This is a genomic window from Microcoleus sp. CAWBG27 (assembly GCF_020883145.1).
In the GTDB taxonomy this organism is placed as follows: Bacteria; Cyanobacteriota; Cyanobacteriia; order Cyanobacteriales; family Microcoleaceae; genus Microcoleus.
Genome location: NZ_JAHREU010000009.1, coordinates 19,065 through 76,735 on the forward strand (window position 1 = coordinate 19,065; position 57,671 = coordinate 76,735).

The window sequence follows — 57,671 nt, forward strand, 5'->3', positions numbered from 1 at the left end:
AGTGAGGACTTTAGTCCTCTGATTTAGAAAGGACTAAAGTCCTCACTACGAACCTATTACCGTTCGTAGTGAGGACTTTAGTCCTCTGATTTAGAAAGGACTAAAGTCCTCACTACGAACCTATTACAACAACCCTTACCAGCAAACGGTTAACGCACGGGCGGCATAGTTTGAGATTAATCTGGGAACTTTCCTGATTGAAAACCGTCTATTGCCCGATGATTTTAGCTTCGGGATCGTGTAAATAAATAAAAAGATTATTCACAAAAGCTCTGAAAATGTGTTTACAGTTATCCTGATTATTTTCATAGGTTTAGCTCCGTCGCTGGTGTCTTTGTGGGTGATGCGCTCTGCCGAAAGGCAAGCCAGCGAGAGAATTGCAGCGGCCAGGCGGGCGGTAGCAAATAGACCCCTACGAAGTGAACTAGCAATGGGCGATCGCACTTACGTAGAAGGCCTCGGTTACCCGATCGGCGATATCACTTGCGAGTATAACGCTCGCTCTAATTACATTCGCTGTGCAGTGAATCCTTCTGGGCCCTGTCAAGATTGTCGGTACTATCAAGCCAGAACTCTTGACGTTCGCGCTGAAAAGATATAGGTTGTATTGGGGTTGGTGTATGCGAATATTTGCTGAGGTAGTAATCCATCAGTTAATATGTACTTACGTGGAAGGGTTGTTGTTGAAGCTTTTTTGGGACTAGCCGCGCCCAAACTAAGTAATTAAAACCTAATCGAGCAGTATTGCTGGGTTAAATTGGCCCTAACTAGCGGATGGCGATCGGTGTTTTTCTAGTTGATGACTTGCGCTCAGAAACCAGATTTAGATTGTAAATCTTGGTTGGGTTGCAAAAAATCTAGCTAGGAATAAAGAGGGTTTCTACTCTCTTGGGCGTAACTGGGGGAGAGCCAAGAAAATCGCAAATAGCTGACCAGCAAATCTGTAAATCGATTTCTCCAAAACATCGTCAGTAACTCAGCGCTGAAGCGACTGAGCTTGTAAGAGCGATCGAACAAGCTGTGCTGACCAGCCTAAGACCCCAGCGGTCTACGTTATTTGAGTCACGACACCCTGTGGATGCGACGCTAGTCCCCTGCTCTGTCATCTGCAATTAAACAGTCTTAAAGTCACTGAGGCAGTGTTGCAGGTCAAAAAAGCTCTTATAACATTGGCGAAGCGAACATTACCCCGCAAGGGAGGCTCCTTACAGAGCGAACATTATGCGTACAGGGTTGTGAGATTTGAGGCGGTAATTGTCCTGCCGAAAGTGCATTACAAAAGTACACCAAGTCAAGCAACTCCAAGGCGGTAATGAATGCAGAAAGATTCAAGTCGGTTGAAACCGCCCGTGTCGTTTCGCTCCCAGGTCTAAAGACTCTGAGTTTCCCACTTACCGAGTGTTTTTTATGAAAAATTCAGCACTAACAATTGTCTCGAGCATTTACCTTAAACAGAAATCCGCTCGAAGACTCTAAGTTGAACTTTTGAGAAGTTGCTTGTGGGCAACAAGATTCTATTTTTGGCGATCGCAGATGAACGCAGTCTCAAACCTGGATTGTTGTAACTAACTAGACTGCAAGTCATAAATTTTTAATCCGCCTCGTCGATACAGGGTATGCCGATTTCAATTAAATTACACCGCCCAAAAACAATGCAGACAAGCCCCCGACTCAAGTCGCGAGCAGCCCAAAATTTTAGACTTTAGACTAAAGTTCTAGCTCCCAGATTCATCTTTAGAGTCAATCTAAAATCTAAAATCGTTCGACGGAGTGAAGTCGAAGTCTAAAATCTCAAATTGACTGACACGAATTTTTTATGAGGCTGCATAGAAATCCGAAATCCGAAATCCGATCCCCCCTAACCCCCCTTAATAAGGGGGGGACAAGAGTCATTTCAAAGTCCCCCGACTATCGGGGGGATGCGAGGGGGATCGGAATATATGCAACTTCACATTAAATTGGCATGACACGAATTGGTTTAAGGGTTATATAAGCTGTCAGGGCTCGCATCCCAACAACATACCTCATCTTTCTGATAACCGTTATAGATTGTCAGGAACTCAGGGAGTCAACGCCACTGAGCTTGTAAGAAATTACAAGCTATTCTGACCAGCCTAAGTCTTAACTGACTACGTTATTTGAGTCACGACACCCTGGAATGCGAAGCTAGTCCCTTGCTCTGTCATCTGCAATTAAACAGTTTTAAAGTCACTGAAACAGTGTTGCAGGTCTAAAAAGCTCTTATAACCTTGGGCGTTGCCTAACATTACCCGAAAGGGATTCGGAGACAACCATATCTCCACAGAGGGGCAACCATACCCCTCTACCCCGCAAGGGGGATTCAAGGCGATTGAAATCGCTCTTGGAGTTTTCCTCTCAGGTCTAAAGACTCGCTCGTTTCCCACTTACCGAGTGTTTTTATGAGGGTTTAAACTGTCCAGTCTCAGCCCTCGCGCAGGCGATACAGCACTTTTGCTGGTCAAAAAGTAGAAAAAACAGGTTTCGCTCCTGGGCGGTGTCTCCGTACAGGTAATGACGGGTTCCGAAGTGTAGTCGATCGACCTTAAATCGGCTGTATTTCCCATGCTATCCAATAGCAAGATAGCAAAAATTTTGCTGGTGAAAATCCGGCTGTTGCTATTTCTAAGGCAATCCGTTTCAGTTAAAAAAGCTGGGTGCATCTGGTTTTTGAAGCCTGAAGAAGCATGACCGCATATAAGTTATTAGTTATATAGCGGTTCTCACAAAGATGAGGTACGTTGTTGGGCTTGGGCCCTCTTGGTTTAAGTGGTTATATAAGCTGTCAGTTATACCTCATCTTTTTGAGAAAGGCTATAATTCCATATTGATTGCGGTCATGCTTTGCCCCTACGGATATATTTGCCTTGTGCCAGATGCACCCAAAAAGCTCCGGCTAACCCCTCAAAAAAGGAGGGAAAGAAATTCTCTTTCGTCCCCCAACTATCATGGATACGAGGGCGATATCCGGGTAAGAAACAGCGATAGCCGAACAGTTTTGATTTCTAACAGTCAAACAACAGAGCGTCTAAATCTCAATTAAACCTTTGTTACAAGGTGATAATTATCACCTTTTAATGGGTATATTATACACAATCAACGAGGTAATCATATCATGAAAAGCATCGGCAACAAACCAATTTTTCTGAGCCAACAAAAAGCAGGTGATACGACCAGCATTGTTGGCAAAAATTCCCGAACAACAGCAACTCATACTCAGGAACAACCCATAAAAAAAATCAACGCAGACTGGTCTTTCCTGTCTCCAAAAATTGGTGGTGGCGCGGAAATTGAACACCTAGAGAGAGAATTTTTGCGATCGACCGAGTCGGTAGGCCCCGGGAATGTAAAAAATATACTGTTCATCGATGCCAGAGTAGAGAATAGTGACAGCTTGGCAAGAGGAGCAACAGCGGATACAGAGGTATTTTTACTGGACTCGATGCGGGATGGAGTCGATCGAATTACTAGAATTCTTGCTAATTACAGCGATTTAGACAGCCTTCAAATAGTTGCTCACGGCCAAGAAGCCAGAGTACAACTGGGGTCAGTAGAACTGTGCAGCGACAACTTAGAAATCTACAGCCATTTGTTGCAGCAGTGGGGAAACTCCCTCAGCGAGAGAGGAAATATCTTGTTATTGGCTTGCCGGGGAGCCGCCGGGGAAAGCGGCCGGGCCTTCGTGCGCCGGCTCAGTGAAATTACGGGTAGAGAGATTGCAGCTTCCACAGGCTTGGTAGGGAGTGCGGCACTCGGTGGCAATTGGGAATTAGAATTTGCCACAGGAGAAATAGGCGCGAAAATTGCCGTTGAGCAAGAGGTGCTGGAGGCATACAGCGGAGTCCTCGGTACCTTAGTCAACGAAACATTTAGGAACGCCACAGTCAGGGGGCCTTGGCTCTACCGAGGACAAGACGGCAGGGTATTCGACCCCAGCTCAGTCTTTGAAGCCAACAGGCAAAGGATTCCCGGTATCACCGGAGGAAGTTCATCTGGGATACTTCCCGGTTTGGGTGGCGATGTACCAGGCTCTGGGGCTTTGCAATTGACGACCAACGGTGTGGGACTGCCAGCCTTTGTTCTCTACGACAACCCCATACCCTCCACAGAGGGTCTGAAAATTACCTTCGATTTCTTTGCTTACAACGGCACTACTCTCCAAGGCCCAAACGGTTTTATCAGCCCGCAGCCAGGGGACGGCATTAGCTTCTTCCTGATTGACGGGTCAGCTAGCCCTACAGCAGCAGGAGGCTTTGGTGGTTCTCTGGGGTATGCCAACAACACCAATGGCAGCCAACCCGGATTGGTGGGAGGTTATTTGGGCATTGGACTCGATGAGTTTGGGAATTTTTCTAATGATACGGAAGGACGTGTTGGTGGAGCAGTAAATGGTACCATTCCTGGTTCAACTCTCGAAGGCTACAGACCTGATTCCATCACTCTCAGGGGTCGTCAAGCAGATAGTTATCGATTTTTAACAAACGCGATCTCTCCCATAGGTATCGACAACATCCCCAAAAGTATTGACTTTTTAGATGCTGGCGGTACTTATGACTTCAACAATAGTGTCACTACCACTCGAGATGCAGCCAAAAGAAGGATTCAAATTACCCTAGCCCCCTCAAATTCAGCAACTCCCAACAGGCTCACTATTGCCCTAGACCTGAATGGCGACGACTTGTTCACCGGCGCGAATGAAACTCTGATTGACATCCCAAATCTAGCAACTGCAAACGGAGCGATACCGCCTAATTTCAAATTTGGTTTTGCCAGTTCGACGGGAGTTGCAAGCAACTTCCACGAAATTCGCAACCTCGCAATCGAGACTGTCAATCCTACTCCCACCATCTCTGCTGATGTGGCCACCATCAAAAGTGGCCCGCAGTTCATCAAACCAGGTGCTGGCAGTATTACCTACACCATCACTACTACTAACAAGGGGACATCGCCGGCTGAACAAGTTTTGGTTCAAGACGAATTGCCTCCGGAACTCGTTCCTGTCGGCGGAGCCAATCCCATTCGCCAGATCAGTGGGGGCGGCCTTTACTCAAGCACGACGCGGAACGTCACCTGGCCGAGAATTCCCGTTCTCGGTGTCAATCAAAGCGTCACCTACACCTTGTCAGTTGCTTTACCCCCAAGTCTAAATCCTGGCAGCAGCTTAACCAACACCGCATTCAGCAGTGCCAGCACTTTCGACCCCGATCTCAGCAACAACGACGGTTCAACGTTCATAGGCCAACAACAGACTACTATCTCCCCTACTGTTGCCGATCTCGTTACTACCAAAAGCGGCCCCGTCACTTCTGTGGCCGGGTCAACGATTACCTATGTCCTGACCACAGCCAACCTGGGGCCAGACCCCGCTCTCAACGCGATCGTCACTGACAGCATTGTTCCCGGTTTGACTGGAGTCTCGGCATCGGACGGCGGCACTTACGATCCGGCTACAGGGATTGTCACCTTCCCGGTGCTGCCATCCCTAGCCATCAGTACAACAGTTAACCGCACTATCAGTTTTGTCGCCCCACCGACCCGTACTTCAATCAGCAACACGGCTCGCAGCAGCTCGGACACACCCGACCCCTTTCCCCGCACCAACGACGGCAGTACCACCAATAAAGACGGCACTCCCACGAATTCCACTGTTGTCACGACTATTACGCCGATCGCTGATGTGGTAACAATTAAGAGCGGGCCGACGGGTGCGCTGCCTGGAACCCCTGTCAGCTACAGAATTACGACAGTCAATAACGGGCCGAGCCAAGCAGAAGCCGTCACGATCGCTGACAGCATCATTCCGGGCTTGACGGGAGTCACGGCATCGGACGGTGGCACCTATAACGCAGTTACGGGGATTGTCAGCTTCCCTGCTGTTGCGATCGCCAGTGGCGTTACAGTCAACCGGACGATCGGCTTTGTGCCCCCAGTCGCCCTCCCCTCAATCAAAAACACGGCAACAAGCTCCTCGGCGACTCCCGACCCCACCCCTGGCAACAACAACGGCACAAACCCTGAGTCCAGTGTCAGCACTACGCTCGGAGCTATTGCCGATGTTGTTACCACCAAAAGTGGGCCCACCGCTACTACGGCCGGTCGCACAATCAGCTACACGATCGCCACAGCCAACATCGGCCCGAGTCAGGCAGAAGGCGTCACGATTACTGACAGCATCGTTCCCGGCTTGACGGGAGTCACGGCATCGGACGGCGGTACGTACAACCCAGTTACCGGGATTGTTACATTCCCTGGGATTGCACTCGCCAGTGGCGCATCAGTCAATCGGACGATCGGCTTTGTCGCCCCAGGTACCCTGACCTCAATCAGAAATACGGCTCGGAGCTCCTCGACGACTCCCGACCCGATCGGCACCAACAACGACGGCAGTACCACCAATCAAGACGGCACTCCCACCAACTCATCTGTTTCTACCAGCATCACGCCCAGCGCTGATGTGGTAACAACCAAAAGCGGATCGACGCTCGCCATTCCCGGTGCCACAGTCAGCTACACGATCGCCACAGCCAACAACGGCCCGAGTCCGGCAGAAGGCGTCACGATTACTGACAGCATCATTCCCGGCTTGACGGGAGTCACGGTATCCGACGGCGGCACCTACAACGCGGCTACAGGGATTGTCAGTTTCCCCGGTATTTCGATCGCCAGCGGCGTATCAGTCACTCGGACGATCGGCTTTATCGCCCCAACTACCCTGACTAGCGTCAGAAACACGGCTCGGAGCACCTCGACGACTCCCGACCCAGCCCCTGGCAACAACGACGGCACAAGTCCTAATGCCACTGTCAGCACTTCGATCGGTGCTGTGGCCGATGTGGTAACTAGGAAAAGTGGGCCCGCGAGCGCCAATCCTGGAACCACAGTCAGCTACACAATTAGCACGGCAAACAACGGCCCGAGCACAGCAGAAGGCGTCACGATTACTGACAGCATCATTCCCGGCTTGACGGGAGTCACGGCATCCGACGGCGGCACCTACAACGCAGCTACGGGGGTTGTCAGCTTTCCTGCGATTGCGATCGCCAATGGCATTACAGTCAATCGGACGATCGGCTTTATCGCCCCAACAACCCTGACTAGCGTCAAAAACACCGCAAAAAGCACCTCGACGACTCTTGACCCCACCCCGGGCAACAACGACGGTTCCGATCCTACTGCCACTGTCAGCACTACCCTCGGTGCTGTGGCCGATGTGGTAACTAGCAAAAGCGGGCAGACGATCGCCACTGCTGGTACCACAGTCACCTACACCATTAGCACAGCCAACAAGGGCCCGAGTCCCGCAGAAGGCGTCACGATTACTGACAGCATCATTCCCGGCTTGACAGGAGTCACGGCATCCGACGGCGGGATTTACAACCCAACCACAGGGATTGTTACCTTTCCTGCTATTGCGATCGCCAATAACCTTACAGTCACTCGGACGATCGGCTTTGTCGCCCCAGCTACCCTGACTAGCGTCAAAAACACGGCTCGGAGCAGTTCAGTCACTTCTGACCCCACCCCGGGAAACAACGACGGTTCCGATCCTAATGCCACGGTGACCACCAGTGTCAGCACGACGCCGCGCCGCAACATCCCCCCTACAGCAGAAAACGATAACGTCACTCTGGGGCGAAACAGCGCTGTCAGGCTCGCGAACTTGGGAGGAACAGACACAGACGGCACTGTGGTTTCCTTCACGATCGACACTTTGCCTCCAACAAATGAAGGCGTACTGTTCTTAGGCGACCCGGCCAACGGCGGAGTAGCGGTTACAGCCGGTCAAGTCCTGACGCCGGCTCAAATCAGCCAGTTGTTCTTCCGATCCACCGGCACTTTTACAGGGGCAAACTTTACCTACAGCAGCACGGACGATCGAGGAGATCGGAGTCTCGCAGCTACCGTTGCCCTAATTCCGCTGCAGGTCAAGGAACCGCCGGTACCAGTCAATACCAACTCTCCTGTAGCGCCGAACGCCACCATCAACCTCACGGGGCTGATAGCAAACGACCCGGATAGCCCGATCGCTTCTTACAAGATCGACACTCTGCCCCCCGCAGACCAAGGCGTCCTATTTTTGGGCGATCCGGCTAACGGCGGAGTGGCAATTACACCAGGTCAAGTCCTCACCCCAACGCAAATCAACCAACTATTCTTCCGGGCCACAGGCGCGTTCAGAGGGGCCAGCTTTACCTACAGCGCGACAGACACCACCGGGTTGCCCAGTCCGGCCCCCGCTACTGCATCCCTGTTCCCGCCTCCGGTTAACCTACCCCCGGTTGCTAACAACGCCAGCGTCAGCTTGTTACCCGGTAGCGCTATCAACATCCCCGGACTCGGAGGATCGGACGACGGCACTGTGGTTTCTTTCAAAATTGAGACTCTGCCGCCAGCTAATGAAGGCGTGCTGTTCTTGGGCGATCCGGCCAACGGGGGAGTACGAGTTACAGCCGGTCAAGTCCTGACACCAGCTCAAATTACTCAGTTGTTCTTCCAGGCGGGCACCGATTTTAAAGGGGCAAACTTCACCTACAGTGCCACCGACAACCTCGGCGCTACCAGCCCGGCCGTTGCTACTGTCTCCGCACTGCCGATCGTACTTAACCAACCGCCGGTACCATTTAATGCCAATACCTCGGCGGCCCCCAGCAGCACGATTACCGTGCCCGGACTAGCAGGCCGAGACCCCGATCCAAGCGATACGATCGCCTCCTTCGACATCAAAACCCTGCCACCAATAGCTCAAGGCCGTCTGTTCTTAGGCGATCCAGCCAGCGGCGGAGTTCCAATTACGATCGGTCAGATCCTGACGCCTGCTTCGATTAACCAATTGTTCTTCCAGGCATCGGGCAACTTCACGGGTACCACCTTTACCTACGGCGTCACAGACAGCCGCAGCCTAGGCAGTCCTACTGCGGCAACTATCTCAATTTTGGCCGCACCTGTCCCGCCCACGCCGACGCCGACGCCCACACCCATACCGCCAACACCCACGCCAATTCGGCAACCGACGCCCACACCTACCCCGATACAGGCACCCACGCCCACACCGGTACCCACCCCCACACCAGAAATCCCGCAGCCACCGACACCGACACCCACACCAACACCCCCGCCTATCGGGCGGGTACCCGAACCTGATACGGGCTGCGATTGCACCCCCTTACCCCTGCTGCCTCCGATTACATTTATCCAACCGCAGGCAGGGCAAATACTCAACTTCGACTCTAACGCCGTAGAACTCACCGACATCCAAAACACGATCCTCGGCACTCCCGGAGACGACTATTTAGGCGGGAACGACACTAACGAACTGTTTCTTGCCGAAGCTGGAAACGACATAGTTTTAGGTGAAGACGGCGCTGATATTGTCTTCGGAGACCAAGGGGCAGACTTCATCGCTGCCGATAAGGGCAACGACATCGTTTACGCGGGCAAAGAAAATGATGTGGTGTTTGGAGGGAAACAAAACGATCGCATTTTTGGCGATCGCGGTGCGGACTTATTGTCGGGCGATCGCGGTGACGATACGATCGTCGGCGACAACGGCAACAACATCGACTTGACTGGTAACGAGGCCGATCTGATTTTCGGTGGCGAAGGAAGGGACGCAATTGCTGGCAATCAAGGCAACGACATCATTTTCGCCGGCAAAGGCCCAGACATCGCCTACGGGGGCAAAGAGGACGACGCGATCTTCGGCGATAAGGGCCGTGACACCCTCTACGGCGACAGCGGTAACGATTCCCTGTTCGGTGGCGTCCTCAACTCCCTAGATAGCGATCCAGACGGGCAAGATTTGCTGTTTGGAGGCAATGGCAATGACGTACTGTTCGGCCAAGAAGGCGACGATACTTTGCTAGGTGGCAACGGCCGGGATTTGGCCTATGGAGGCAAAGGGGGCGATCGCATTTTTGGCGAAGCTGCTTCCGACACTCTCTACGGCAATCAAGGTTCTGATACCATCGTCGGCGACTACGGTACTGCTGTTGGCAGCACAATTGCTACTGATGAAGGCGACTTAATTTTCGGCAACGATAGCGGCGACATCATCGGCGGCGGCAGCGGTAACGACAGCATTTTTGGCGGAAAAGGCAATGATTTAGTTTACGGCGGCAAAGACAATGACCTGATTTGGGGCGAACTCGGTTCCGACACCCTTGTCGGGGACGAGGGAGACGATTCGCTTTACGGCGGCTTGCAAAACGAATTAGTCAGCGACGCCAACGGCCGCGATTTGCTGTTTGGGGGCAACGGTAACGACTATCTCAACGGCGGTGAGAGTTCCGACTCTCTCGGCGGCGGAGAGGGTAACGATACTGTTCGCGGCGGCAAGGATGACGATTTGATCCACGGAGATGCCGGCGATGACTTGATGTACGGCGATGGCGGCAGCGATATTATGTGCGGCGAAGATGGCAACGATACCATGTATGGCGATCGCGACGATAACCAAGATGTCTCCGTGGGTGCTAACGGCCAGCAAGAGTGCATGGACGGTGGCAACGGCGACGACTTGTTATATGGCAATGAAGGCCAAGATACCCTCAACGGATCTGACGGTAGCGACACTCTCTACGGAGGAACAGATAACGACATTCTCAACGGCGGTGCAGGAGATGACTGGCTGTTTGGCGGTGCGGGCGAGGATACTTTAATTGGAGGTATTGGGAGCGATCGTTTTGTGTTAAATGACAACAGCGGTATCGATACTGTCCTTAATTTTGAAGTAGGAATCGATAAGTTTGCTTTAGGTGGGGGCTTGAGTTTTGCTCAGTTGCAAATTAACTCGACTGCGAACGGCACAGTCCTGCAAATAGCCTCTACTGGGCAGGTTGTAGCTAATATTTTCGGAGCCAGTAATGCTATTACTGCTCTGGATTTTGTGACTTTTTCCCAGTAAACAGCACCGTGCATTTAATGCGCCAAATTTGACCTAACATTGAGAAACCCGGTTGGCGAATAAACTGGGTTTCTCAATATTTAATATTAAATTCGGCTGGATCGGAATGATTGAACCGCAGAGGGCGCAGAGGACACAGAGAGAGAGAGAATAGAGAGATGAATTATTCGGATGAAGAGCGGATTTTAGATAATTTGAGATTTAAGATTTTACAATCGCGATCGAATTTAATTTCACATCGATTACCAAGGACTACCAATCATTGTAAAAGCAGACCAAAAATAGGGATGAGTGAGATTTTGTGCAGTCAAGCTATCTTCCCGTAATGGGTTCCCGGCGGGTAGGGAATCGCCATTACCTGCCATCTCTCCGATGGCTTGCTGGCTATTTTGCCCTCCCCGTTTGGCTGCAACAAAAGGGCCCCGCAAAACTCCATTTTCGATCCGAACTTGACCTTGGATCATAGCTATTTGCGCTGCTCTGAGAGCTTCAGCTTTGATCGGAGCTGTTTTTAATTGATGGTAAAACTCGCTCATCAATGCTAGCGTACCTTCATCAGAAACATACCACAAACTCGCTAAAGCCGACTTAACTCCTGCTTGAAATGCCAAGCCAGCAAAACCCATTTCCGTTTTTTCGTCTCCGAGTGCTGTGCGGCAAGCTGATAGTACCAACAACTCCACAGGTGGATTGTTCCACCCCAAATTTCTGAGTTGATCTAATTGCAGTTTTCCATCCCACAGTTGAATAAAAGAGTTGCTCGCTGCTCCCGGTTTAAACTCGCCGTGAGTTGCTAAATGAATTATTTGATAGGGATTTCTACTGCGTTGGGATTTCAGGTTATTCAGGGTAAATTGTTCGTTCAAGAAAGATTTTCCCTGCCACAAATCTACAATAGTAGATAGTTCTGTTGGCACTGCTGGTAGGGGATCTAACCGATCGAATTGAGCTGCTCCCATTGCTAAAACAGAGGCATTTTGTAGCGATACATAGCGGGTATCGGTAAGGGAAATAGCGGGGATTAGACTGAGAGAATATTTTTCCACCAGGAATTGTTTGCCGTCATAAAGAGCAGCTAAGGGGAGACTCCGCAAACCCGTATCCATTGAAAATAACAGCGTATTGATATTTTGTTCCTGCAAGTCTGTTTCTAAAGGTGCAATCAGCAAACTGTAAAGTTTTTGAGCGGATGCTTTGTAGCTGGTGGTGTTCAGATTCCGAGGATTCAAGATTTCTGCGCGGAATTCCGTTGCTAGTTTGATGATGCTCTCGCGATTGGCTTCCGATACGGTTTTTCTAATCGCCGAACCTTCGGGAGAGAACAGTAATAATTCTACTCGATCGCTAAATAAGTTAATATAAATAATTGCCGATCTCTTGCCTGTTTGTGAAGCTACTTTGAGCAAAGTTTCGCGAATATTTTCAGCACCGATATTGGGATTGGTAAAGCCATTTCCAAAATAGTTAGCATATTTCTCGGCTCGGTTTCTATCTAAAGATAGCATGGAATTGATGTTAGCAATTGCCTGCAAATTTGCCGGAGGATTCGCTACACCACTGGGAATATTCGGGACGCCGGGGGGTAGATTCTGCCCGAGGCGGCCCCGTATTTGAGTTATATTGGGCGCAGCGGGCATCGGGGGATTCCCGGGAAGACTGCGAGCATCAATTACCTGAATGTTGGGAGCCAGTGTTGGAGATTTGTTAGAATAAATCTGTTGGTTGATAATAGAATTTTGTTGGTTACTGGTAAGAATGGAAGTGCGATCGATATTCCCATTTGTCGGCAAGTTATTAATAATCGGAGGCGCAGACAACAGCTCCATATTATTCATCATCGGCACGGGAAAACCTCTAGGAATAAGCTGTTGGTTGATAGGAAAATTTGGCTGGATATTGGGTGCCAGAGCATTTTGCAGATTGTTACCCTGTTGCAAAAATTGAGTGGCTAAATTGGAAGGAGCCTGAATATTCTTAGGAAGAAAATTTAAATTATCCGTATTAGGTTGTGGAGACATCACAACATTAGTATCATTAGGAGTGACATTGAGATTTGCCGTATTAAGCTGTGGAGGCATATCGTCCTTACTATCATTAGCAGGCGGATTGCGATTGTTGGTATTAGTAGGTTGTGGAGCGCTCGCGGCATTATTAGTATTAGCAGGCGGATTGCGATTGTTGGTATTAGTAGGTTGTGGAGATGTTTGAGCCGTCCCGCTGTTATTTTGTCTTAAATTATTAGGAGGGAGAGTTTGCGAGGCAGATCTGGTTAATTGAACGCTACCGTCACTATTAACAGCAACATCTGAAGCATTATTAACTTTTTCACCATTACCTGTCAGTAATTCGGGAAGAGTTGCAGATGAGTTTTCGCTGGATGTATTGGGATTTTCCCCTTGAGAATTCAATGCTTTGCTGCTGACTTCTATACTGAGCAAATATCCTGGTTGGCTGATGCGGACAACACTTTGGCCCGTCACTGAAAGGATGTTAATTGTACCTCCAAGTGCTGTAAATAGACCTGTATTTGTAACCGTGCCACCGAGTAAAGTTATATTTTCTCCTGGTTTTACCGCCAAGTTCCCACGATTCACAATGCTGGCAGGTGTCACATCCGAAAATACAAAACTGCTGGGATTTCCTGTTAAATTGAGATAGTTGTTAGAACCGATCGCGTTCAAAAAATTATTGCCAAAACCGATGCTATTAGCAGTTGTCGCAGTAAAAGATGCGGGTACATTTAACTGAGAGTTACTGCCAAAAATAATACCCGCTGGATTGATTAAAAATAAATTGGAATTGCCACCGCTAACTTGGATCGAGCCATTAATTATAGACGCCTCACCGCCAACAACTCGCCCTAAAATATTTTGGATGTTAGGATTTGAAATAAAATTCGCTGTTTGATTTTGGTTCAAGCCAAACCGTTGGAAACTCTGAAAAAGATTCACCCCATCTCCCGATAGTTTACCACCGCTAATATCGAGTCGATTTCCTTGAGGGACGATGGTAGTACCGGTGCCGTCATTCGCCGGGATAACCGATTGCCCGAAAGCAGCCGTTTCCCCGAGGAATAAGCAAAATGATAAAATTAAAAACAGATTTTTCGCTTGATTTTTTGTTTGATTTTTGGCGATTTGGTACAGTAAAATCATTATCCAGAACCTTCCACTACTAAACAAACATTTCCGGGCATCCAGTCGCTAACTAATTTAGAGATTGTCTCGGCTAGATCGAAGTCTTGTTGTGTCAGCCCCTCTGCATCGTGAGTTGTGAGACTTATCGTGACGCGGTTGTAAGCAATAGCAATATCGGGATGGTGGCCGGCTTTTTCTGAGGGGGAAATCAGACAATTTACAAAGCTGACAGCTTCGACAAAATTTTTAAATTTGTGCGTATATTTAATAGTTTTACCTTCTCTAGTCCAATTAGGCAAATTTTGCAAGCGCTGAGAAATTTCCTTTTCGTTTAAGGGTTTGAGTTTGCTCTTTTCAGAATTTTGTGCTACGAATTTAGAGGATATTGAGCGATAAGCGGGTGCAACCTGTTCGGCTGTTGGCGGGATTCCATCAGACGAAGCAAGAAAGACTAAGGAAGAAAGACTAAGGAAGAGGAAAGAAGAAATTAGGAAGTTTCGCAATGATTTTGTAATTGATGTCAGTGATTGAAGCAAGAAGCAAGGAAGAGGGAATCAGGAAGTTCGGCAACGGATTTTGTAATTGATGTCAGTGATTGAAGGAAGAGGGAACAGGGAACGGGGAAAAAGTAGGCTGCGTCGCTACAAGAATTCTGGCTATTTACAATTATGGCATAGCGACTCACCTTATCGCGATCCTCTCCCAGAAATCGCGATCGCAACTAATGACTGCTGGCTAATGACTAACAGACATATTCAATAACTCTCAATATCTTTCCCCGCTTGGTTTCTGGCGATCGAACCCTTAAAGCACCGATCGCCAGAAACCAACCTTTCAATACTACAAACCGTTTTTCAAGTAACCGGACACAATTAATTGCACACTCAAAGGTCGGAAATTACTAATTTACAAGCTTGGCGAGCGATCGTAATGTAATTAATATTGTCCTTAACAAATAAAGGTACGTAGTTGGGCTTTAGCCTCCTTTATCTATACGTCTAAAGGAGGCTAAAGCTCAACTACGTACCTATTTCTATCTCTCAACAATAAAACTACCATGCTTCGATCGGGGGATGTGAGGGGATCTCTTGGAATTTATTATTCAAAGCAGGGCTATTTCATTCTCAGGACTATTGCGATTTTGTAGGGGTAGTGCCAAGAGTGCCTACCCCCTCTACTCGGAGAGGGCGGGCACTCTTGGCACCGCCCCTACAAGAGAATGAAATAGCCCTGTTATTCAAAGCGTATTGCAAAAAAATATTAGTGCGGAAGGCAAGTCCGCATCCACCTGACGACTAAACTCCTCATTACAAACCCAACTGGTGTTTCTTTAAAAAATCTATTCCTAAAAAAATAGCTGCGATACTTCCAGCTACACAAATTTCTCGGTTAGTTATTTTCAACAAAACTTCTGAAATGGGTACTAAAACTACTTCAATATCTTCTGTAATATCCAATTCGATTTGGCTGGCAAGCTTGACATTTTTACCAAAATATAGGTAAATAGAATTAGTGTCTTTTACGGGATTGTCGTATAAAACTGCTAGTTCCAAAATTTGTTCAGCAACATATCCGGTTTCTTCAGCCAGTTCTCGGGCGGCAGCAGCTTTGCCACTTTCTTCGGCAGGATTAAAACTCCCAGCCGGGAGTTCAAGTAAAATTTCGCCGACGCCATGCCTGTATTGACGCACAAATACAAGTTCTTGCTGTTCTGTCACCGCAAATATGAGGGCGATATTGGGTCGGACATTAATAAAAAAGTCGTCGATAATTTGTCCGCTTGGCAATTCTATTTCATCTTGCCTGACTTGACACCACTTGTGGTTGAATACCAAGCGCGATCGCAGTAATTTCCATTTAGTTAAATTTTTCATATTATTGAATTCTTCATAAAACGCGGACGACTAATCCTTCTTCGGCTGCTGATGGCGTACCTTACCCTACTTGAAGGGTCAGGAAAAGAAGGATGAATGCGTATCTGCTGGCATCCGGCATCAGGCAGAAAGTGTTAATATCAAATCCGTTAACATCGTCCTGTATTTATCTCTCTCTTCCCTTTCTCTGTGTTCTCTGCGTTCTCTGCGGTTAAATCATTCCGATCCAACCGGAAACGATATAACTTCCAATTTTCCAATTACCCATTAATGCTAAACTTTCAGCGTCAAGCCACCCTTGCCGTTAGCGGTACGGCCGATCGCACTTATCCCGTAGATAATCGCCCGCAACACCTCTACCAAAAAAAATTATCCTCGAAGCTAGTTAAAATCTCAACTTTTACGAGAAAGAATTGCTTGAAAGCGTGCACGCCCGGGAGAAATTAAAATCCGACGATTCATTACTCCAATCCTCTGACTTAATGGTAGAGGTAGCTCTTAAACTGTCAACTGTCAACTGTCAACTGTCAACTGTTGAAACAGCCATGCAATACAAAAAATTACCGCCTAAATTTTGGACAGACTTACATAAACTTACTGCTAATTGTTTGGTATCCTCATTTTTAGGCTCTGTGTCGATCGCCCTGAGTATAGCAGCAGCCACCACGGTTGCGACAGTGCAAATCGCACAGCAACCAGCCAATGCTTCTACAGTCACCAGTTGGCGGTTCGATCCAGCCACAAATCAGCTAGAAATTACTCTCCCAGAGGGCAGAAATCCTACCTATTCCCTACTCAACCCGTCTCAAATTGCTGTGGATTTGCCCAATACTCCGATCGCCGTTGATGCAACTCAGCTATACCCGCAAGGCAATGTACGTTCCGTGGCGGTAATTCAACTACCATCAGGAAGCATGAGAATTTTGGTAAATTTGTCTCCCGGAGTGGCTTTCAACGGCGAACAAATTAAATTTCAAAGAGTCGGGGTAGAAAATCGCTGGGTGTTGCGTCCCTCGATCGAGCCTGCTTCCTACCAGGCAACTCTCGACACGCAAACACCGACTGCAATCCCAGTACCACCTAATCCGCAGTCAGCCGATTCTAACTCAACTCCTGCCAAAGCGTCTGTCCAACCTGCCTCGGCTGAGGCTATAACTTACGAGCAAAACTCTTCGGGGCTGTCAACTCCAAACGACCAAATCCGACCGATAAATGTGCCTTTAGTCAGGGTTCCGGTTAACAGACGCCAGGGGGTAAGTTCTGCCCCTGTACGCCGTCCTGCTGCCCCCCAGGATCGGATTATCGATTTTGGTGAACCGCTTCGCTAATACTCGCTTGGAGTCGATCGCACCTATACTTCGATAATCCGATCGTCAGAGTTAGAAATTTTGACCTTCACTGGGTGGAGCGATCGAACCCGGTTGGTTGAGGAACAGGTTTTTAGCGCCGTCGTTTTGGTAAATACAGTTAATTTCAGGTTGACCTTCCAGGGGGCCGGTGAACCCAAAGGTGTTCATGCGATTTTTACACTCGCGCACTTGCTCTTGGTTGATCAGTTTTCTTTGTTCGAGAATTGCCCAGTTATTGGTTCGCAGGACGCATCCGGGACGCATACTCGGCTGGGATATGTAGACGTTGAAGGGGTTGAGGGTGACGAAGAGGCGCATATCTGTCACCATCGCGCTGGCTCCAAACTGCACGCAAAGTTCGGGGTTCGGGGCGCTGCGATCGATAAATTCCCGGGATGCTACGTTTTGTGGGCTAATTGTAGCCGTGGAACTGAAGGCAATGCCGATCCCAATTCCCAGAATAAAAACCGCTGTTAAAATCCCTAGGGTGGCGGAATTGAGGAAAGAGGGTTTACCAGACTGAGGTTGTCGTCGCGACGATCCGCCAAATGGCCCGGAGTCTTCGTCTCCCCGGAATGGGTCGCCGAATCTGTCTCTGTCGTTGTAGGAGTTAGGTTTGCGTTTCATATAACGTTGAGTCCGTTCTGGGGATTTAACAGCTAGTAGTTTTTTATTTTTAACCGATCTTGCCTCTATATATTATGACCCCAGACAGGTGGCGGTTGCGGGCTGAAGATACTTCCTCTGGGTTTGGTATCGTTGACAGCTCGCGATCGGCTAGGCGGCTGCCTTGTCTGAATTTGGAGATTTTAACAATTCGCCGGGAACTCCCCCACATCGCGTAATGACTGTCCGTTCGCTCATTTTCTCTAGTGCTTTATGAATTAATCTGACGCTAAATAACACCATATGTAGTGTCATTTGTGTGAAATTTATCCACAGTAGCTTTCTCAAAATTTATGCACATATTTGAAGTTATGTCAATATTTTTTTTGTGCCTGTAATGCCTATTCGTTCGTAGATAAATCCAGACACTCGATCAAAATGAGCGAACACAGAGTAATCAAGGAACAGCGAAGCGATGCACGGTAATGTAGCAGGTGGGGGATGAGAGGCTCTTGGATGCAGCGAAGCAGAATCCACAAACAATCACGGCGTACTGTCAAAAGCACATTTACCACTTTCTTGGATTTATGTTAAATTAGAAATATGAAAAAAGCGGCCAAAGTACGAATTTATCCAGACAACACACAAAAGGAAGCGCTAGCAAAGGCTTTCGGCTGTGCCCGTTGGTTCTGGAATAATTCGCTGGCCCAAACCAATCGACTCTACAAAGAAACTGGGAAAGGATTATCTCGGCAAGGGATGAATGACCGTTTACCAGAATTGAAAAAAGAATTTGAATGGTTGAAGGAACCTTACAGTCAAGTGCTGCAATCGGTGTCACTCAATCTTTCACGGGCTTTTATCAATTTCTTTGAAGGTCGGGCCGCTTTCCCAAACTTCAAATCGAAGCACGGGAAACAGTCGATCCAATATCCTCAACATACCGAAATACTGGATGCTGGCTTAAAACTACCTAAAATCGGGGTGGTGGCCGCTAAAATCCACCGCACTTTTGAGGGTGAGTTAAAGACTGTTACTATCTCTCAAACATCATCAGGTAAGTATTTTGCTTCCTTGTTATTTGATGATGGTAAACCCGAAGCTGAATCTTCAAGTGAGGGCAAAGCGGTAGGGATTGATTTAGGATTGACTCACTTTGCCATCACCTCCGACGGCTCCAAGTTTGACAACCCACGGAGCTTAAAGGCGCGCTCGAAAAACTTGAAGCGCAAGCAACAAAAGCTATCACGTAAAGTCAAAGGCTCAAATACTCGACTGAAGGCGAAACGCATTGTGGCGAGAGTCCACGAGCGGATTGCTAATACCCGAAAAGACTTCCTGCATAAGCTCTCCCGTAAACTGGTGAACAAAAACCAAGTCATCGTGACGGAAAACTTAGCGGTGAAAAACATGGTGAAAAATCACAACCTAGCTAAAGCAATCAGTGATGCTAGTTGGGCAGAATTCACCAGAATGTTGAAATATAAAGCAGGGTTTGATGGAAAGGTCTATATTGAAGTAGACCGTTTTTTCCCATCTTCTAAGACCTGCTGGGTCTGTCTCAATCGAGTTGGTAGCTTGCCTTTAGATGTTCGCTCATGGCAGTGTCAAAGCTGCGGAACAAAGCATGACCGAGATGTGAATGCGGCGATCAATATCCGAAATGAAGGACTCCGCATTTTAGCGTTGGGAACCAGCGCTACTGCCAGTGGAGGGAAGGTAAGTCCCAAGGGTGGAAGGCGTAAGTCATCCGTCTCTAAGGTTCTCCCCGTCGAAGCTGGAAGCCCTACCCTCAACGACCCCAGAGCGCAGCTCGAAGGAAGTAGGGTGGGGTAGTTCACCATCCTACAAGTAAGGAGGTATAGATTAGTGTCTGTCGAAATTATTCAAAAGCCTTCTACAGTCCGCAAGCTTGCGCCGCGCTACCGCGTGCTGCTGCACAATGACGATTTCAATCCAATGGAATACGTGGTGCAGACTTTGATGGCGACTGTACCCAGTCTGACTCAGCCACAGGCTGTGAATGTGATGATGGAAGCCCACACCAACGGGCTGGGACTGGTGATTGTTTGCGCTCTCGAACACGCTGAGTTTTATGCTGAAACGCTCAACAATCACGGATTGAGCAGCAGCATCGAACCTGATGATTAGAAAACTAGAGGCACCTGAAAGTCTTGACCCACCGAGTTTTTAACTCATCTTGAATAGCCTCGTACCAAAAAGCCAAGGGACTAACCTTGGCTTTTTGGCATATTTAATGCGGTCGATCGCGAGACTGGAAGAGTAAAGGTTGGGAGCAACCGGGCCGGAAATTATTCGGACGGTGGTTCAAAGCTAGGTGGCCTCGATCCCCAATTTCAGATCTCCCATCTCAAATCTCGATCGTCGGAAATTAATTAGGAAATTAATAACGTCCGCCGCCGCCGCCGCCACCGCCGCGACCAAATTTGCCTGGGCCGCCGCCGCCCCGGTTGCCGCCGCCCCGGCCGCCTTCATCTTCACGGGGCTTAGCTTTGTTAACTTTGAGATCGCGACCCATCCACTCTGCTCCGTCGAGAGCAGCAATCGCTGCATCTTCTTCGGCATCTGTTGACATTTCTACAAAACCAAAGCCGCGCGGGCGACTGGTTTCTCTGTCGGTAGGTAGATGTACTCGCTTAACGGTTCCGTATTCGGCGAAGACGGTGGTGATGTCTTCTTGGGTAACTTGGTAGGATAAGTTACCGACGTATATCGACATGAGGAATAACTCCAAAAATTAGACAGTGCAAAGATTTCAGTTTCGGAGAGTCCCCTGCCGATACAGAAGGGCAAGTTTTTAAACAATTCTGTAGCAATGAACAAAGCCTGCAACCGAATCTGATACACTTGGGATTTTAGCACAGAATGCCGTCTTTTGAGTAGCTTTCGGCACTTAATTAAGTCGTTTTAACACTCCTCGACTATCAGGTACGAGGATTCTTGGGCCCAATCGTGCCTCTACCAACAATGTCAGTTTTGGTCTTACAGTTTCATGTAAGCGTCCAACTACACCTTTTACAGCAAGCACTCTTACGGACTACTCCCCAAGCGTAAATTCGCGTGTGTCCCACGCTAGTTGATTTTTATTTGCTCTTACCGTGTGGATTTGGTTTTTACCATTGACGGTTAAAGATTTTGAGATCCCGGAGTAGGACGTTCAACCTGTTTCCTCACGTTCTCACGGTCAGCAACCTGCGAATACTATAGCAGAAAGCCGTCGAGCGAAGGACGGGGTTTTAAACCCAAATTTCTGATAATTCCATGTCAAACTTTTATGGTATTCAGAAACCGGATTTTGAGCTGTGATGTTTTGCCAAACTCGAACCCGAGAAAGTTGTGGGACTGGCCGGCTACCGCAGGAAAGATACGTCTAGATTCCCAAAATTGGTACTCAAAGCGAGATTCAGGTTTTCCAAGGCTTTGACTAACCACACCACGCCTTCTCGGGTAGAAAATTCGTAGTGACCGAACAAAATTGCCAACCGCTTTTCTAGATAGGGCTTGACTTTGCCACAAATTAGCACGATTTTCAGCAGCAAACCTGTGGTTTGGGTGGGCCCGAGGTTTGAGATCAGGTCGATGAAGACAAAGTGGTTGGGCCGCGCAGGACTCTCTACTACTAAAAAGTTCAATAACTGGCTGCAAGTTCTGATCGTTAAAAATTCGTTGAACTTCTGAGCATCGTTGTGGGGAAAGGTATTTTGTAGTTGCTTATACAGTTTTTCGTTAAATTGACGTTTGCCGTAGCCATCGTCGGTGACGGAAGAAATTAGGTATTCGTATAAGTCGTCTTTAAAGGATTTGTAGGACACAGTTGTGCTGGTGTTCGCCATGAAGCGGCCGGCTAGCTGTCGGTAGGTATCGGCTCCTTCTACTTTTCCGACAAATTGCTTGAGGGCAAAGAACAGCTCTGGGTCGCTCAACAGCGTCGGGTTTTTTATAGTCTGTATACTTCTGCCGAAGGAGATTGAGGTATGCCGGCGGGCGGCTTGAGCTTTTCTCACTTGGTGAGCCACGTATTGTGAGAGGTCGATTTCAAATTGCTGCTGCTTTTGAGCTTGGATTTTTTGAATAATTTTTTGCTGTTCGTAGGTGCTGTCGTCGCTGAGGAGGCAGTGTTTGTAGAGGTAAGGGTATCGGGGAATTAAGGTTCCGAGGGCTAGGGTGGCGGGAGTTTTGCCGTTGCTGTCTTCATTGCTGTGGGTGATGACTTGGGCTAAGCGTTTGAGTGTGAGGTATTGTTCGCTTTCGGTAAATTGATTGACTAATTGGGGGATGGAGTGAGTAGGGCGCGATCGACTATATCGAGATAATATTTTGGGGGCTTCTTCAAACAGAGCGATCAATTCCGGGATAGCTGCTTGCTTGCCGGGGTATGTTTGCCAGCGGTTGATCAGGATGTGGCAGCAACGGTTGAGGATGTATTTGAATTCTTGTTCGGCGTAGGGTGAGGCTGCTATTTTTTCGAGTGCTTCAGCGATGGCGCGATCGCGATATCCGTTACCGTAGATAAACAAAGTGCGAAAACGGTCGATTAGTTCGATCGGCTGCTCTACTTTTACCAACTCCAGCCAGTGGTTGTAAAGTAGCTGTTCTTCTTCCTGGCTCTGTCTGTTATAGTCGTTCACTGTGGATTAACCCTCCAAGTATTGGGCAGGAGCTTTAAGCGCCATTGGCAGATATGAATTGGCAGATGAAGCACCTAAATTGAGTCAACCGAGCTTCTGGCCTCCCGAGACTTGCGGGTAGAAGCGGTCAGTAGATGAAGCCGATCGATCTTTTTTACTTAGTTAAACTATTTGTCAACACCAGCATGACATGAATTGTTTGCAATTAGCAAGGCCTAAAATCACCACAAACTTTGTAAATTATTGGTAAAGATTGTGGGTGTGTTCTAGATAATTTATGATGGGCAGAGGATTTATTCTTACCCGAAAGAATTGGTTGAAATCCGGAAACCCGGGAGAAATTAAAATCATACGATTCATTACTCCAATCCTCGGACTTTTAAGTAGAGGTCGCTCTCCCATGGTCAACTGTCAACTGTCAACTGTCAACTGTTGAAGAGTGTCAAGGTCAATCCTAGTCGGCAGCCCCCTGTTATACCATTTGCGATTGGCGATTGGCGATTTGCGATGGGAATGACTGAGGACTCCCAGAGTTTAGATTGCGGGCCAAGCAGTTGCATTCTTTTTTGAACTGGTGTCAGTTAAATGTGAGGTGGGGCGAGGTAGGATTAGCTGTGAAAATAATGATTTGAAATGTGAGTGCTGGTAATATGGTCTGTCGCGTAAGTATCGCCCAACTTGCTGAAATTTTAACTGTACCTTTGCCTGCTGTGTCTGAGGACGTTCTGACAGTTGTAGGGACAGGTATTGCTACAGATACGCGCACCATTGAGGGGGGCGAGGTATTTTTGGCGCTGCGGGGAGAAAATTTTGACGGGCATCAGTTTGTTACAAAAGCCCGAGATTTGGGAGCGATTGCTGCGGTAGTCGATCGCACTTACCAAGCAGAAGTTCCCAATTTTCCGCTGTTGCGCGTTGACGATACTTTAAAAGCTTACCAGGCGATCGCCCGTTGGTGGCGCGATCGATTCAGTATACCGATAATTGGTGTTACTGGTTCAGTAGGTAAAACTACTGCCAAAGAATTAATTGCAGCGGTTTTGTCAACGCAGGGAAATGTTCTTAAAACTCAATATAACTACAACAATGAAATAGGAGTCCCGAAAACTCTGTTAGAGCTTTCGCCGACCCACAATTATGCTGTAATTGAAATGGGAATGCGCGGGCTAGGAGAAATTGCGCTGCTGTCGCAAATTGCGCGTCCGAATATTGCGGTAATTACTAATGTAGGAACGGCGCATATCGGGCGCTTGGGTTCGGAAGATGCGATCGCCCAAGCTAAGTGCGAACTGTTAGCGGAAATGCCTGCTGAAAGTATTGCTATTCTCAATCACGATTCTGACAGATTAATGGCAACTGCGGCGCAAGTTTGGCAGGGAAAAACTTTAAGTTACGGATTAGAAGGCGGCGATTTGTGCGGGGAATTGCTGAATAATGATGCAATGCTTGTAGAAGGTGTGGAATTGCCACTGCCCTTGGCTGGAAGGCACAATGCTGTAAATTATTTGGCGGCTTTGGCGGTAGCAAAAGTTTTACGGATTAAGTGGGAAGTTTTACAGCAAGGTTTGTCCGTGCAGTTACCGGATGGACGGGCGCGCCGCTACGATTTGCCGCAGGATGTTGTGATTCTGGATGAGACTTACAATGCTGGCTTGGAGTCGATGCTGGCGGCGCTGAGATTGTTAGCGGATACTCCGGGAAAGCGCCGGATTGCGGTGTTGGGCACGATGAAGGAATTGGGCGAAAGGGCGATCGAATTTCACCGACAAGTGGGAAAGGCGGCGCGGGATTTAAACCTCGATGCTTTGTTTGTGTTTGCGGATTTTGAGGAAGCGGCGGCGATGGCGGCGGGTGCGGCGGGCGTGCCTTTTGTGGAGATAGGAGACATTACGGCGCCCGATGGGCGAGAAGTTTTAGCAAAGCGGTTGTTGGGATTTGTCGAAAAGGGCGATCGTATTTTATTTAAGGCTTCTCATTCCGTGGAATTAAATCGAGTTGTCCAGAAGTTCCGCGCCGATTTTGCAAGTCAATAACTAGCAATTTGGTTCGTAGTGAGGACTTCAGTCCGCATCCGACGAGAGAGGACTAAAGTCCTCACTACGAACCTATGTTTTAGATGATATGATGTACTTTAAAAGTGCCTGCGAACTCTTCACCAAAGTAGCCCCATGATTGCTAAAACTCTCAGTCCGCCCGAACAAATAGTCGAGTTATCAAATATCAGTTGGCAAACTTACGAGACGTTGCTTGCCGAAATCGGCGATCGGCCAATTAGACTGACATACAATCGTGGCAATTTAAAAATTATGGTGCCTTCAGCAGAACACGAAGTTTACAAAAGAGTAATGGGTCGATTTGTTGAAACATTAGCAGAAGAATTAGATGTGAGAATTGAACCTCTTGGTTCTACTACATTCAAACGTCCCGAACTTATTGGTGCCGAACCAGATGATTGTTTTTACATCCAGAATGCTAGTGCAATTAAAGGCAAAAAACGACTCGATATGAGTCAAGATCCGCCGCCAGATTTAGTGGTGGAAATTGATATTACCAGCAGATCCGACAGTACGTTGCAGGTTTATGCCGCCCTGGGAGTGCCGGAAGTCTGGATTTACAATGGTTCGCGGCTCAGAATTAACAGATTAGAAGATCGAGGGTATGTGGAGTGCGAGATCAGTTTGGCATTTCCGAGTGTGGCTATTTTAGAAATTGTCAGTTTTCTGGAACAGGCGGAAACAATGGATTATTTGGAATTAGTTAAAGCATTTCGGAATTGGGTAAAGAGCCAAATTAATCAAAATCAATAGTCCTGTTTATTTTATTCCAGGACGCAGATCGGAAACCACTTTTTTTGACGACAAAACTTGATTGTGACCCGCAGATTGTGTAAAATTTTATCCCTCAATATCCCGATCGCTCTAACGGCTCGATTTCAATATCGGGTTCGATCGCAATTATTGAAATTTTGGCATTTTCAACTACTGTATTTCCCATCATTGTATTGTGCATTGCCTCAAACTTAGATTCATCCTCAGCAATTCGTTCGTAGTGCAAAATTACGTGATAACGCTTTTCAATTGGCTCTCCAGAATCTGAAATTTCCACCGCATCCCAGTCTAGATTTTGAGAATCTTCGGCTTGCTGGCGGTAGCGAGAGGCTAAATTTTCTAAGCCGATCGCGATCGCGTGTTCTTTCGTTTGTCCGTAAAAATTCATGGTATCATCGGGGCGATCGCTCAGAGATGATGATATCTGACACAGATACTGCCCGTTTGATTGAGCGCAAACGTCGATCGCAATTGTACCAGTAGTGCGATCGGGATTTATTTGAGTCATGTCAACCTCGCTATTTCATGAAATAAAGTTGCTAAATTGTATCCGGGTCAATATTTAATTATCGCAGTTTTCCGGCCAGGCGATCGGTACGTTGCATCTCTATCAAAATTGAGATGTAGGAGAACATTAGGATACGGTTTAAGATATGCAAGGGCGAAATTAAGGTAAATTTCAGGCGATCGTCCGAGTCATCCATCCGCGTCAGTCAGCGTTCATCTGCGGTTGCTAAAAACAGCGTCAAACGCAGCCATCCCGATCCTGACTCGCCCGTTCACTCTCCTGACTGAATTTGACTCCTCACCCACTCCCGGAACAACCGCAGTAAAGCATTTTCCTTGGTAGTCCTCCTCAATTCCAAAAAGCGCAGCATCTCAACTTGCGACAAAAAAGGAAAAGTCGGAGAAACATCTCTTTCTGCATATTCCTGTGCTTCCAACTGATAAATTATTAAACGATTTCCGTCGTAGCGCCAAACTTCCGGTACGCCCAAACTTGCGTATAAAGAAAGGCGATCGATCGAACTGCTAGTCACGTCAATTTCCACAACTAAATCTGGTGGCGGATCTTGATTGAGATCGATTTGTTCTTTGTCCCAAACCACATTCTCATTTTGGATATAGTAGCACTGATCCGGTTCCAAACCGCGAGCCAAATCCTCGCGCCTGCAAGTTAGAGAACCCAAACTCCGAATTTCGATGTTTAATTCTTCACTCACACTTTCCACAAAACGGCCTAAAATTTTCTTACTACCTTCATGGGGTGCTAAAGGAGTCATAATTTCTAATGTTCCTCGATCGTAAGTCAGGCGAATTCCTCCGTGCTCCCCTAACTCATTCAGCAGGGATTCGTAGGTTTTCCAGCTAATATTTTTTAGCAGAATTCCGCTACTTTGATTCTGGATTAGGGTGGCTGTCATGGCTACCTGCCTGGTTGTAGATTATTGATTGTATCTTAGCAAACGTTATATTGATTGACGGGCGATGGCTGCGCCCCGGCCTACGCACTTTTTCACTCTCTTAACTAAATTTGAGTCCTCACCCACTCCCGGAACAACCGCAGTAAAGCCTTTTCTTTTGTAGTCTGTTTCAATTCCAAAAACCGCAGCATTTCAGACTTTAACAGAAAAGGAAAAGTGGGAGAAACCTCGCACTCTGCGTATTCATTGCCTTCTAACTGATAGATGATTAAACGATTGCCATCGTAGCGCCAAACTTCAGGTACGCCCAAACTTGCGTAAAGTTCGAGACGATCGATCGAACTGCTGGTAATGTCAATTTCAATAGCTAAATCTGGTGGTGGATCTTCGTTGAGATCGATTTGTTCTTTATTCCAGACAACATCTTCATTCTGAATGTAGTAACATTTATCGGGTTCCAACCCCCGTGCCAAATCTTGGCGCTTGCAGGTTAGTGAACCTAAGCTGCAAATGTCAAGATTTAATTCATCAGTTATAACTTCTACAAAATTTCCTAATAGTTCTCCTGATTTTTCATGGGGTGCTGAGGGAGTCATGATTTCTAATTTACCTCGATCGTAATTCAAACGAATTCCCGGCTGTTCCGCTAGCTCGTTTACCAGGGATTCGTAGGTTTTCCAGCTAATGTTTTTTAGCAGAATTCCGGTTGTTGGAGTTTGAACCAGGGTGGCTGTCATGGCTACCTGCCTCGGTTTTAAATTATTAATTTTATGTTAGCAAATATGATACTTGACTTATTTGATAAATCTGCGATCGCCCTTACGATACCGCCGATTAATATCAAATCCGCTCTTCCTCGAAATGATTAATCTCTTTCTTCTCGGACTCTGTCTCCTCTGCGCCCTCTGTGGTTTTAATCATTCCACTACAGCCAGAAACGATATAATAAGGTTCGTAGTGCGGACTTCAGTCCGCTTTCTGCTGCGGACTGAAGTCCGCACTACAAGCAGATTTTTGTAAGAGTCCTGGACGCACCAATATCAAAGAAACCGGGTTTTTTACCTCATCTCGTCGCTGTGGCGAAGGATGTTCGTGAAAAAACCCGGTTTCTGGATACTTGTTCGTAAAGTACGATCGCACTATTCGATCGCACTTACACTCAAAACACTACTTAGCAGCTTGACGCTCTTTCGCATCCTTGATCACTTCCTCAGCGATATTGCTCGGACAAGGAGCATAGTGCGAGAAAGACATGGAAAACTGGCCGCGCCCAGAAGTCATGGTACGCAAATCGCCAATGTAGCCAAACATTTCGCTCAACGGCACATCTGCCTTGATCCGCGCGCCTGTTTGTCCGGTTTCCTGAGATTTCATCATCCCCCGGCGGCGGTTGAGGTCGCCGATGACATCGCCCATGTGATCGTCTGGGGTGAAGACATCGACATTCATGATCGGTTCCAGCAACTGAGGCCCAGCCTTGGGTACAGATTGGCGGTAGGCGGCTTTGGCTGCAATTTCAAAAGCCATTGCTGAAGAGTCAACCGGGTGGAAACCTCCATCAACCAGGGTGAATTTCAAGTCCAAGCAGGGGAATCCAGCCAAGACGCCCACATCGATGCAGCTTTGGAAGCCTTTTTGCACGGCTGGCCAATACTCTCTCGGTACGCTACCACCAGTTACTTTTGACTCGAACACGAAGCCACTTCCGACTTCACCAGGCTCGACGATATAGCCAATTTTCGCAAATTGACCTGAACCACCAGATTGTTTCTTGTGGACGTAGTTGTCTTCGAGGCGCTTGGTGATGGACTCGCGGTAAGCTACTTGCGGTTCGCCAACTTCTACTTCGACGCCGTGGGTGCGTCGCAGAATGTCCACTTTGATGTCGAGGTGCAGTTCGCCCATGCCCTTGAGGATGGTTTCGCCGCTTTCTTCGTCTGTGACCATGTGGAAAGATGGGTCTTCTTGTACCATCTTGGTCAGCGCGGCGCCCATTTTTTCTTCGCCTCCTTTGAGTTTCGGTTTGACCGAAATGGAGATGACTGGTTCTGGGAACACCATTGGCTCCAGGGTTGCGGGATTTTTGGGGTCGCAGATGGTGTGTCCGGTGCGGACGTTTTTCATACCTACGATCGCAATAATATCGCCTGCTTGAGCTGAGTCAATTTCTTCGCGGGAGTTGGCGTGCATTTCTACCAAACGGCTGATGCGCTCGGTTTTACCTGTGGCGGTGTTGAGTACGGTGTCGCCTTTCGATATCCTACCGGAGTACAAGCGCGTGAAGGTTAAAGCTCCGAAGCGATCGTCCATAATCTTAAATGCTAGGGCGCGCAGGGGTCTTTCTGGATCGACGATCGCGAAATTGCCTGTTTCCTCGCCTTCGAGATCCACCTCAGGCTGAGGCGTAACTTCCATCGGGTTCGGGAGGTAGTCAACGACTGCATCGAGTACCAACTGGACGCCCTTATTCTTAAACGACGAGCCGCAGTAGGTGGGGAAAAATGCCATGTCGCGGGTGCCTTTGCGGATGCACCGTTTCAAATCTTCGATACTCGGCTCGTTGCCTTCGAGGTACTGTTCCATCAGGTTATCATCCTGCTCGACAGCGAGTTCAATCAACTGTTCGCGGTATTTCTCGACATCATCGACCATATCGGCCGGAACATCCTGAATTGTGTAGCCCATCGGATCGCCCGAATCATCCCAGATCCATGCTTTGCGGGTGAGCAAATCGACCATGCCGCAAAATTTGTCTTCAATGCCGATCGGCAAAACCATTACCATTGGTTTAGCTGCGAGAACTTTATCGACTTGGTTGACAACTCGGTAAAAATCTGCGCCCGTGCGATCGAGCTTATTGATATAGACGATACGAGCAACTTTAGAATCGTTAGCGTAGCGCCAGTTAGTTTCCGATTGCGGTTCAACTCCACCGGAACCGCAGAACACACCGATACCGCCATCGAGAACCTTCAGAGAGCGGTAAACCTCGATCGTAAAATCGACGTGTCCGGGAGTATCGATGATGTTGAGCTGATGCTCGTTCCAGAAGCAGGTAGTAGCAGCGGATTGAATCGTAATCCCGCGCTCTTGCTCCTGTTCCATGAAGTCAGTCGTCGCCGCGCCTTCGTGTACTTCACCGATTTTGTGGATTTTACCCGTCAGTTTCAGGATTCTTTCAGTTGTGGTGGTCTTGCCAGCATCTACGTGGGCGAAGATGCCGATATTTCGATAACGAGTGAGATCTTTCATAAAAAAATTCGGGAAGTGGGAAACGAGCGTGGCTTTAGCCCGCTCGTGGGAAACGGCTCGGGGATTTCAATCAAGAGTGAATCTTTCCATTACACGAGGATTGCTTAATTCGGTGTACTTTTGTGATGTACTTTCGATGGGACAATTACCACCTCAAACCTCGCAATCCGCGATCGTATAATGTTTGCTCCTTTATGAGCCTCCCTTGCGGGGTAATGTTAGCTTCGACCTGGTTATCTGGGCTTGTTAGGCTTGCAACACTGTTCCAGTGACTTTAGAACTGTTTAATTGAAAGCGACAGAGCGGAAAACTAGCTTCGCATTCTCCGGTGTCGTGACCCAAATAACGGCTGCTCTTTCGAGCGGTCTGGTCAGTACAGCTTGCGAGAGATTCTCTTACAAGCTCAGTAGCTAAAGCCCTGAGTTACTGACAATTACTGTTGAGATTAAATGCGAGGAACCGTCGGCCACCCGTCGGCCACCCACCTGCAAGCGTGACAAGCGAGGAATCAATGTTGCCTGGGGCCGGCGAGTACAGGTTGGATTTGCTTTTTCCTGTTTCTGGCAGCACTACCTTAATTTTGACACTTCCCCGTCATTCCTGCGAAGGATTTTTAGTTCGATCGGTGCGGGAATCCTTACAATCATAAAAATAACCCAGACGGAGGCAAAAATTCTCTCACAAAATAGGTTGGGTTGAGGCACTCATTGAACAAATAGGACTTAGACATGAAGCCCAGAAACCAGTTTTTTTTTAAGAAAATACTTTGTTGTCAGTGAAAGGAAGAAGGAATAATGCTTATAGAGCAAGCTTTATCGCAAATCGGCACCTGATATTTAATTAAGCTGCGTCCGAAACTATCTAAGTCAAAATCGACCCGCTCATCATCCGCCGATATCTGCGATCCAATTCATCCCGAACCACCGGCCACTGATTCAAACTTTCATCATTCTCAATTACCATTTGAGCGGCCGCCCTCGCCAACTCCAAAACCTCCTGATCCTCCACCAAACTCGCCAAAGCAAAATCCGGCAAACCCGACTGCCGAGTTCCCAAAACCTGACCGGGCCCGCGCAATCTCATATCCATTTCCGCAATAAAAAAGCCATCTTGAGATTGTTCTAAAACCTTCATTCTCTGCATAGCTTCCGCAGCCTTAGAACCGGGCATTAACAAACAATAAGAACGGCTGCTGCCCCGGCCGACTCGACCCCGCAACTGGTGCAACTGCGAGAGTCCAAAACGCTCGCAATTTTCAATCAGCATTACCGTTGCATTTGGTACGTCTACTCCCACTTCCACGACAGTTGTAGATACTAAAATATCAGTTTCCTTATCCCGAAACTTAGTAATTGCGTCATCTTTGTCAGCACTGCTCATCCTACCGTGGAGCAAACCCACCTTAAACTCAGGAAATATACTTTTTTCGAGTTTCTCTTTTTCCTCAATTGCCGATCGCACATCCAGCTTTTCCGACTCCTCCACCAGAGGCAGAACCACATAAACCTGACGCCCGCTCGCCACCTCCCGACGAATCAAATCGTAAGCCTGGAGGCGTTCTTTCGCAGACAGAACAGTCGTTTGAATGGCCTGCCGGCCGGGGGGAAGTTCATCAATTTGACTCACGTCTAAATCGCCGTGCAGCGTCAGCGCCAGCGTCCGGGGAATCGGAGTTGCTGTCATTGTCAAAACGTGGGGAGATTCGCCTTTTTGCTGCAATTTAGCGCGCTGCTGCACGCCGAATCTGTGCTGTTCGTCAATTACAGCCAAACCCAATTTATGGAAATTCACCGTATCTTGAATCAGCGCGTGAGTTCCCACTAAAACTGGCAATTCTCCGGTTTCTAACTGGCTGTGAATTTCTCGGCGCTTAGCTACTTTTGTCGAACCAGTTAACAGTTCGACAGACAAGTGCATCAAATTAAACCAACCTACCAATTTGCGGTAATGCTGTTCTGCTAAAACTTCTGTCGGCGCCATTAAAGCGGCTTGATAGCCGGATTGAATTGCTGCTAGCATTGCGACTACGGCGACGACTGTTTTGCCCGCGCCGACATCGCCTTGCACTAACCTGTTCATCGGTTGCGGCGAAGCTAAATCGTTGAGGATGTCGTTAATTACTCTTTTCTGAGCATTCGTCATCGCAAAAGGCAAGATTTCATAGAAATGTTCGATCAATTTCCCGCTAGGAAGGATGACTGCGCTAGCTTGAGCTTTTCTTTGGGTTTGACGGCGCTTTAAGAGTCCTAGTTGCAGGTAGAAAAATTCGTCGAAAACTAAGCGGCGGCGGGCGGCGGACAAGCAATCGCGATCGAGCGGAAAGTGAATATTTGCCACCGCATCGGCTAAACCCATTAAGCCGTAACGCTCGCGCAAATCCTCCGGTAGCGATTCTGGCAACAGTTTCGCGGCCGGAATTGCTGCTAAGATCGATCGCCTCACCGAACCTGCATCGACCCCTTCCGTCAGCGGATAAACAGGAATCAGGCGGCCGACTTTCATAGATTCGATCGCACCGCCGGAATCATCTAATACTTCCAACTCAGGATTTTCTAAAGTAATGCCGTATTTACCCTGCTTCACCAACCCCGAAGCAGCCAGCACCGCACCAGTACAATACTCGCGCTTTTTGAATTCTTGCCAGCCGCGATTGCTATAGCGATGCCCGGCAAAAAAGCGACTGATTTTAATTTCTCCGGTACTGTCTTTTAAAATTACTTCTAATATCGTTAATTTCTTATTCTTCGGGCTAGAAAAGCAATTGCAGCGCTTGACTTCAGCGATTAAAGTGACTGTTTCCCCCGCTACTAACTCGCGAATTCGTACTTGCTTTGCATAGTCGATGTGGTTGCGGGGATAATAATAAAGCAAGTCGTATACGGTGTCTAAACCGAGTTTTAGCAAACGGTTGCCGTTGGCGGGGCCGATGCCTGTCACGCGCGCTAACGGTTGATCTAAAGTCAAGCTAGGCGGTGGAGGTGTTGTATTCAGAGGTGCGGTTCGGGGAACGTTCACCGCTGGGGTGCTTGAATCGGAAGCATTTTCTAGTCGGACTTGTGTCGTTTGTTCTTCCCAAACTTGCTCCATTTGTCTGAGGAAACTGACTGTAATGGCGATCGAATGCTGGCGCCCTTCGAGATCTTTCTGAGGGTAGATGTCAAATTCCACAGCAAGTTCTCTGGCGCGATCGCGCGAAGAACCAGTGACAGCGCCAGCCAACTGTCTCAAACTCAGGCCGAGAAACTCGCTGAAGCGGTATTGACTGCCTTGGATGTCGTTAAATCCGCGATCGGCTTCTACGGAAAGAGCTTTTTGCAATCGCTGCCATTCTGGTTGGTTATTAGTCATCAGTCATTAGTTATTAGTCATTAGTCATTAGTCAGTTGTCAGTTGTCAGTTGTCATTAGTCAGTAGTTAACGGTTAACAGTCAACTGTCAAAGTCAACTTTAAACTGTCATTAGTCAGCAGTCATCAGTCATTAGTTATTAATCATAGCTCAAAAAATCCAGACAACTGACAACTGTCAACTGACAACTGACAACTGTCAACTGTCAACTGTCAACTGACAACTGTCAACTGTCAACTAACAACTGACAACTGTCAACTGACAACTGTCAACTATTAACTGACTAATCTTCAAACCAACTCGACCGCCAAGCTGACTCAGCCTCTACTACCGCCATTTCCCGCTGCTTTTTCTGGTAATCGCGGCCGAGGGAATTCAACTTTGCAGAGAGGTTGCGAATTTGCTGGCGCCAAGCCGATGTTCCCGGATCGGCAAACTCTATTTCCGACAACCGCAGTTTAATTGCTGTAATGTGCAAAGCATTACTACCGGGTCTTTTTCCCAAGTTTGGCGGTGCTGGTGAACTATCTGTTTCAATGATTAAGCTTAATAGGTTAGGCGGCCCCGCCACGCTGTCGGCGGACAATTCAGCAGCAGAAGCAGCTTCTAGAACCTGTTCTGGTAATTGACTGGGCAAGATTTCCGACTGTTGCAGCAAGCGGTTGGTGTCGCGAGACAGCAGCTTGAGAGTCTGGGCGATCGACTTTTCAATACTATTTTGCCAGCGCGCCAAACTTTGCGGGGAATTGGCAATTGGTAATTGATTGTTTGTTGCTGGAAATTGATAGTTAATAGCGGAAAATTCCTTGTTTTCCTCTATTTCTTCCTCGACGAATTCGTTTTCCTCGATTTCTTCCTCGCCAAACTCGTCTTCATCTATTTCTTCATCTATTTCTTCATCTATTTCTTCATCTATTTCTTCCTCTTCCTCTTCCTCTTCCTCTTCCTCTGCTTCTGATTCAGTCGTGAGCGATCGCAATTTTTCTTGAGACGCCGCAGCCAAACGCCTTACAGACTGCTGCATTTTTTGCCGCCCGTCGAAGGACAACTTGAGAAACGACTCCGGAACCGCTTGAGTGCAAAGGTGATAGCAAGCCAAAATCAACTGCTGTCGCACCGCTTGTCCCAAGGCAGTTAAATAACCATCGTAGGTACTGCGAAACTCTAGATTCAAGGCTGCTAAAGCCTCTTCGAGTCCTGCCAAATCTTGCTCTATGCGCTCTCTGGATCCCACCATATATCCCCTATAAAATTCAAATAGGACGATCGGCAAAACAACCCGATTTCTGCCATAAATTGTCTGATTGTCGAGTTAACTCTGGTTAGAAATCGGCTATTGGTTTCAACAATCGCCTCAAACCTTTTTATCTTTTTTATCTTTCGGTTTCCAGCCGAGTCTCGATTCCCCTCACATCCCCCAGATAGTCGTAAAATATCGACTCTTGGGTACGTAGTTGCGCTTCAGCGCTCCGGCGCTAATTTACGGTACAAACGACTCAATGTGAAAACTCGATTCCCCTCACATCCCCCGGATAGTCATAAAATATCGACTCTTGGGTACGTAGTTGCGCTTCAGCGCTCCGGCGCTAATTTACGGTACAAACGACTCAATGTAAAAAAATGAAACAACTAAGTTAATCTTCTGAATTTTCAAGTTACCCATTTTCAAACCCCGATGAGCAACGCCCTCTTTCGGAATATTATAAAGAGCGCTAAAGCGCAACTACGTACCAAGAGCGCTAAAGCGCAACTACGTACCAAGAGCGCCCAAGCGCAACTACGTACCAAGAGCGCCCAAGCGCAACTACGTACCAAGAGCGCTAAAGCGCAACTACGTACCTATTTCTGTAGTCGTGTAAAAACTAAAAATTAAAAATGCAAAAAAATAGCTTTTCACATTTTTAATTTTTATTTTTCAATCTAAATTTTCGATTATTGAGCAGCACCCATTTGGGCTGCCACTTCATCGGCAAAGTTAGCTTCTACTTTCTCGATGCCTTCGCCCAACACAAAACGCACGAAGCGGCGGACTTGGACATTTTCGCCAATTTGGGCGATCGTTTGTTTGACCAACTCTTCCACCGAGATATTTTGATCTCTAATAAAAGGCTGATCCATCAAACACAACTCTTTCATCCGCTTGTCAATCCGCCCTTGAACAATCTTTTCTTTGATATTGTCCGGCTTGTTGCCCAAGTCATCTTTTCCCATTTCAATTGCCTTTTCTCGTTCGACAATTTCAGCGGGGATATCTTCAACTTTCACGTATTCCACATTCGGGCAAGCTGCAATTTGCATCGCAATATTGCGTACTAAACTTTGGAATTCTTCGCGCCGTGCCACAAAATCTGTTTCGCAGTTAACTTCCACCAGCACTCCCACGCGGCCGCCCGTGTGAATGTAGCTGCCTACAAGTCCTTCTGAGGCAACCCGTCCTGCTTTTTTGTCGGCACCAGCCAGACCTTTTTTCCGCAGCCACTCAATTGATGTTTCGATATTGCCATCGTTTGCGGTGAGGGCTTTTTTGCAGTCCATCATCCCCGCGCCGGTTTTGTCGCGCAGTTCTTTAACAAGTTTTGCAGATATGTCCGCCATCTTCTTTAAGTTCCCAATCAAAATTAGTTATTAGTCGTTAGTCATTAGTCATTAGTCATTAGTCGTTAGTCATTAGTCATTAGTCATAATGTTAATGATTAGACAAGAGTTAAGAAATAGCAAGTCAGCCTTCTGGCGGATTTGGTAGGTGTACAACCCTAATTAATTTTGGTGTTCACACTGCGGAATGCTTTTGTCAGAAATCTACTAATGACCGAGACTAATGCCATTTACAATTAAAAATTAAAAATGTCCAACTAAAAATTATGATTTTTAATTTTTAATTTTTAATTTTCAATCTTTAATTTTTAATTGCTTGGTGTCAGATGCCGATCGCAATATTAGCTTTCGGTTTCTTCGCCGTCAGCGTCGGCGTCGTCGGGATCTACATAATTGGGGTCATCCAATTCTTCGATTTCGCCATCATATTCCGCGCCTTCGTAACCACCTTCGTAGTCGTAGTCTTCGTCAGCGTCGCCGCCTTGTTGACCGTGACGACCTTCGTAGATGGCATCAGCCAACTTGCCGACAATCAGTTTGATCGATCGAATAGCATCGTCGTTTGCTGGAATCGCAATGTCAACCAAATCCGGGTCGCAGTTGGTATCCAACAGAGAGACGATGGGAATTCCCAGCTTTTGGCATTCCAACACAGCATTATACTCGCGGCGTTGGTCTACTAGGACAACTCCGTCGGGAATCTTACGCATAGTTTTGATTCCGCCCAGATACTTCTGGAGTTTTGCCATTTCTCGGCGCAGCACGGAAGCTTCTTTTTTCGGCAACATATCTAGGGCGCCGATTTCCTCGCGGCGCTCCAAATCCTTGAGGCGCTCGACGCGGGACTTAATCGTTGTCCAGTTGGTGAGCATTCCTCCCAGCCAGCGCTGGTTGACGTAGTAAGCACCGCAGCGTTGAGCTTCTTGGGCTACAATCCCGGCAGCTTGGCGCTTTGTACCGACGAACAAAAACTTTTTACCTTTTTCCGAGGCCACTCTCATGTACTCGTAGGCGTCTTCCATAAGCTGAGCGGTTTGCACGAGGTCGATGATGTGAACCCCGTTGCGCTCTGTGAAAATGTAGGGAGACATTTTCGGGTTCCACCGGCGGGTTTGGTGTCCGAAGTGAACCCCTGACTCTAACATTTGAGCCAAACTAACTACTGGCATTGTATTTTTAACTCCTGTATTCGGGTTAATCCTCCACCCGGTCGTATTTCTGAGGGTTTGCGCCCTCGAAACACCCGAAAACCCGGATGTGCGAATTTAAACAACTTTTCTAGTCTATCACGAGAAGCACCACTTTTTCTGACTGTTTTAGATCCGTAGGGTTGGGTTATCCGTAGGGTTGTATGGGCGGGTTCGGTTGGGGGTGGGGACGCGGAGGATAGAGGTCGATCGCGTCGCGGTGCTTAAAAAACTCTAAAAAATCCAAAATCCAGGTGGGAGGTTGCAAAAGCCTTTGTTAGCTTGTGAGAGAATGGCGTAGAAGCTGCGTGTCTTGTGCCTTCTTTCGTTCGATCGAGCTTTTATCCATTTTGTTCGATCGGCAATTCTGCCGGCTTGAGCAGAAAAAATTAGTTTAAAGCTGCAACACTTCTAGGGATAAATTAAAAAAAGACTATTCATTACTCCAATCCTCACTCCAATCCTCGGACTTCCAGCTAGAGATCTCCCTCATCCCTTCTCGCTTGCAAGCGAGTAAGCTGTCAACTGTCAACTGTCAAGAGGGCGAGCACGGCGCGGCACCGCCCCTACAACTGTCAACTGTCAACTATCAACTGAATACCGTGCCCTCTCGATCCGCAAAAAACCTAAAGCTAAAAATGCCATGCCCATCCCCATTCTCGTCCTGCTTGAAGTTCTAATTGTCATCGCACTTTCTCGGCTTGTCGGCTTAGCATTTCGAGCGATAAAACAACCTCAAGTTATTGGAGAAATTGTAGCAGGAATTATGCTCGGGCCTTCTCTCCTCGGTTTGGTTGCACCAGATTTAGGAGCAGCACTTTTTCCAGCGGAGGCCGTTCCTTTCCTCAACGTGTTATCTGAGGTAGGGCTAATATTTTTCATGTTCTTGATTGGTTTAGAACTCAATCCTAAGTATCTAAAAAACAATTTAGATGTAGCAATTTTAACATCACACGTCAGCATTTTAGTGCCGTTTTCCCTGGGAAGCTTCCTAGCACTGCTGTTGTACCCGATAGTTTCAAATAATAGCGTTTCGTTTACAGCATTTGCGATGTTTTTGGGCGCTGCGATGTCAATTACTGCCTTTCCGGTGCTGGCAAGAATTATTACAGAGCACAACTTGCAGAATACCAAATTGGGGACGCTAGCTCTGACTTGCGCTGCGGTAGACGATGTGACGGCCTGGTGTTTGTTGGCGGTGGCGATCGCAGTTACGCGCACTAACTCGATGGTTGGGGCTTTACCGACAATTTTTGAATCTATAGTCTACATCGGTTTCATGCTGACTGTAGTCCGCTGGTTCTTGCAACGGCTTTCCAAGCACTACAACCGCACCGGCAAGTTATCTCAATTAGTGCTATCCGGTATTTACATGGGAGTTGTAGCATCGGCTTTAATTACTGAATGGATCGGCATTCACTTAATTTTCGGTGCTTTTTTGCTGGGTGCTGCTATGCCCAAGAATGCCGGACTTACCAGAGAATTAGCTGAGAAAACCGAAGATTTTGTCCTGATATTTCTGCTGCCAATATTTTTTGCTTACAGCGGTTTGCGGACTCAAATCGGCCTGCTCAACAGTCCCGAATTGTGGCTGCTGTGCGCGGCAGTTTTGGGAGTAGCAATTGTTGGTAAATATTTCGGGACTTACGTTGCTGCCCGAGTCTGCGGCATTAGTAACCGGGAAGCTTCGGCGCTGGGCTGGATGATGAATACTCGCGGTTTGACTGAACTGATTGTGCTGAATATCGGTCTTTCTCTGGGGGTGATTTCGCCACTGCTATTTACGATGTTAGTCATCATGGCTTTGGTGACAACTTTTATGACTTCGCCGCTGTTGGAGTGGACTTATCCGAAAAGGCTGATTCGGTTAGATATCTCAGAAGTTAGCCCGGATGACTCACAATTAGAAGATTCACAAAGTGCTGAGGAATCGGGAAAAACTGCTGAAAAATTGCTGCCAACTTATCGAATTTTAGTACCTGTTGCTAATCCTACTACTCAGAAAGGTTTGCTCAAATTAGCGATCGCCCTGGCGCAGCCTGCTGCGGATACAGGGGGTAGCGATTTGCAGTCGGCGGCGGTTCATCCTCTGAGTTTGATCGAATTAAATGAAAATTATGGTTTTGAAAGTACGCCCGTAGAAGCCGATCGCATTATTCAGGAACGCCGCTCGAAATTATCAGAATTGATAGACAGTTTGGAATTGCCGGATGCGAAAAAATTCGTGCACCCAATCATTCGGGTTACTAAAGATGTGGCGCGGGAAACGGCGCAAATTGCGGAACTCGATCGCGCGGATTTGATTTTGGTAGGATGGCACAGGCCGACTTTTAGCAGCAACCGTTTGGGAGGGCGTGTCGGCCAAATTCTCAGCAACGCTACTGTGGATGTAGCAATTTTTGTTGACAGAGGTAGGGAACGGTTGAATAATTTGTTAGTGCCTTATGCGGCAAATATTCACGATGATTTAGGGTTGGAATTGGCGCTGAGACTGTTGGTTAATAGCGAGGAACGTCGTTTGACTGTGCTGCGGGTGGCGGTTGACGGGGCAGAGGGAAATGAGCTGAGTTATGAGTTTCAGCGAGTTATGGATCGGTTGCCGGTAGAAGTGCGATCGCGCATTGAAACTCCGATTGTGGAGGCTGCTGAACCTATTCAAGCGGTGGTGGCGGCTTCTGCTAATGCTGATTTGACGATCGCGGGTACGAGTCGGGAGTGGGGAATTGAACGCCAAACTCTGGGACGGTATACTGATGAATTGGCGGTGCAGTGTCATTCTTCGCTGCTGATTGCGCGCTGTTACGTGAAAGTGCGATCGCACTTGGCTTCGGTACTTGTTGACAGTTGACAGTTGGTTATTGGTTATTGGTTATTGGTTATTGGTTATTAGTTATTTGTGAGCGGCTACCAATGCCCAATGCCCAATGCCCTGCGCGGGCCTTCTTCCCAATTCCCAATTCCCAATTCCCAATTCCCAATTCCCAATTCCCCATTCCCCATTCCCCAGATTATGAATCATTTAAGCCTTAAATCGCTGGCATTTTACGGAATTGCGATCGGCTCCGTTTCGCTACTGTTTAAAGTGGTCACTGCTTACGGCGAAACAAGTTTAAAAGCGGCTCCGGCAATTGCCGGAAGTTATCGCTTCGATCCTAAAAGTTTGCCGGAATGTCTGAAATCTGATACTTTGACCTTGACAATCGAGCAATCGGGTGTTTATTTGAGCGGTAATTTGCGATCGGGTAATAGCGAGGGCGATCGCGCAAACACAGCCGAGGAGAAACCTTCTTTAGCAGGCAAGTGGGAAAATCAAGGATTGAGCTTAGAGGGTGCAGTTCCTAATTTAGTCGGTTGCAGCGACTCCGGAGCGATCGGTCAAAAGAGCTATGTTAAACTGCGAGGAATTGTCGAAAAAGACAGCATCAACGGAAAAATAAGTCTGACGGAGCGGGCGGCGGCTACTAATTTTACGGCTCAAAAAGAAGCGGTGGCGAAGCCTCAGCAGAAGCAACCACATTAAAGGTGTTGATTTCAATCGCACCGTCAGAAAACTGGTAGAAGCCCCGGAAAGATCGGGCTCCAACCCAAAAGTTGAGATCGAAGTTGAAGATCCAGATTTATCTGTGGAGTAAATCTGAAATCTAAAATCAATCGATGCTTTGGAAAAATAACACGGTTAGAATCAGGCAATTACTAACAGTGTGAGAGATGAAAATTGCTCCAAATTGGGTGGTGACTTTAAAACTTCTTTTCGGAGGACGGCGGGTGAGGGTGAATGAGCGTTTGAATTCAGTAGGAACAGCAGTTTTCTTCTTCCCGTATAGGGTGTTTTCTAACAGTTCTAATGCTTGCCATTTTGCGAGAAAAGTGACTAGCAGTATCGAGAGGGCGATGCCAGTTATTATGAAGTAAAAATCTCGCTCGCCTCCTAATAATATATAATCGATTAGCCGTTCCCGTAAATCTTTTGAAAGCACGCTTTCAAGGCCGAAGAAGACTAGCCAACCGATACAAGTGCAAGAGAGATTGAGGATGGCTGCATATTCAACGCTGGTTTTGGGGCCGAGTTTCAGTAGTTTTTGCAAGAACCATGATTCGATCGCGATCGCCAAAAACATGGCTAGAATTTGTACCAACACAGTCCGAAACGGGAAAACAGTTGCAATCATTAGTTTTGCTCCTATGTCTGCTTCCCGATCGTACCTGACACGCTAGAAAACGGCTGTATGCCCCAGCCCCTCTTTGAAGAGCGATCGCCAGATGGTGACACTTAAGCCACTAGCCGCCAATGGTGCTAAAGTGAAGTCAGAATATAGAACTGAGCGATAAAAATAAAATATCCCAGAGGAGTCTCCGGTTCAAAAATTACCTGGGCCAAGACCCCCCCTGTCCGTATATTGTGTTGAAATGGATGTTGCCGTGATCTTAATGCCGTCAGAAACTTCGCTTACCGAGTCAAACCCGTTGATTTTAGACAGTTTGCCAGATTTGTCGCCGAACGAGGGTGGGTGTCCCCGCCGGACTAGATTGCAAATTGACTTGATGTTGCTGGCGATCGAGGCCTTGTATCTCGGAGGTGCGGAAGAAATGCTGGCAGTGTCAAAGGAGCTGGAATTGGAGTCAATTGTCAAAAATCGCGTTGCCTTTTGGCAGATGCGAAATACTAATCCGCTGAGACGCTATGCCCAACGCCGCTCCCTGACAGTTGTGGAGGCAAAGGCGCTGGTGGCTATCGCCTGTAATATGGCGCGCAAGTTAACTGCGACAATTCGGCAGTTGCTGCTAGATTCGCAGCAGTTGCGATCGAAAAATCTTCCCCTCAGTCAGAATTTGCAGCTTGCCGAGTATTTAGAACGTTTTCGAGCTCATTTTCGATCGCGCATGAACCCGAAGCGATCGGTGGTGGCAGCTTATAATTCTGACGACAAGCTCAACGAATTAGCTTTGAACTTGTTGAGCAAACTGCTATTTTGTACAGGCACAGCCGGAATGCAGCGCTTCTGGGTTAGCCTGTTTGATGGAGAAATTGAATAACAATGACTATTAGGCGTCAGTACAGTCTGCCAAATTGCACCCTGGTTCTAGAAGGGTTGAGCGATGGCTCGGCATCCAGCCAGCTAGAAATGCGGCCGGTGCTTTCGATATTGATGAGCGTTGAATGCTATGTGACAGGCCTCGGCGAGCCCCTCAGCGGAGGACGGGAGTTTTTTGAAAGCTTGGTGAGGAATGTTAGCAGCTACGCTCAAGAATTTATGAGCGGAGTGCATTATCCCGATCGCTACGGCCCGAATTTGGGTATGGTACAGTTGCACAGAATTGACGGGAATTCCCACCGTTTGACCGTTCTACCCGCCGAAGCTGGCAGCGCCACCCAAATCGATCGAAAACCAGAAGTGTCGGCACAGGTAGATTTGACGACGGTACAGCTATTTGATTTGGTAGAGGCGATCGATCAATTTTTTGCCGACACCCAGACGCTGCCGGAATTGTCGCTGCAATTAACTCCAATTTCCAAGCGTTATATCAAGTCTGCCGAACCTTTGGCGAAGCGCAGTTTGCCTGCGGTGGTGGGGGTGTCGAGTTTGGCAATGGCTGCGATGGCGTTTTTCTTGGTACCAGTGCCGGAAGTCCAGCGCCCGAGAGATCCAGTGCCGCAGCCGAATCCAGCAGGCCAAAATCTGGGCACGCCGAATTCCGGTGGTTCGGGTTCGCCGAATCCCAATCCCACGCCGGCGGCTGACGGTTTGCTTGGGGATAAAACTCCGAAAGTTGTTGAATCGACTTCACCAACTCCGAGCACTTCGCCGCAGTCGGACACTTCACCCTTGGCCACGCCGCAGTCGAACATTTCACCGGAAAGCACGCCCACTCCTGTTGCTGAAGGTTTGGCAAGCCCTGGGGCGGCAGTCGTGGCGATTACCGATCCGGCAGAAATCGATCTGTTGAAGGGTAAACTTTCCCAGCAAATTGACGGAGTTTTGAAGAATCAGCCTGCTGTTGCTGCGGAGTTGGTTTATCGGGTAAGTGTGGCTAAAGATGGGGCGATTGTCGGTTACAAGTCGGAAAATTCCGCAGCAGTCGATCGATCCGAAGCGCCGTTGTCCGAGTTGCTTTACAAACCGGTTGGTACTAGGCCGCCTGCGGAACCGCTGGCTGATTTCCGAGTAGTTATTGCACCGGGCGGTACTGCGGCTGTCACCCCTTGGTAAAGGTTCGTAGTGAGGAATGCGAGTCCGCATAAAGAAGGACTGAAGTCCTCACTACTAACTTGGTTGACTTTGTAGGGTGTGCACGGCGCACAGGTTGACTTTGATGGAATGATTAAAAACTATGTTGGCATCTGACTCAAAAAATCTTAAGTTATTACGCTATAAGGGACTGGCTATGGTGCTCATAGCAGCCACTTTATGGGGACTTTCTGGTACGGTGGCACAAAGGCTTTTTCAAGATGAGGGATTTACTCCCGGTTGGTTGGTTACAATGCGCCTTCTTATCTCAGGAATATTGTTATTAATAATTGGAGGTTTCCGAAAGAACTTCAACCAAGTTTTTGCTGTGTGGAATGCTCCCCAAGATCGGATTCGATTAGTGATTTTTGGAATTTTTGGTATGTTGGGAGTGCAGTATACCTATTTCGCAGCTATTCAAACTGGTAATGCTGCTACAGCAACATTATTGCAATATTTGGCTCCATTATTTATTATGATTTACTTAGCAGTAAAGTACAAGGGAATTCCTAGTATTCAAGAGTTTATAGCCTTAGGATTTGCTTTGTTAGGTACATTTCTTCTCGTAACAAATGGATCTATTCACCACTTGTCAGTCTCCATTACATCAATAGCATGGGGATTAAGTTCTGCAATTGCACTTGCATTTTACACATTATATCCATCAAATTTGTTACAACGTTGGGGTGCTGAAGCAATCATTGGGTGGGGCATGATTATAGGAGGGATTGCATTATGCCCGATCGCTTCTCCTTGGCAAATTCAAGGTCAACATTGGTCTGTTATTACTGGTTTGTTTGTTAGTTTTGTGATTATATTTGGCACATTAATCGCTTTTTATCTATATCTAGACAGTCTTCGATATATTACACCTACAGAAGCGAGTTTGTTGGCAAGTGCAGAGCCTGTGTCGGCTGTAGCTGCATCAATTATTTGGCTTCGCTTACCACTGAGTCTTGTTGAAGGACTCGGTGGACTATGTATTATTAGTACAGTGTTGATGTTGTTGCTATTTCCCAAACAACCAAGCAAAACATTATTAAATCCAACTAGAGATGATAACTCTTCCTTGAGATAACAAGTCATTTCTTGAGGGATATATTAGCCTTTGTCATAGAAATAAGGCTTTGCTGTGCGGGACGGCACTCAGGTATAATTCCATAGTTATCGGATATGATATCATTCAAAGTCCTGTCGGTGCGATCGGCTCAATGTCTGGATCGAATCCACCAACTTGATTTGTGCGAATTATCCACAAAAAAGCCCCCTGTTTTAAGAGGATTTTGGCGATCGCATCTTGGGTACGCCTCGGCAGCATTGTTCGGTAACTCATAGCAGCTTTGAACGAATTCACGATGCCAGCAACAAAGCTTTTTTTTAGTTCCGAATCAATACCCGCCAATCTCGCATTTTTGCGCCAATCTGGACGGACAACACCGAGGGGAATTAATACTTTTTCTAAACTCTCTCCTAAAGCTACTAACTGGTTAAATCTTTCGGTTTGTGCGGCGGTGGGATGTGTTTTCAGCCAGTCTTGAATCTGAGGATTTGACTCAATTTCCGCAGTAATTTTTTTAATTGTCGCGTAAATTGCCTGACTGGAATCTTGCACGCAAGAAGTTGCTGGCGTGACTAAACTGGCGCCGGTGCCGTCTCCGCTGCGGTAGCGCGCCATCATGATATCTAGTTGCTGGTTGAATTCGGTTAAGGGTGACAAGGTGATGCCGTCAAAGTCGTAGTCGCAACACACGCAGTCTAATTTACAGATGATATCGCACACCGGGCGATCGCCCAACCAGCCGCGCTGCAAGTCTCCCATGTAACTTTGCCATTTGCTGGAACCTGCTACAATTCCGTCTGGATTGTGGGCATAAACTTGTTTGTATTCTATGTCAAAACGCAGTTCGCCGGTAAAGCGATCGCGCACAACTTTTGCTACTCCAAAAGCAAAATGTCCGGTGACAATTCTCAGCGGTGTCGGTTCGCCTTTTTTGCCGCCGATACCGCCGAAAGAGTGAATCACTATACCGATATCTCCTTCTTCCCAAGGGGAGATTGAATCGTTTTCTGTAGCATCATGTGGCACCAACAATACTCGTTTGGCTTGTCCTTTTTGCGCCCTAGTATTTAACCAGTTTTGGTCTTTTAAATAAGCGAGAGATTTTTGTAACCCGAAATGTGTTTCATCTGGGATTAATTGGGCAATTTTCCGGGGTTCGATTCCTTGAACTACAAAAATATTATCTTCATCTCTTGCGCCGTAAATATACCAGCCGTCTGGGTTGAATGGCGATTGTTCGATTTGGTGATTGGTAGACCTCGCTATGCCATTTTTGTCTGGCTGTACTTGGGGAATCCGAATGATTTCGGCAGCGCCGTCAAATTGTTGGGATGTTTTGCTGAAATGCCGGACAATAAATTTGTCGCTGTCGGGTTCTGGGCGCTGTAAAATTGAGACTAAGGCACAGAAACGTCCGATAATTTGTACTGGTTCGCGATCGATAATTAGTTCTTGCTGGTCGCTGTTGCTGTGGTTGATGGCAATCACCGGTCTCCGCAACATCACAGTCACGCTGTCTTCGCGCCTGCTACCGGCTAGAGTTTCTAAAGGGCCGACATTGCGCCAGCCGTTCAATCTATCTGGATGGATGTTGCCTGATTTTTGACTTTTTTGAGTTTGTTTGGTGAAACTGATATCTTGACTGACGGCGTGGACAAAAAATTGTACTTGGCGGTCTGTACTCCACTTCAAAAATGCTATTTTGCCAATGAAATTTTGATGTTTTTTGGGTGCATTAATCACTTCAAAAAAAACCGATCCATAAATCTGGCGCTGTTCGTTTGATGGCAAAATCAAGCGCCCGTGCCAAAGTGCGATCGGGTTGTATAGATGGGCAACTGCTGCTGAATCTTCGCAGACTATCTCTGGCTCAATCGCTTCTAAAGTATCGCTTTCTGGTTCCCAAGAAACCGCCGGATAATTTGGATCGTTCTCGACAAATTGCGGTTCTAAAAAAACGTTTTTACCTGCGGCAATATTGGCAGTTGAATGTCGCGCTTTTGGGCGTAATTTAAATTTCAAAAAATGGCGATTTTCCTCCAGCTTGTCCTGCAACCAATTGACAAAAACCCGAACAAAAATAAAAGCTGTGAGACCAAAAATCACAGCCAAGGCTGTCAGCCCCAGAGTCAAAAGAAATTGCTCTAAAGATTGACCGGAAAGTAAAATAATTTTGGGCCAAATCAAAGAATATGCCGCCATAAATATATCTAAAAACGAGTTTTAGGTTCGATCCAGTCTGTGCTGGCTTGAGTGCCGAAAACTAGGGGTTTGTCTTGGGTGACAGATACCGTTTGGCCAGTCATATCGACGGCACAAAGAGGCCAAGATCGATCGCCCAAATGACCGGCACGGAACAGAACTTGTCCGGGGCAAACTTGACTCCAACCCAACAATACAGCATGGGTGTAAAGACTGCGAGCCGGAGCAACGGTATAAGTGTAATTATCATTTTTATCCCAAATGACCGCGTAGTCGGACATATCGGAAGAGTTGAACAAGGCTTCAAATTCGCGGGCGAGAACCCGGGAACCCTCTTGATTCCAAGAAACAGGCACTAAAATTGCGATCGTCCCGGACATATCTGTGTCATCGCTAGCATACATTCCGCTTTCGGCCAGTGGCGAAGCAGCCGCCACTGTTTGCAGTTCCCCAGTTTTGAGATTTTCCACAAACATGACACTGCTAACCCGACAGCGGGCCAATTCCGGCTGTACTTGCAATTCAATTCGACTGTAAGCTGCGTATTGGCCGTTAGTTGAAACGAGGGAAGGACTCCGATAGTAGCGGATACCTGTGCCAGCATTTGAACTCACCTTAGCGTGAGTCTGATTAATCCATTCCCAAGGCACGGGATAGGGGCTATTTAAAGGGTCAGGCATCATTTTTTTTCCAAAAGTTCTACAGTATTATCTAACAGATTCAGCCTGAGGCGCTGGACATTATAAATTTGGTTTGTGTCGGAAATGCTGTGCCGCCAAACCCCAGATTTGTAGAAACCGAGTTGATTTTTCAGATTTGAGATTTGTCCTCCAATCTCAAATCTCAAATCTCAAATCTAAAATTGGATATATAGGATAGTATCGAAATTAATCTGGTATGTGTACCGAGAGGGAGGAACCATGACGCGATATTCTAAGGAAAAACCTTCAATTCCCCCCACTCGCGTCTCGAAGTCGCGGGGAAAAGGTTTGTTTTTACTGTCGCTAATCTTTAGACTGCTGTTGCTGGGAGTAGGCAGCGGTTTTGCGTGGGTTTTGGGGATGGCGATCGCCCAAATTTATCCATCACGCGCCACCCAAATGCCGATCGCCGAGAGATTGCTGCGCGTAACTCAAAATTTGACCTCCAGCCCGAAACGCGCCCCAGCAACGCCAATTCCAGCGCTTCCTGCACCAACCGCTACACCAACTCCCCAGTCGAAAGTCAATCCCGCCCAGAGAGAGAAGTTGCAGGGAGATTTAAGAAAGTTGCAAGGCGAGCTCAACGCGCTAATTGGGCGCACAGCAGCTTTAGAAAGTCAGTTGGGTAGCAGCCGCCCGACGGAAAGTTTGGAAAAGCGGTTGCAGTTGATGTCGCAGGAATTGGCTGCAACCCCAACGGAGACAACTCCTCCTTTAGCTTTACCCGCGCCGAGCCCTCTGGATGGTAACGCGCAGCCACAGAATCCGAGAAATCCGGTATTTGCAGGGGATGGGCTGATGGTAACTTTGCCCAGCGATGTTTTATTTAATACTGGCAGCATTTCTCTGCGGGCGGGCACCAGTGCGATTTTGGACAATTTGGTGGCGGAGTTGCGGAGTTACGAGGGTGCAACGGTGCGGGTTGCAGGGCACACTGACGACGCCGGGGAAGAGGCCGAAAATCGCAATGTATCGTTTGCGCGGGCTCAGGCTGTGGTGCAGTATTTGTCTGGTGTGCTCGGGCAGAAGTATCATTGGGTGGCGATCGGCTACGGGGAAAGTCGCCCTTCGGTAGATAATAGTTCTGAGATCAACCGGCAACGCAACCGTCGCATTGAAGTGGCAATTAGTCCTTAGTCCTTAGTCATGGGGCATTGGGCATTGGGCATTGGGCATTGGGCATGGGGCAAACAGGGCAAACAGGGCAAACAGGGCATGGGCCAAACAGGGCATTAGGTCATTGGGCTTGTAGATACTAGACTTAGGATTGATAAAGCAACCGCAGATTTAAGGCAGATTAACACAGACGAACGCAGATAATTTCAAGAGAGTTTGTGGCTGTGGCAATTTTGTCTAGTTTTTTCAATTCACTGTGCCGAATTTTAGGAAAAATCATGCAACATTATTTGTAGGGTGTGTCGCCGCCAACCATCTCTAAAATTAACAAAAAATCGAGCGACGCACCGGATTATTGTAGGGTGTGTCGCCGGCAACCATCTGTAAATTTAACCAATAATCTCAGGGCGACGCACCCGATCAAATATTTCTGAAAACAAGCCTTTGACAAGTTTGGTGTTTGTGCAAATAATTTTAATTAGTCGTATCAGGTGCGTCGCCCTAAGATTGTCGGTATTCAGTTAGGAATTTATCGCAGGCGACACACCCTACAAGCTGTCAACTATCAACTGTCAACTGTCAACTGTCAACTGTCAACTGTTGAAGCCGAAGGTGTCAAAGGCGGTAAATCAGAATTATTTTTAGCTTGATTTATTGTCTCTCGATATTCGCTCCTCAGCTTCGGTTTTAAATACAAGTTTTCAATCAAAGCAGCTACTCCCGCAAACCAAGGCGGCACAATTACCGCCCCGATAATTCCTAATACTTGTACGCCTCCCAAGACAGACAGCAATTGATACAATGGATGCACCCCAACCGAAGAACCAACCAGCAAAGGATCTAGTACGTAAGTTTCTAAGTTTTGGATAAATACAAACAGCAGCAATACCCACAACAACACCCATCCACCCTTAGCTAAAGCGACGATTAAGGCGGGTACTGCGCCCAAAACCGGGCCAATGAAGGGAATCAGATTTGTCACACCTGCGATCGCACCCAAGCCCAAAGCAAACTCCGGCATCCCCAAAAAGCTCAAACCTGCGGTGATAAATATCCCTAAAATCCCCGAAACTAACACCCGCCCGCGAATGTAACTCCCCATTCTTTGCCCGATGGGCGTGGCTTGGGCGGCGAGTTTTGTATCCCAAGGTTTCGGGAAAAACTGCACCAAACTTTTAATTAATGTGTCGCTGTCGGCTACCATGTAGCCGGAAATAAATAATGCTAAAACTAGGCTGAAGAAGCCGCCGAGAATGCCTCTTGTTAAACTGTACGATCGCAAAACCAGTTGTTGGCTCGATCGAATCAGCCAATTTGTCAGCGATTGAGTATCCAGCAACTGATTCACCAAAGCAGGTGCATCATCGGTGAGGCGACTGGCTAAGCTAGTGGCTACCATTTCCAGACTTTCGGCGTAAACTGGTAACTGTCGCACCAGTAACTCTATTTGCTCGATGACTGTCGGCCCGATTAACACTACCGTCCCGCTGAATCCGCCAATCAGAGTTAAATAAACCAGAATCACCGCCAGCCAGCGGGGCACGCGCATGGTTTCGGCCCAATTGACGATCGGGACGATCGAAGCAGCCAGCACCACTGATATCATCAGAATTACTAGCAGACTCCGCAATTGCCACAGCAGCACTAGCAGCAAGGACGATGCTACAATGAGCAGCAAGTTAGGTATAGAAATTGTAATCCGCTGTTCAGACATGATTAAATAATTATATTGTTGCCGATCGTGTCACCCTTGATTTCATAATAAACTATATGATATAAATAGTGTGATTGAGATTATGAAAGTGCATTCAAGCAGTGGGAATGTCTTTGCTGACTTAGGACTCCCCAATTCTGATGAACTATTGATTAAGGCAGAACTAGCTCATTCAATCAGTGAATTAATCTCGGAACGCCAACTAACCAAAATTGAAGCAGAAAAGCTCTTAGGAATCGATCGATCCAAAATATCAGCATTGATGCGCGGTAAATTATCCGAGTTCTCTAGAGAACGCCTATTTTATTTTCTCAACGCACTCGGCAGCAATATATAGATTCGGATTGCCCGCTCGCAACCAAATGCCCAAGCTCAAACTCGCATTATTGTAACCTAAACTAAAAAACATTTAGTTTTGTTGGCATTGTGAAAACTCTTAAAAATCTTGTGGGTGGGCCGGAGAACCCGCCCCAATATCCAAGTTAGCACATAAAAAATCAAAACATTAATTATGCAGCCGCAATATTCTACTGAAAATTCATCTGCAATTTCATCTATCAAATCGCCAACGCTGTTTTACGAATGGCAAAAATATCGCTGTGCTTATGATGTTTATCAACCAACTACTGCGACAGAAGATAGCATACCGTTGTTATTAATTCATCCCATAGGAGTTGGATTGTCAAGAGTCTTTTGGCAGAGATTTTGCGAAAGTTGGTACAAATCAGGCAACACAAATCCGATTTACAATCCCGACCTTTTGGGCTGCGGCGATTGCGAAATGCCCGCTGTGGCTTGCTATCCTAGCGATTGGGCGGCACAGTTGCAGTTTTTCTTGGAGACTGTAGTAAAAAAACCTGCGATCGTCCTCGTGCAAGGTGCTTTACTGTGTGTAGCCTTGGAATTAGCCAAATTGCAGCAGAAAAGCGGTTCTAATTTAATCCATTCCTTAGTCCTCGCCGGGCCTCCAGCTTGGGCGGTGATGAACAAACATTCGACAGATAGAGAGCAAAGAATCGTCTGGAATTTGTTAGACTCTCCCTTGGGAAACGCTTTTTATCGATACGCCAGACGCGCTAAATTTTTGCGCTCTTTTTCTGGAAAACAACTGTTTGGCGATGCTGCAAATGTTGATAGCGAATGGTTGGATGCTTTGCAAGCTGGGGCGGCAAATCCTGACAGCCGTCATGCAGTTTTCTCGTTTTTAGCTGGTTTTTGGCGCCAGGATTACACTAGCACGATTCAACAGTTTAGGAATCCGGCACTCGTTGTCATGGGAGAAAAAGCCTCAAGCATCAGTCAATCGGGTAAGGAAGAAAAACCCGATGAAAGATTAGCGCAATATTTGGCTAACTTTGCCAATGCTGAGGGTTTATTAATGCCGGGGCGCAACGTTTTACCCTACGAATCCACCTCAGAATTTGTAGCGGCGGTTGCTGAGTTTGCGAATAAGTTAAATAAATAAAAAATCATTTGTTAGTAGTACGGACTTCAGTCCGTCCAAGAGGAATGAATTCCTCACTACAAACCCAGGTTCGTAGTACGGACTTCAGTCCGTCCAAGAGGAATGAATTCCTCACTACAAACCCAGGTTCGTAGTACGGACTTCAGTCCGTCCAAGAGGAATAAATTCCAGGTTCGTAGTACGGACTTCAGTCCGTCCAAGAGGAATGAATTCCTCACTACGAACCAGTTTTTTAACCGCGATGCCAAATCGTGGTACCATCCTTTTGGTCAATCAAAGTAATTCCTTTATCCTTAAGTTCATTGCGAATACGATCGCCCTCAGCGAAATTTCTAGCTATCCGGGCATCCTTCCGCTGCTGAATCATCGCCTCAATTTCCGCATCACTCAAACCGCCAACCGCCGCATCGCTGTCAGCTTCCGGCTGCACCTCCAAGCCCAAAACCCCCGCCAAACTGATCAAAGTCAGCCACTTTTGCTGCAACAATTCCGGCAAAGTTTCAGTTTTGCCCTGATGCACCAAAATATTGCTTTCTTTACCCAATTCCTTAGCAAGTTCAAACAAAACAGCCAAAGCAGCCGGAGTATTGAAATCATTGTCCATCGCTGCTTGGAATTCCTCTACAGCTTTGGCATCTTGTTCAGTTTTCTCAACATCCCAACTCAGTTTATCGGCATATCGGAGTCCAAAAAGCAAGCCTTCGTTGATAGTATTCCAGCCATTTCGAGCAGATGCGATCGCATCTTCAGTAAAATCTATCTGACTGCGATACTGCGCCATAAACACAAACAGCCTCACCGCCATCGGTTCCACCGCTTTTGACTTATCGCTTTGATTCTTGCTCCCCCCCTTAGCAAGGGGGGGCTGGGGGGGGTCAGATTCACTCTGACTCCCCCCCTTAGCAAGGGGGGGCTGGGGGGGGTCAGATTCACTCTGACTCCCCCCCTCAGCAAGGGCAGATTCAGCTTCACTCTTACTCCCCCCCTTACCAAGGGGGGGCTGGGGGGAATCAGATTCCAAATCGCCCGACCAATTCCCCTCCAACAAATCGCGAATAGTAATAAAATTGTGCAAAGACTTCGACATCTTTCTGCCATTGACAGTCACAAAAGCATTGTGCATCCAATAATTAGCCAGAGACTTGCCAGTCGCAGCTTCAGATTGAGCAATTTCGTTCTCGTGATGCGGAAAAGTTAAATCGGAACCGCCGCAGTGAATATCAATAGTTTCGCCCAAGCAATCGCGCACCATCGCCGAACATTCAATGTGCCATCCGGGGCGACCTTTTCCCCAAGATGATTCCCAAAAAGGTTCACCGGGTTTAGCACTTTTCCACAAAGCGAAATCTGAAGAATCTTGCTTTTTTTGAGCTTCTATTTCGGCGGTTTCTAATCTGCCGCTAGCCCCGACTTCCATTTCTTCCAACTTGCGGCCGGAAAGTTTTCCGTAGTTGTCAAACTTGCGAACGCTGTAGTAAACGTCGCCGCTGTTGGCATAGGCAAAACCTTTGTTTTCTAACTCGTGAATCAGCCGTTTGATGCCGTCGATTGAGTGGGTGGCGCGGGGATATTCATCGGCCCTGAGAATATTTAGTTTGTCCATGTCGGCAAAATATTCGTCGATGAAGCGATCGGCTACCGCTTCCATTGTAGAATTTGTTTCGCGGGCGCGATCGAGAATCTTGTCATCAATATCGGTAAAATTCTGTACGTAGCGAACATCGTAGCCGCGCCACATCAGATATCGGCGCACCATATCCCAAACAATGTAAGCGCGGGCGTGGCCGACGTGGCAGTAATCGTACACCGTAACGCCGCAGCAATACATCCGCACCTTTGAGGGTTCGAGGGGCTCGAAAGGTGATTCGCGGCGGGTCAAGCTGTTGTAAAGCGTTAGGGACATGGGATTTGAGATTTTGGATTGATGTATTGCTCTAATTTATTATATTAGTTTGTAGTGTGGACTTTAGTCCGCAAATTTTAAAGAATTCAGTTTGTAGTGCGGACTTTAGTCCGCAGGTTTGTAAAGACTTTCGTCCGATAGGGCGAACCAATCTTAATTATAGTCGATCGAGCGGACACGATCTCACTCGGCGGTTGAAACCGCAGCTATACAAACGAAGTCTGCCTCCGCCGACTGAGAGGTAATTATCCAAGATTTAGAAGGATTACCAAACATCTGTTAAATCTAAGACAAATCCGGGCAATACATCTTCCCCTGACAAAGCAACTGTATCAATCGGCGGTTGAAACCGCAGCTATACAAACGAAGTCTGCCTCCGCCGACTGAGAGATAATTATCCAGGATTTAGAAAGATTACCAAACATCTGTTAAATCTAAGACAAATCCGGGCAATACATCTTCCCCGGATAAAGTGGTAGGATGAGCTAATATTTCGACAGCTCGATCGCACCTGTATATCTCTACTTTCTGGTTTTTGCGATCGATCAACCAGCCCAAACGCGCTCCATTAGCGATGTATTCTCGCATTTTTTCTCGCAATGGTTCCATGTTGTCAGATTTAGAGCGCAATTCTACAACAAAATCGGGACAAATGGGAGCAAAACCTTCTTGTTCTTTGGCTGTGAGGGCTTGCCACCGTTCTAATTTAACCCAGGAAGCATCAGGAGAGCGATCGGCACCATTGGGCAGTTGAAAACCGCTAGAAGAGTCAAATGCTATTCCCAGCTTGGTTTGGCGATTCCACAGCCAGATTTGTCCTGAAATATCTAGGTTTCGATTGCCAGTTTCGCTTCCAGTGGGCGCCATAACGATTAATTCTCCTGTAGCAGTTCTCTCTAGCCTTAAGTCACGGTTGACAGCCGCAATTTCCTGGAACTGTTCGTGAGTTACTTTGAAGGTTTGGGGAATGGTGATGGTGTTGTTGAGCATATTGTGCGGCCTCGCGATGGCTATTACCTATTCTATGTCAGTCCTGGACGCGCTTCGATCGAAGAAACCGGGTTTTTATCAGAATAATTCGCTATGAATCACAGATTTGGGCAAAAACCCGGTTTCTCAATCTTCGATTTTTGAGTATCCTGTGAGATATGAGTTAGAATTGGGGTTGAAAAGCTCCACATTGCGATCGCCCGCGATCGCAATCAACTGTGGCTTCCATCTACAATCTACAATCTGCAATCCGATGACTTCACTCCCAGCCAACCGCGCCAAAACACTCAAAGAAGCTTACCGCGCTTGCGATGTCAAGCCTCTGACGGGCGATGATATGGCCCGATATTATGTGGATTTGTCGGCAGTACGCAACACAGAAGCTATAGAACTTGTCAGCACTAAACTGGAGTATCAGAATCCAGGGGAATTTGACACAATTTTGTTTACGGGGCATCGAGGATGTGGCAAAAGTACGGAGTTAAAACGGATTCAGTCGCGGTGGGAAAATGAGTATCGGGTAATTTACATAGAGTTCGATCTGGAACTGGATGTTAATGATACTGAATATACCGATCTATATTTGCTTTTCATCAAACAATTAGCTGATGATTTAACTAAACTACAGTTAAAATTTGATCCAGAAATCTTGAAAAGTTTTGAATTGTGGTTTAAGGAAGTCACTAAAGAAACAGAAGAAACTGTTCAATCTTCCGTCAGCATCGAAACCGAAGCAAGTGGAGGTATAGAAATTCCGTTTATTTCTAAGCTAACAGCCAAATTGATCGGTCAAATTCGAGGTTCTAGCCAACAAAAACAGGTGATTCGTGAAACTCTTAAACGCAATACATCCAGATTGTTGACAGATATTAATCTGTTGTTTAAAGATGCTTTTGATAAGCTGAGACGCAAATATCCAGACCGCTATGAGAAAGGATTTTTGCTAATTGTTGACAACTTGGATCGCGTTAATCCAGAGGTTGGCAATCATTTGTTTTTTGATTATAATAGTCAACTTCAAGGGCTAGCCTCTACAATTATTTATACAGTACCTATTTCGGTAATTTATTCAGACAAAAATATTAGCAATTTGTTTGAAAGCAATCTCAATATAGTGCCAATGGTCAATATTTATGAATTTAACCGCAGTGAATGCGATCTAGATCATAATCAGCAAAAATTAGATGGAGTTGCTAGTTTAATTGAACAGCGGATTGATGTTGCTGCTATATTTGCCGATCGAGAACAGTTGCTACAATTGGTAAAAGCCAGTGGTGGTCATGTGCGACAATTGATGCAGATAACTCGATCGGCTTGTCTGACAGCTACAACTCGCAAACACCCTAAAATTTTGGCTGAAGATGTCACTTATGCTTTGAAGCAACAGCAATTTGACTTTGAAAGGTCTACTCCTACGCCTGAATATTATACAACTTTAGCGCAAGTTTGCATCAAAAAAGATATTGCTAAAGATGCAATGGGACAAAAGTTGTTATTCAATCTTTCCGTTTTGGAATACAACGGAAGTAGTCGGTGGAATTATGTCAACCCACTCGTAAAACAAAGTTATGCTTTCCAACAAGCCCTGGCATCAATCCAAGGAAATCCCTGAATTACATCAGCAAAGGATAATTGAATTCAATCAAGAGTCTTTTGACCAATTGCTGACGTTTGTCGATATTGTTCCCGACGATGCCTTTGATTTGGGATTTATTGACTGTAATTTTGCTGGGGATAGAGATGCAATTATTCAGGCTTTAATTAGTCATCCCGATTGTCAAGAGATGCAGTTTGAGATTTGGGATTTTCCCGATCCTGAGATGCGCTTTTTGTTGGATGAAATTCTGAAGGTTTTGCCAACAGTTAAGGTTCAACCAGACAAGAAGTTGATTTTCATTGTGCGGGGGGTGGAAAATGCGATCGGGATGACGGGGGAATATCCGCCGATGTTGGTGGATTTTAATTGGGTGCGAGATGCTTATCCGGTGATGGTACCGCATCTAATGCTGTTTTGTTTGCCAGATTATGCGATTACGCGAGTTGCTAATTATGCGCCGGATTTTTGGGCCTGGAATTCGGGAACTTTTGTGTTCAAAACTCCGGCAAATACTAGGGATGATGCGATTTCTCAAACTCTGGATGCTAGCAAAGGTATTAGCAATTGCGAGGTTCCAGAAAAGCAGGAACGGATTGATTTATTGAAACGGTTATTGATTGAATATACTCCCTCGAATGGGCGCGAGGAAACTCCAGGGGATTTGAAGACTCGGATTAGGGTTTTGAATGATTTGGGAATTGCCTATCGCAGTCGGAGTGAATATAAATCAGCAAAATATTATCTAGAACAAGCGTTGGATTTGGCGAAGGATGATGAAAATTTAGGCGATGTTAAGGCAAATTCCTTGCATGAATTAGCAATTATTGAGTGCAATGTAGGGGAAATTGAAAAGGCAATTACTTTAGAACAGCAAGCTATGGAAATCTTTGAACGCATCGGCGATGTTCAAGGGAAATCTGCTACTTTGCACTGTCTAGCCATAATCTATGCGAATAAAGGAGATGTAGAAAAGGCGATCGCATTTTATCAACAATCTCTCGAACTTAAGGAAAAAATTGGCGATGTTCAAGGGAAAGCTGCTACTTTGCACTGTCTAGCAGGAATCTATGCGAATCAAGGAGAAGTAGAAAAGGCGATCGCCTTTTGTCAAGAATCACTCGAAATTTACGAAAAACTTGGCAATGTTCAAGGTAAAGCTACTACTTTGCATAATCTAGCAACATTTTATGCAAATCAAAGGGAAGTAGAAAAGGCGATCGCATTTTATCAACAATCTCTCGAAATTTACCAAAAAATTGGCGATGTTCAAGGGAAAGCTGCTACTTTGCACCAACTAGCAATAATCTATGCCAATCAAGGGGAAGTAGAAAAGGCGATCGCATTTTATCAACAATCTCTCGAACTTAAGGAAAAAATTGGCGATGTTCAAGGGAAAGCTACTACTTTACACAATCTAGCAGGAATCTATGCAAATCTTGGGGAAGTAGAAAAGGCGATCGCATTTTATCAACAATCTCTCGAACTTAAGGAAAAAATTGGCGATGTTCAAGGGAAAGCTGCTACTTT

Annotated in this window: 38 protein-coding genes (1 of these 38 only partly in view); 18 read left to right on the plus strand and 20 right to left on the minus strand. The window is 47.0% G+C overall.

Annotation, left to right across the window (positions count from 1 at the left end; translation table 11 throughout):
• The first annotated feature begins 280 nt into the window (after positions 1-280).
• Both QZ938_RS07630 and QZ938_RS07635 read left to right on the plus strand, forming a co-directional pair.
• Positions 281-601, plus strand: coding sequence for a DUF6464 family protein (locus QZ938_RS07630; protein WP_293350363.1), 321 nt, complete (start codon positions 281-283; stop codon positions 599-601).
• Positions 602-3,133: 2,532 nt separating this feature from the next.
• Complete coding sequence (locus QZ938_RS07635) at positions 3,134-10,921, plus strand: DUF4347 domain-containing protein (RefSeq protein ID WP_293350360.1); 7,788 nt, start codon at positions 3,134-3,136, stop codon at positions 10,919-10,921.
• A gap of 242 nt (positions 10,922-11,163) precedes the next feature.
• On the opposite strand, the gene QZ938_RS07640 is transcribed toward QZ938_RS07635, so the two are convergent.
• From QZ938_RS07640 to QZ938_RS07650, 3 genes are all read right to left on the minus strand, one after another.
• A complete protein-coding gene (locus QZ938_RS07640) occupies positions 11,164-14,076 on the minus strand; it encodes a CHAT domain-containing protein (protein WP_293350357.1) in 2,913 nt (970 codons plus the stop codon).
• Positions 14,076-14,444, minus strand: a complete 369-nt coding sequence (locus tag QZ938_RS07645) for a 4a-hydroxytetrahydrobiopterin dehydratase (RefSeq protein WP_293150057.1) — start codon at positions 14,442-14,444, stop codon at positions 14,076-14,078. Before QZ938_RS07645 ends, QZ938_RS07640 begins: the two co-directional genes overlap by 1 nt.
• Positions 14,445-15,365: 921 nt before the next feature.
• Positions 15,366-15,932 carry an NUDIX hydrolase gene (locus tag QZ938_RS07650; RefSeq protein WP_293350354.1) on the minus strand — a complete coding sequence of 189 codons (567 nt, stop codon included), beginning with the start codon at positions 15,930-15,932 and terminating at the stop codon, positions 15,366-15,368.
• A 413-nt stretch (positions 15,933-16,345) separates the two neighbouring features.
• On the opposite strand from QZ938_RS07650, the gene QZ938_RS07655 reads away from it, so the two are divergent.
• Entirely contained in the window at positions 16,346-17,260 is a 915-nt protein-coding gene (locus tag QZ938_RS07655; RefSeq protein WP_293350349.1) for an AMIN domain-containing protein, read from the plus strand.
• A 51-nt stretch (positions 17,261-17,311) separates the two neighbouring features.
• Here the strand turns inward: QZ938_RS07655 and QZ938_RS07660 are convergent, their stop codons facing one another.
• On the minus strand, positions 17,312-17,908 hold the full coding sequence (locus tag QZ938_RS07660; protein ID WP_293149969.1) for a DUF3172 domain-containing protein: 597 nt from the start codon (positions 17,906-17,908) through the stop codon (positions 17,312-17,314).
• A 74-nt stretch (positions 17,909-17,982) separates the two neighbouring features.
• On the opposite strand from QZ938_RS07660, the gene QZ938_RS07665 reads away from it, so the two are divergent.
• The 3 genes from QZ938_RS07665 (at position 17,983) to clpS (ending at position 20,038) form a co-directional block, all read left to right on the plus strand.
• On the plus strand, positions 17,983-18,126 hold the full coding sequence (locus QZ938_RS07665) for a hypothetical protein (protein WP_293149967.1): 144 nt from the start codon (positions 17,983-17,985) through the stop codon (positions 18,124-18,126).
• A gap of 364 nt (positions 18,127-18,490) precedes the next feature.
• The gene (locus tag QZ938_RS07670; RefSeq protein ID WP_293350346.1) at positions 18,491-19,723 is read left to right on the plus strand and encodes an RNA-guided endonuclease TnpB family protein; all 1,233 of its coding nucleotides are present in this window, start codon (positions 18,491-18,493) and stop codon (positions 19,721-19,723) included.
• Between the two features lie 33 nt (positions 19,724-19,756).
• A complete protein-coding gene (clpS, locus tag QZ938_RS07675; RefSeq protein WP_193976163.1) occupies positions 19,757-20,038 on the plus strand; it encodes an ATP-dependent Clp protease adapter ClpS in 282 nt (93 codons plus the stop codon).
• Between the two features lie 253 nt (positions 20,039-20,291).
• Here the strand turns inward: clpS and QZ938_RS07680 are convergent, their stop codons facing one another.
• Both QZ938_RS07680 and QZ938_RS07685 read right to left on the minus strand, forming a co-directional pair.
• Positions 20,292-20,627, minus strand: coding sequence for an RNA-binding protein (locus tag QZ938_RS07680; protein WP_293185195.1), 336 nt, complete (start codon positions 20,625-20,627; stop codon positions 20,292-20,294).
• 631 nt (positions 20,628-21,258) lie between these two features.
• A complete protein-coding gene (locus QZ938_RS07685) occupies positions 21,259-22,536 on the minus strand; it encodes a hypothetical protein (RefSeq protein WP_293350343.1) in 1,278 nt (425 codons plus the stop codon).
• Between the two features lie 650 nt (positions 22,537-23,186).
• Between QZ938_RS07685 and murF the strand changes: the two genes are divergently transcribed.
• Positions 23,187-24,569, plus strand: coding sequence for a UDP-N-acetylmuramoyl-tripeptide--D-alanyl-D-alanine ligase (gene murF, locus QZ938_RS07690; protein ID WP_293350340.1), 1,383 nt, complete (start codon positions 23,187-23,189; stop codon positions 24,567-24,569).
• A gap of 135 nt (positions 24,570-24,704) precedes the next feature.
• Positions 24,705-25,343 carry a Uma2 family endonuclease gene (locus QZ938_RS07695; protein ID WP_293350337.1) on the plus strand — a complete coding sequence of 213 codons (639 nt, stop codon included), beginning with the start codon at positions 24,705-24,707 and terminating at the stop codon, positions 25,341-25,343.
• A gap of 94 nt (positions 25,344-25,437) precedes the next feature.
• Here QZ938_RS07695 and QZ938_RS07700 read toward each other — a convergent pair whose 3' ends face one another.
• The 8 genes from QZ938_RS07700 to rpsB all read right to left on the minus strand — a co-directional run bounded on the left by QZ938_RS07700 (position 25,438) and on the right by rpsB (position 37,151).
• Complete coding sequence (locus QZ938_RS07700; protein WP_293350334.1) at positions 25,438-25,872, minus strand: hypothetical protein; 435 nt, start codon at positions 25,870-25,872, stop codon at positions 25,438-25,440.
• A 271-nt stretch (positions 25,873-26,143) separates the two neighbouring features.
• A complete protein-coding gene (locus QZ938_RS07705; RefSeq protein WP_293350331.1) occupies positions 26,144-26,788 on the minus strand; it encodes a Uma2 family endonuclease in 645 nt (214 codons plus the stop codon).
• A gap of 104 nt (positions 26,789-26,892) precedes the next feature.
• Positions 26,893-27,525, minus strand: a complete 633-nt coding sequence (locus tag QZ938_RS07710; RefSeq protein WP_293350328.1) for a Uma2 family endonuclease — start codon at positions 27,523-27,525, stop codon at positions 26,893-26,895.
• Between the two features lie 430 nt (positions 27,526-27,955).
• On the minus strand, positions 27,956-30,040 hold the full coding sequence (fusA, locus tag QZ938_RS07715) for an elongation factor G (protein WP_293350324.1): 2,085 nt from the start codon (positions 30,038-30,040) through the stop codon (positions 27,956-27,958).
• An 861-nt stretch (positions 30,041-30,901) separates the two neighbouring features.
• The gene (gene recG, locus QZ938_RS07720) at positions 30,902-33,388 is read right to left on the minus strand and encodes an ATP-dependent DNA helicase RecG (protein ID WP_293350321.1); all 2,487 of its coding nucleotides are present in this window, start codon (positions 33,386-33,388) and stop codon (positions 30,902-30,904) included.
• Between the two features lie 282 nt (positions 33,389-33,670).
• A complete protein-coding gene (locus tag QZ938_RS07725; protein ID WP_293350318.1) occupies positions 33,671-34,624 on the minus strand; it encodes a hypothetical protein in 954 nt (317 codons plus the stop codon).
• A gap of 695 nt (positions 34,625-35,319) precedes the next feature.
• Positions 35,320-35,982: a translation elongation factor Ts gene (gene tsf / locus QZ938_RS07730; protein ID WP_293185205.1), complete on the minus strand. Its 663-nt coding sequence runs from the start codon at positions 35,980-35,982 to the stop codon at positions 35,320-35,322.
• 341 nt (positions 35,983-36,323) lie between these two features.
• On the minus strand, positions 36,324-37,151 hold the full coding sequence (rpsB, locus tag QZ938_RS07735) for a 30S ribosomal protein S2 (RefSeq protein ID WP_293149102.1): 828 nt from the start codon (positions 37,149-37,151) through the stop codon (positions 36,324-36,326).
• Positions 37,152-37,812: 661 nt separating this feature from the next.
• Here rpsB and QZ938_RS07740 point away from each other — a divergent pair.
• Positions 37,813-40,017 (plus strand): cation:proton antiporter, encoded by a 2,205-nt coding sequence (locus QZ938_RS07740; protein WP_293350315.1) that lies wholly within the window; start codon positions 37,813-37,815, stop codon positions 40,015-40,017.
• Positions 40,018-40,086: 69 nt separating this feature from the next.
• On the plus strand, positions 40,087-40,689 hold the full coding sequence (locus tag QZ938_RS07745) for a hypothetical protein (protein ID WP_293350312.1): 603 nt from the start codon (positions 40,087-40,089) through the stop codon (positions 40,687-40,689).
• 127 nt (positions 40,690-40,816) lie between these two features.
• Here QZ938_RS07745 and fraC read toward each other — a convergent pair whose 3' ends face one another.
• Positions 40,817-41,338, minus strand: coding sequence for a filament integrity protein FraC (gene fraC / locus QZ938_RS07750; protein ID WP_293149108.1), 522 nt, complete (start codon positions 41,336-41,338; stop codon positions 40,817-40,819).
• Between the two features lie 238 nt (positions 41,339-41,576).
• On the opposite strand from fraC, the gene QZ938_RS07755 reads away from it, so the two are divergent.
• The 3 genes from QZ938_RS07755 (at position 41,577) to QZ938_RS07765 (ending at position 44,474) form a co-directional block, all read left to right on the plus strand.
• Positions 41,577-42,203, plus strand: coding sequence for a DUF3038 domain-containing protein (locus QZ938_RS07755; protein ID WP_293350309.1), 627 nt, complete (start codon positions 41,577-41,579; stop codon positions 42,201-42,203).
• 2 nt (positions 42,204-42,205) lie between these two features.
• On the plus strand, positions 42,206-43,378 hold the full coding sequence (locus QZ938_RS07760) for a DUF4335 domain-containing protein (protein WP_293350306.1): 1,173 nt from the start codon (positions 42,206-42,208) through the stop codon (positions 43,376-43,378).
• A gap of 121 nt (positions 43,379-43,499) precedes the next feature.
• A complete protein-coding gene (locus QZ938_RS07765; RefSeq protein ID WP_293363223.1) occupies positions 43,500-44,474 on the plus strand; it encodes a DMT family transporter in 975 nt (324 codons plus the stop codon).
• Positions 44,475-44,579: 105 nt separating this feature from the next.
• Here QZ938_RS07765 and QZ938_RS07770 read toward each other — a convergent pair whose 3' ends face one another.
• On the minus strand, positions 44,580-46,658 hold the full coding sequence (locus QZ938_RS07770) for an abortive infection protein (protein ID WP_293350301.1): 2,079 nt from the start codon (positions 46,656-46,658) through the stop codon (positions 44,580-44,582).
• A gap of 8 nt (positions 46,659-46,666) precedes the next feature.
• A complete protein-coding gene (locus tag QZ938_RS07775) occupies positions 46,667-47,341 on the minus strand; it encodes a hypothetical protein (RefSeq protein WP_293350298.1) in 675 nt (224 codons plus the stop codon).
• Positions 47,342-47,578: 237 nt separating this feature from the next.
• Between QZ938_RS07775 and QZ938_RS07780 the strand changes: the two genes are divergently transcribed.
• Positions 47,579-48,496 carry an OmpA family protein gene (locus tag QZ938_RS07780; protein WP_293350295.1) on the plus strand — a complete coding sequence of 306 codons (918 nt, stop codon included), beginning with the start codon at positions 47,579-47,581 and terminating at the stop codon, positions 48,494-48,496.
• Positions 48,497-49,061: 565 nt separating this feature from the next.
• Here the strand turns inward: QZ938_RS07780 and QZ938_RS07785 are convergent.
• The gene (locus QZ938_RS07785) at positions 49,062-50,189 is read right to left on the minus strand and encodes an AI-2E family transporter (protein WP_293350292.1); all 1,128 of its coding nucleotides are present in this window, start codon (positions 50,187-50,189) and stop codon (positions 49,062-49,064) included.
• Positions 50,190-50,271: 82 nt separating this feature from the next.
• On the opposite strand from QZ938_RS07785, the gene QZ938_RS07790 reads away from it, so the two are divergent.
• Both QZ938_RS07790 and QZ938_RS07795 read left to right on the plus strand, forming a co-directional pair.
• Positions 50,272-50,526 (plus strand): helix-turn-helix domain-containing protein, encoded by a 255-nt coding sequence (locus QZ938_RS07790; protein WP_293350289.1) that lies wholly within the window; start codon positions 50,272-50,274, stop codon positions 50,524-50,526.
• 174 nt (positions 50,527-50,700) lie between these two features.
• Positions 50,701-51,654, plus strand: a complete 954-nt coding sequence (locus tag QZ938_RS07795; RefSeq protein WP_293350286.1) for an alpha/beta hydrolase — start codon at positions 50,701-50,703, stop codon at positions 51,652-51,654.
• Between the two features lie 232 nt (positions 51,655-51,886).
• On the opposite strand, the gene cysS is transcribed toward QZ938_RS07795, so the two are convergent.
• Entirely contained in the window at positions 51,887-53,557 is a 1,671-nt protein-coding gene (cysS, locus tag QZ938_RS07800) for a cysteine--tRNA ligase (RefSeq protein ID WP_293350283.1), read from the minus strand.
• A 414-nt stretch (positions 53,558-53,971) separates the two neighbouring features.
• On the minus strand, positions 53,972-54,547 hold the full coding sequence (locus QZ938_RS07805) for a Uma2 family endonuclease (protein ID WP_293350280.1): 576 nt from the start codon (positions 54,545-54,547) through the stop codon (positions 53,972-53,974).
• A 106-nt stretch (positions 54,548-54,653) separates the two neighbouring features.
• On the opposite strand from QZ938_RS07805, the gene QZ938_RS07810 reads away from it, so the two are divergent.
• Positions 54,654-56,159: a P-loop NTPase fold protein gene (locus QZ938_RS07810; RefSeq protein WP_293350277.1), complete on the plus strand. Its 1,506-nt coding sequence runs from the start codon at positions 54,654-54,656 to the stop codon at positions 56,157-56,159.
• A protein-coding gene (locus QZ938_RS07815) for a lipopolysaccharide assembly protein LapB (RefSeq protein WP_293350274.1) crosses the window boundary here: on the plus strand, positions 56,116-57,671 show its 5' portion. 181 nt of this gene lie beyond the right edge of the window; the window shows 1,556 of its 1,737 coding nt (coding positions 1-1,556); its start codon is at positions 56,116-56,118; its stop codon lies off the right edge, out of view. Before QZ938_RS07810 ends, QZ938_RS07815 begins: the two co-directional genes overlap by 44 nt.

Bases quoted from the DNA above. Each gene is read 5' to 3' on its own strand.
- QZ938_RS07635 (WP_293350360.1), top strand. From the start codon at position 3,134: ATGAAAAGCATCGGCAACAAACCAATTTTTCTGAGCCAACAAAAAGCA.
- QZ938_RS07640 (WP_293350357.1), bottom strand. From the start codon at position 14,076: ATGATTTTACTGTACCAAATCGCCAAAAATCAAACAAAAAATCAAGCG.
- QZ938_RS07650 (WP_293350354.1), bottom strand. From the start codon at position 15,932: ATGAAAAATTTAACTAAATGGAAATTACTGCGATCGCGCTTGGTATTC.
- QZ938_RS07660 (WP_293149969.1), bottom strand. From the start codon at position 17,908: ATGAAACGCAAACCTAACTCCTACAACGACAGAGACAGATTCGGCGAC.
- QZ938_RS07665 (WP_293149967.1), top strand. From the start codon at position 17,983: ATGACCCCAGACAGGTGGCGGTTGCGGGCTGAAGATACTTCCTCTGGG.
- QZ938_RS07670 (WP_293350346.1), top strand. From the start codon at position 18,491: ATGAAAAAAGCGGCCAAAGTACGAATTTATCCAGACAACACACAAAAG.
- QZ938_RS07680 (WP_293185195.1), bottom strand. From the start codon at position 20,627: ATGTCGATATACGTCGGTAACTTATCCTACCAAGTTACCCAAGAAGAC.
- murF (WP_293350340.1), top strand. From the start codon at position 23,187: ATGGTCTGTCGCGTAAGTATCGCCCAACTTGCTGAAATTTTAACTGTA.
- QZ938_RS07695 (WP_293350337.1), top strand. From the start codon at position 24,705: ATGATTGCTAAAACTCTCAGTCCGCCCGAACAAATAGTCGAGTTATCA.
- QZ938_RS07700 (WP_293350334.1), bottom strand. From the start codon at position 25,872: ATGACTCAAATAAATCCCGATCGCACTACTGGTACAATTGCGATCGAC.
- QZ938_RS07705 (WP_293350331.1), bottom strand. From the start codon at position 26,788: ATGACAGCCACCCTAATCCAGAATCAAAGTAGCGGAATTCTGCTAAAA.
- QZ938_RS07710 (WP_293350328.1), bottom strand. From the start codon at position 27,525: ATGACAGCCACCCTGGTTCAAACTCCAACAACCGGAATTCTGCTAAAA.
- fusA (WP_293350324.1), bottom strand. From the start codon at position 30,040: ATGAAAGATCTCACTCGTTATCGAAATATCGGCATCTTCGCCCACGTA.
- recG (WP_293350321.1), bottom strand. From the start codon at position 33,388: ATGACTAATAACCAACCAGAATGGCAGCGATTGCAAAAAGCTCTTTCC.
- QZ938_RS07725 (WP_293350318.1), bottom strand. From the start codon at position 34,624: ATGGTGGGATCCAGAGAGCGCATAGAGCAAGATTTGGCAGGACTCGAA.
- tsf (WP_293185205.1), bottom strand. From the start codon at position 35,982: ATGGCGGACATATCTGCAAAACTTGTTAAAGAACTGCGCGACAAAACC.
- rpsB (WP_293149102.1), bottom strand. From the start codon at position 37,151: ATGCCAGTAGTTAGTTTGGCTCAAATGTTAGAGTCAGGGGTTCACTTC.
- QZ938_RS07740 (WP_293350315.1), top strand. From the start codon at position 37,813: ATGCCCATCCCCATTCTCGTCCTGCTTGAAGTTCTAATTGTCATCGCA.
- QZ938_RS07745 (WP_293350312.1), top strand. From the start codon at position 40,087: ATGCCCAATGCCCTGCGCGGGCCTTCTTCCCAATTCCCAATTCCCAAT.
- fraC (WP_293149108.1), bottom strand. From the start codon at position 41,338: ATGATTGCAACTGTTTTCCCGTTTCGGACTGTGTTGGTACAAATTCTA.
- QZ938_RS07755 (WP_293350309.1), top strand. From the start codon at position 41,577: ATGGATGTTGCCGTGATCTTAATGCCGTCAGAAACTTCGCTTACCGAG.
- QZ938_RS07760 (WP_293350306.1), top strand. From the start codon at position 42,206: ATGACTATTAGGCGTCAGTACAGTCTGCCAAATTGCACCCTGGTTCTA.
- QZ938_RS07765 (WP_293363223.1), top strand. From the start codon at position 43,500: ATGTTGGCATCTGACTCAAAAAATCTTAAGTTATTACGCTATAAGGGA.
- QZ938_RS07770 (WP_293350301.1), bottom strand. From the start codon at position 46,658: ATGGCGGCATATTCTTTGATTTGGCCCAAAATTATTTTACTTTCCGGT.
- QZ938_RS07775 (WP_293350298.1), bottom strand. From the start codon at position 47,341: ATGATGCCTGACCCTTTAAATAGCCCCTATCCCGTGCCTTGGGAATGG.
- QZ938_RS07780 (WP_293350295.1), top strand. From the start codon at position 47,579: ATGACGCGATATTCTAAGGAAAAACCTTCAATTCCCCCCACTCGCGTC.
- QZ938_RS07785 (WP_293350292.1), bottom strand. From the start codon at position 50,189: ATGTCTGAACAGCGGATTACAATTTCTATACCTAACTTGCTGCTCATT.
- QZ938_RS07790 (WP_293350289.1), top strand. From the start codon at position 50,272: ATGAAAGTGCATTCAAGCAGTGGGAATGTCTTTGCTGACTTAGGACTC.
- QZ938_RS07795 (WP_293350286.1), top strand. From the start codon at position 50,701: ATGCAGCCGCAATATTCTACTGAAAATTCATCTGCAATTTCATCTATC.
- cysS (WP_293350283.1), bottom strand. From the start codon at position 53,557: ATGTCCCTAACGCTTTACAACAGCTTGACCCGCCGCGAATCACCTTTC.
- QZ938_RS07805 (WP_293350280.1), bottom strand. From the start codon at position 54,547: ATGCTCAACAACACCATCACCATTCCCCAAACCTTCAAAGTAACTCAC.